42 protein-coding genes and 1 riboswitch (1 of these 43 cut by a window edge) are annotated in these 43447 nt (G+C 63.0%); of the genes, 21 read left to right on the forward strand and 21 right to left on the reverse strand.

Annotation, left to right across the window (positions count from 1 at the left end):
* From GYK42_RS15905 to GYK42_RS15955, 11 genes are all read left to right on the forward strand, one after another.
* Window positions 1-934 carry the 3' portion of a UDP-N-acetylmuramoyl-tripeptide--D-alanyl-D-alanine ligase gene (locus GYK42_RS15905; RefSeq protein WP_166448307.1) on the forward strand. It extends 497 nt beyond the left edge of the window, so 934 of the gene's 1431 nt are visible here — the last part of the coding sequence; its start codon lies beyond the left edge, outside the window; the stop codon is at window positions 932-934.
* Between the two features lie 2 nt (window positions 935-936).
* Window positions 937-2112, forward strand: a complete 1176-nt coding sequence (gene mraY, locus GYK42_RS15910) for a phospho-N-acetylmuramoyl-pentapeptide-transferase (protein WP_034748886.1) — start codon at window positions 937-939, stop codon at window positions 2110-2112.
* Window positions 2112-3668: a UDP-N-acetylmuramoyl-L-alanine--D-glutamate ligase gene (murD, locus tag GYK42_RS15915; protein ID WP_166448263.1), complete on the forward strand. Its 1557-nt coding sequence runs from the start codon at window positions 2112-2114 to the stop codon at window positions 3666-3668. Before mraY ends, murD begins: the two co-directional genes overlap by 1 nt.
* A complete protein-coding gene (gene ftsW, locus GYK42_RS15920) occupies window positions 3668-4879 on the forward strand; it encodes a putative lipid II flippase FtsW (RefSeq protein ID WP_046683352.1) in 1212 nt (403 codons plus the stop codon). Before murD ends, ftsW begins: the two co-directional genes overlap by 1 nt.
* A complete protein-coding gene (gene murG / locus GYK42_RS15925) occupies window positions 4876-5970 on the forward strand; it encodes an undecaprenyldiphospho-muramoylpentapeptide beta-N-acetylglucosaminyltransferase (RefSeq protein ID WP_166448264.1) in 1095 nt (364 codons plus the stop codon). The genes ftsW and murG overlap by 4 nt, the downstream gene beginning before the upstream one ends.
* A 10-nt stretch (window positions 5971-5980) precedes the next feature.
* Window positions 5981-7384 (forward strand): UDP-N-acetylmuramate--L-alanine ligase, encoded by a 1404-nt coding sequence (gene murC, locus GYK42_RS15930; RefSeq protein WP_166448265.1) that lies wholly within the window; start codon window positions 5981-5983, stop codon window positions 7382-7384.
* 1 nt (window position 7385) lies between these two features.
* Window positions 7386-8354, forward strand: coding sequence for a D-alanine--D-alanine ligase (locus GYK42_RS15935; protein ID WP_166448266.1), 969 nt, complete (start codon window positions 7386-7388; stop codon window positions 8352-8354).
* A gap of 1 nt (window position 8355) precedes the next feature.
* Window positions 8356-9168 (forward strand): cell division protein FtsQ/DivIB, encoded by an 813-nt coding sequence (locus GYK42_RS15940; protein ID WP_034784973.1) that lies wholly within the window; start codon window positions 8356-8358, stop codon window positions 9166-9168.
* A gap of 45 nt (window positions 9169-9213) precedes the next feature.
* Window positions 9214-10446 carry a cell division protein FtsA gene (gene ftsA / locus GYK42_RS15945; RefSeq protein WP_010394955.1) on the forward strand — a complete coding sequence of 411 codons (1233 nt, stop codon included), beginning with the start codon at window positions 9214-9216 and terminating at the stop codon, window positions 10444-10446.
* A gap of 154 nt (window positions 10447-10600) precedes the next feature.
* Entirely contained in the window at window positions 10601-11809 is a 1209-nt protein-coding gene (gene ftsZ, locus GYK42_RS15950; protein WP_034784974.1) for a cell division protein FtsZ, read from the forward strand.
* A 183-nt stretch (window positions 11810-11992) separates the two neighbouring features.
* Window positions 11993-12499 (forward strand): peroxiredoxin, encoded by a 507-nt coding sequence (locus GYK42_RS15955; protein WP_166448267.1) that lies wholly within the window; start codon window positions 11993-11995, stop codon window positions 12497-12499.
* Window positions 12500-12671: 172 nt separating this feature from the next.
* Here GYK42_RS15955 and GYK42_RS15960 read toward each other — a convergent pair whose 3' ends face one another.
* Window positions 12672-13439: a class I SAM-dependent methyltransferase gene (locus GYK42_RS15960; protein WP_166448268.1), complete on the reverse strand. Its 768-nt coding sequence runs from the start codon at window positions 13437-13439 to the stop codon at window positions 12672-12674.
* A 104-nt stretch (window positions 13440-13543) separates the two neighbouring features.
* Between GYK42_RS15960 and GYK42_RS15965 the strand changes: the two genes are divergently transcribed.
* The 3 genes from GYK42_RS15965 (at window position 13544) to lpxC (ending at window position 16333) form a co-directional block, all read left to right on the forward strand.
* Window positions 13544-14314: a helix-turn-helix transcriptional regulator gene (locus tag GYK42_RS15965; protein ID WP_166448269.1), complete on the forward strand. Its 771-nt coding sequence runs from the start codon at window positions 13544-13546 to the stop codon at window positions 14312-14314.
* Between the two features lie 165 nt (window positions 14315-14479).
* Window positions 14480-15322, forward strand: a complete 843-nt coding sequence (locus GYK42_RS15970; protein ID WP_166448308.1) for a DMT family transporter — start codon at window positions 14480-14482, stop codon at window positions 15320-15322.
* Between the two features lie 75 nt (window positions 15323-15397).
* Window positions 15398-16333 carry a UDP-3-O-acyl-N-acetylglucosamine deacetylase gene (gene lpxC, locus GYK42_RS15975; protein ID WP_128141365.1) on the forward strand — a complete coding sequence of 312 codons (936 nt, stop codon included), beginning with the start codon at window positions 15398-15400 and terminating at the stop codon, window positions 16331-16333.
* 1 nt (window position 16334) lies between these two features.
* Here lpxC and GYK42_RS15980 read toward each other — a convergent pair whose 3' ends face one another.
* Window positions 16335-16844: a DciA family protein gene (locus GYK42_RS15980; RefSeq protein ID WP_166448270.1), complete on the reverse strand. Its 510-nt coding sequence runs from the start codon at window positions 16842-16844 to the stop codon at window positions 16335-16337.
* 279 nt (window positions 16845-17123) lie between these two features.
* Here GYK42_RS15980 and secA point away from each other — a divergent pair, with 279 nt between their 5' ends.
* From secA to GYK42_RS16010, 6 genes are all read left to right on the forward strand, one after another.
* Window positions 17124-19892 (forward strand): preprotein translocase subunit SecA, encoded by a 2769-nt coding sequence (secA, locus tag GYK42_RS15985; protein ID WP_046683346.1) that lies wholly within the window; start codon window positions 17124-17126, stop codon window positions 19890-19892.
* A 153-nt stretch (window positions 19893-20045) separates the two neighbouring features.
* The gene (argJ, locus tag GYK42_RS15990) at window positions 20046-21284 is read left to right on the forward strand and encodes a bifunctional glutamate N-acetyltransferase/amino-acid acetyltransferase ArgJ (protein WP_166448271.1); all 1239 of its coding nucleotides are present in this window, start codon (window positions 20046-20048) and stop codon (window positions 21282-21284) included.
* Complete coding sequence (locus tag GYK42_RS15995; protein ID WP_166448272.1) at window positions 21281-22162, forward strand: ATP-binding protein; 882 nt, start codon at window positions 21281-21283, stop codon at window positions 22160-22162. Before argJ ends, GYK42_RS15995 begins: the two co-directional genes overlap by 4 nt.
* A complete protein-coding gene (locus GYK42_RS16000) occupies window positions 22159-22581 on the forward strand; it encodes an NUDIX domain-containing protein (RefSeq protein ID WP_166448273.1) in 423 nt (140 codons plus the stop codon). Before GYK42_RS15995 ends, GYK42_RS16000 begins: the two co-directional genes overlap by 4 nt.
* 120 nt (window positions 22582-22701) lie before the next feature.
* Window positions 22702-22911, forward strand: a complete 210-nt coding sequence (locus tag GYK42_RS16005; protein ID WP_166448274.1) for a FitA-like ribbon-helix-helix domain-containing protein — start codon at window positions 22702-22704, stop codon at window positions 22909-22911.
* Window positions 22912-22914: 3 nt separating this feature from the next.
* The gene (locus GYK42_RS16010) at window positions 22915-23331 is read left to right on the forward strand and encodes a type II toxin-antitoxin system VapC family toxin (protein ID WP_166448275.1); all 417 of its coding nucleotides are present in this window, start codon (window positions 22915-22917) and stop codon (window positions 23329-23331) included.
* A gap of 3 nt (window positions 23332-23334) precedes the next feature.
* On the opposite strand, the gene yacG is transcribed toward GYK42_RS16010, so the two are convergent.
* The 6 genes from yacG to GYK42_RS16040 form a co-directional block, all read right to left on the reverse strand.
* Window positions 23335-23526: a DNA gyrase inhibitor YacG gene (yacG, locus tag GYK42_RS16015; protein WP_034748814.1), complete on the reverse strand. Its 192-nt coding sequence runs from the start codon at window positions 23524-23526 to the stop codon at window positions 23335-23337.
* An 18-nt stretch (window positions 23527-23544) separates the two neighbouring features.
* Window positions 23545-24300, reverse strand: a complete 756-nt coding sequence (zapD, locus tag GYK42_RS16020; protein ID WP_034748811.1) for a cell division protein ZapD — start codon at window positions 24298-24300, stop codon at window positions 23545-23547.
* A gap of 62 nt (window positions 24301-24362) precedes the next feature.
* Window positions 24363-25010, reverse strand: coding sequence for a dephospho-CoA kinase (gene coaE, locus GYK42_RS16025; RefSeq protein ID WP_166448276.1), 648 nt, complete (start codon window positions 25008-25010; stop codon window positions 24363-24365).
* A 33-nt stretch (window positions 25011-25043) separates the two neighbouring features.
* On the reverse strand, window positions 25044-25913 hold the full coding sequence (locus GYK42_RS16030; RefSeq protein ID WP_166448277.1) for a prepilin peptidase: 870 nt from the start codon (window positions 25911-25913) through the stop codon (window positions 25044-25046).
* Window positions 25914-26018: 105 nt separating this feature from the next.
* Entirely contained in the window at window positions 26019-27215 is a 1197-nt protein-coding gene (locus tag GYK42_RS16035; protein ID WP_166448278.1) for a type II secretion system F family protein, read from the reverse strand.
* A 73-nt stretch (window positions 27216-27288) separates the two neighbouring features.
* The gene (locus GYK42_RS16040) at window positions 27289-28761 is read right to left on the reverse strand and encodes a DHA2 family efflux MFS transporter permease subunit (RefSeq protein ID WP_046683341.1); all 1473 of its coding nucleotides are present in this window, start codon (window positions 28759-28761) and stop codon (window positions 27289-27291) included.
* Window positions 28762-28960: 199 nt separating this feature from the next.
* Between GYK42_RS16040 and GYK42_RS16045 the strand changes: the two genes are divergently transcribed.
* Window positions 28961-30106, forward strand: a complete 1146-nt coding sequence (locus GYK42_RS16045) for a hypothetical protein (RefSeq protein ID WP_166448279.1) — start codon at window positions 28961-28963, stop codon at window positions 30104-30106.
* Window positions 30107-30172: 66 nt separating this feature from the next.
* On the opposite strand, the gene GYK42_RS16050 is transcribed toward GYK42_RS16045, so the two are convergent.
* The 13 genes from GYK42_RS16050 to cobT form a co-directional block, all read right to left on the reverse strand.
* Window positions 30173-31627, reverse strand: coding sequence for a cobyric acid synthase (locus GYK42_RS16050; protein WP_166448280.1), 1455 nt, complete (start codon window positions 31625-31627; stop codon window positions 30173-30175).
* Window positions 31624-32421: an ABC transporter substrate-binding protein gene (locus GYK42_RS16055; protein ID WP_166448281.1), complete on the reverse strand. Its 798-nt coding sequence runs from the start codon at window positions 32419-32421 to the stop codon at window positions 31624-31626. The genes GYK42_RS16050 and GYK42_RS16055 overlap by 4 nt, the downstream gene beginning before the upstream one ends.
* Window positions 32418-33317 carry a cobalamin-binding protein gene (locus tag GYK42_RS16060; protein WP_166448282.1) on the reverse strand — a complete coding sequence of 300 codons (900 nt, stop codon included), beginning with the start codon at window positions 33315-33317 and terminating at the stop codon, window positions 32418-32420. Before GYK42_RS16060 ends, GYK42_RS16055 begins: the two co-directional genes overlap by 4 nt.
* Window positions 33314-34300, reverse strand: a complete 987-nt coding sequence (gene cobD / locus GYK42_RS16065) for a threonine-phosphate decarboxylase CobD (RefSeq protein ID WP_166448283.1) — start codon at window positions 34298-34300, stop codon at window positions 33314-33316. Before cobD ends, GYK42_RS16060 begins: the two co-directional genes overlap by 4 nt.
* The gene (gene cbiB / locus GYK42_RS16070; RefSeq protein WP_166448284.1) at window positions 34293-35246 is read right to left on the reverse strand and encodes an adenosylcobinamide-phosphate synthase CbiB; all 954 of its coding nucleotides are present in this window, start codon (window positions 35244-35246) and stop codon (window positions 34293-34295) included. Before cbiB ends, cobD begins: the two co-directional genes overlap by 8 nt.
* Complete coding sequence (cobU, locus tag GYK42_RS16075) at window positions 35240-35806, reverse strand: bifunctional adenosylcobinamide kinase/adenosylcobinamide-phosphate guanylyltransferase (RefSeq protein WP_166448285.1); 567 nt, start codon at window positions 35804-35806, stop codon at window positions 35240-35242. Before cobU ends, cbiB begins: the two co-directional genes overlap by 7 nt.
* Before the next feature lie 7 nt (window positions 35807-35813).
* Window positions 35814-36446: a cob(I)yrinic acid a,c-diamide adenosyltransferase gene (gene cobO, locus GYK42_RS16080; protein ID WP_166448286.1), complete on the reverse strand. Its 633-nt coding sequence runs from the start codon at window positions 36444-36446 to the stop codon at window positions 35814-35816.
* Window positions 36443-37216, reverse strand: coding sequence for an ABC transporter ATP-binding protein (locus GYK42_RS16085; RefSeq protein ID WP_166448287.1), 774 nt, complete (start codon window positions 37214-37216; stop codon window positions 36443-36445). The genes cobO and GYK42_RS16085 overlap by 4 nt, the downstream gene beginning before the upstream one ends.
* Window positions 37217-37223: 7 nt before the next feature.
* Complete coding sequence (locus GYK42_RS16090) at window positions 37224-38249, reverse strand: FecCD family ABC transporter permease (protein ID WP_166448288.1); 1026 nt, start codon at window positions 38247-38249, stop codon at window positions 37224-37226.
* An 89-nt stretch (window positions 38250-38338) separates the two neighbouring features.
* Window positions 38339-40210: a TonB-dependent receptor domain-containing protein gene (locus GYK42_RS16095; protein WP_166448289.1), complete on the reverse strand. Its 1872-nt coding sequence runs from the start codon at window positions 40208-40210 to the stop codon at window positions 38339-38341.
* Between the two features lie 129 nt (window positions 40211-40339).
* Window positions 40340-40581, reverse strand: a riboswitch (cobalamin riboswitch).
* A 44-nt stretch (window positions 40582-40625) separates the two neighbouring features.
* A complete protein-coding gene (locus GYK42_RS16100; protein WP_166448290.1) occupies window positions 40626-41180 on the reverse strand; it encodes a histidine phosphatase family protein in 555 nt (184 codons plus the stop codon).
* 6 nt (window positions 41181-41186) lie between these two features.
* Window positions 41187-41993: an adenosylcobinamide-GDP ribazoletransferase gene (locus GYK42_RS16105; RefSeq protein ID WP_166448291.1), complete on the reverse strand. Its 807-nt coding sequence runs from the start codon at window positions 41991-41993 to the stop codon at window positions 41187-41189.
* A gap of 4 nt (window positions 41994-41997) precedes the next feature.
* A complete protein-coding gene (gene cobT / locus GYK42_RS16110) occupies window positions 41998-43038 on the reverse strand; it encodes a nicotinate-nucleotide--dimethylbenzimidazole phosphoribosyltransferase (RefSeq protein WP_166448292.1) in 1041 nt (346 codons plus the stop codon).
* Between the last annotated feature and the right edge of the window lie 409 nt (window positions 43039-43447).

The raw sequence follows: 43447 nt of genomic DNA on the forward strand, positions 1-43447 counted from the left end.
CATGAACCATCCGGGAGAAATTGCCCGCCTGGCCGCGATTGCCGCGCCGACCCTGGCGATGGTCAACAACGCGCAGCGTGAGCACCAGGAATTCATGCATACGGTGCTAGCCGTGGCGCGCGAAAACGGCGCCGCACTGGCGGCCTTGGGCGCAGACGGCGTGGCCGTCTTCCCGCATGGCGACGAATTCACGCCCGTGTGGCGCGAACTGGCTGGCGCGCGCGCCGTCATCACCTTCGGCCTGTCGAAAGACGCGGACGTCAGTTGTACGCACCGCGCGGCAGAGGATTTTGGCAGCGACCTGTTCGTCAGCGTGCGCGCGCAGGACGGCAGTCTGCGCCAGTTCTTTGTTGGCCTGCAGGCGGCGGGCGAACACAATGTGCGCAATGCGTTGGCCGCGGCGGCATGCGCGATTGGCGCCGGCATAGCGCCAGAACATATCAAGCAGGGCCTGGAGGCATTTTCTCCCGTGAATGGCCGCCTGCAGAAAAAACGTGCCGCCAACGGCGCCACCATTATCGACGACACGTATAACGCCAATCCGGATTCGGCGCGCGCGGCCATCGATGTGCTGGCGCAGGCCGCGGCACCGCGCATCCTGGTGCTGGGCGAGATGGGCGAAGTCGGCACGCAGGGACAGCAGTTCCACGAAGAGATCGGCGCCTACGCCGCCGCCAAAGGCATCGAACACGTGCTGGCGACGGGTGGTCTGGCGCGCCATCTGGTCAATCCGGCGCAAGCTGCCGCGAGCCAGGAATCAGGCACGGTCGTGGAGTATTTCGAACAGTTCGACGGTTTGCTGGCGGCGCTCGATGCGCATTTGTCCGGCCGTTCGGATGCAACAGTATTAATCAAGGGCTCCCGCTTCATGAAGATGGAACGGGCCGTGCAGCATTTGATTGGTTCAAACAACAATAACAAGGAAGCTCACTAATCATGCTGCTCTGGCTCGCTCATTATTTCCAGGACGACATTGGCCCATTGCGGGTCTTTAACTTCATCACTTTCCGCGCCGTCTTCGCCACCTTGACGGCGATCTTGATCGGCCTGTGCGCCGGTCCCGCCGTGATCCGCATGCTCACGCGCATGAAGGTCGGCCAGGCCGTGCGTACGGACGGCCCGCAAACGCATCTGAAAAAACACGGCACCCCCACCATGGGCGGTGTGCTGATCCTCATCGCCATCGGCATTTCCACCTTGCTGTGGGCCGACCTGTCGAACCGCTTTATCTGGCCGGTCTTGATAGTCACCCTGGGCTTTGGCGCCGTCGGCTGGGCCGACGACTACCGCAAGGTGGTGCACCAGGACCCGGAAGGCATGCGCTCGCGCGAAAAATACTTCTGGCAGTCGCTGATCGGCATCGTCGCCGCGTTTTACCTGGCATTTTCCGTCTCTGTGTCGGAGCCTGACGCTGGCCACGTGTGGAATCTGATCTACGCCTGGGTGCAGTCCGGCTTCGCCATGGACCTGCCGCCGAAGGCCGACCTGATCGTCCCGTTCTTCAAGACCATCAGCTATCCGCTGGGCGTGTGGGGTTTTATTGCGCTGACCTATTGCGTCATCGTCGGCACCAGCAACGCCGTCAATTTTACCGATGGCCTCGATGGCCTGGCCATCATGCCGACCGTGATGGTGGGCACGGCCCTGGGCCTGTTCGCCTACCTGACGGGCAACGCCACCTATGCGCGCTACCTGTTCATCCCGCACATCCCGGGCGCCGGCGAACTGGTGATCTTCTGCGGCGCGCTGGCCGGTTCCGGCCTGGCCTTCCTCTGGTATAACACGCACCCCGCGAAAGTGTTCATGGGCGACGTTGGCGCGCTGGCACTCGGTGGCGCACTGGGCACCATCGCCGTTATCGTGCGCCAGGAAATCGTCCTGTTCATCATGGGCGGCATCTTCGTCGTTGAAACGCTGTCCGTGATCATCCAGGTCGTCTGGTTCAAATACACCAAGAAGCGCTATGGCGCCGGCCGCCGCGTCTTCCTGATGGCGCCACTGCATCACCATTTTGAACAAAAAGGCTGGAAGGAGACGCAGGTTGTCGTGCGTTTCTGGATCATCACCATGATGCTGGTGCTGCTCGGCCTGACCACCTTGAAGCTGCGCTGATGATGTACCTCGATAAAACCGCACTGGTACTGGGCCTTGGGGAGTCAGGCCTGGCCATGGCCCTGTGGTTGGCACGCAGCGGTGCGCTGGTCCGCGTGGCCGACACGCGCGAGGCGCCCGAGCGCCTGGCCGCGCTGCAGGCCGCCGTGCCGCAGGCGCAGTTCATCGCCGGCGCCTTCACGGCCGACCTGCTCGATGGCGTCGATTTCGTCGCCGTCAGCCCTGGCCTGGCGCCGGGCCGCGAACTGGCGCACATCGCCCCGGCCGCGCAGGAAAAAAATATCCCCGTGTGGGGCGAGATCGAACTGTTCGCGCAGGCGCTGGCCGCCTTGAAGGCGGAACGCGGCTATGCGCCGAAAGTCATCGCCATCACGGGCACGAATGGCAAAACGACCGTCACCAGCCTGGTGGGCCTGCTGTGCGAGCGCGCGGGCCTGGTCACGCGCGTGGCCGGCAATATCAGCCCGGCTGCGCTCGACGTGCTGCGCGAAGTGCTTGACGCCGAGCCTGCGCCGCTGCCCGTGGATACAGAGGCTGAAGCGGCGGAACCCGTCGCCAGCAGCTTGCCGCAAGCGTGGATCCTGGAATTGTCCAGCTTCCAGCTGCACACGACGTGCAGCCTGCAGGCCGATGCGGCCACGGTCTTGAATCTGTCGCAGGACCACCTGGACTGGCATGGCGACATGGCCGCCTACGCTGCCGACAAGGCGCGCATCTTCGGCGAGCAGACCGTGCGCATATTGAACCGCGACGATGCGGCCGTCATGCACATGGCCGATCCGCTGGCCGAGACGATCACCTTCGGCACGGGCGAACCGGCGGAAGTGGACAGCTTTGGCCTGGTCAATGAACGCGGCATCTTCTGGCTGGCGCAAGCCGTGCCCAGCGAAGAAGTGATCGAGAAAAAACGCAAGAAGAACGATCCGGCGCCGGAACCGGTGCCGACGATGGCGAAAAAACTGATGCCAGCCGATGCGTTGAAAATCCGCGGCCAGCACAATGCCTCGAATGCGCTGGCGGCGCTGGCCCTGTGCCGCGCCATCGGCCTGCCATTCGCGCCGCTGCTGCACGGCTTGCGCGAATACCAGGGCGAGCCGCACCGCGTGGAACTGATCACGGCCGTCAATGAAGTCGAGTATTACGACGACAGCAAGGGTACCAACGTGGGCGCGACCGTCGCTGCCCTGTTCGGCCTGGGCAAGGCGTTTGGCGGCGCGGAACAGCGTCTGGTGCTGATCGCCGGCGGCGACGGCAAGGGACAGGATTTCTCGCCGCTGTTTGACCCCGTGTCGCGCTACGTGCGCGCCGTGGTGCTGATCGGCCGCGATGCGCCCGCCTTGCGCGCGGCCCTCGAGCCGGCCGGCGTGGACATCGTCGATTGCGCCACCTTGCCCGAAGCCGTCAAGCGCGCCAGCAGTCTGGCGCTGGCCGGGGATGCCGTGCTGCTGTCGCCCGCGTGCGCCAGCCTGGACATGTTCAAGAACTATGCGCACCGCGCGCAGGTGTTTGTCGACGCCGTGCGCGACATCGCCCTGGAAAACGGACAGGATATCTGATGGCCTTCCAACTGCCCTTCAGCTTTGGTTCCGGCTCGGCTGCCAAGCCGCTGGATAGCCGCGCGCGGCAGTCGAAGATGATGGACTACGACAAGCCGCTGGTGTGGGTTGTCCTGCTGCTCATGTTGCTGGGCATGGTGATGGTGTATTCGGCGTCGATCTCGCTGTCGGACGCGCGCAAGTTTGCCGCCTACACGAATAATTATTTCGTCGTGCGCCAGGCGCTGTTCATCGGCGTGTCGATCATCGTCGGCGCGCTGGTGTTCCGCATTCCCGTCGCCACCTGGCAAAAGATCGCGCCGTGGCTGTTCATCGGCACCCTGGTGCTGCTGGTGATGGTCTTGATACCGGGCCTGGGCGTGTCGGTCAATGGCGGTCGCCGCTGGCTGAACCTGCCGGGCCTGCGGCCGCAGCCGTCCGAACTGATGAAAGTGGTGATGGTGCTGTACGCGGCCGACTACACGGTGCGCAAGCAGGAATACATGCACAAGCTGACCAAGGGCTTCATGCCGATGGCGCTGGCTGTGAGCTTCGTCGGCTTGCTGCTGCTGATGGAGCCCGATCTGGGCGCCTTCGGCGTGATCGTCTGCATCGCCATGGGCATCCTGTTTTTGGGTGGCGTCAACGCCATCTGGTTCGGCGGCATCGGCGCCATGCTGACGGCGATCTTCGTCACCATCATCGCCTTGTCGAAATTCCGCCGCGAGCGGTTTTTTGCGTATCTCGATCCGTGGCAGGAAGACAATGCGCTGAACAAGGCTTACCAGCTGACGCACTCGCTGATCGCCTTCGGGCGCGGTGAACTGTTTGGCGTGGGCCTGGGCGGCAGCGTGGAAAAATTGCATTACCTGCCCGAAGCGCATACGGACTTCTTGCTGGCCGTGATCGGCGAGGAACTGGGCCTGGTCGGCGTGCTGATCGTGATCGGCATGTTTTACTGGATTATCAAGCGGGCGTTCGATATCGGCCGCCAGGCGATCGCCATCGACCAGACCTTTGCCGGCCTGACGGCGAAGGGCATCGCCATCTGGATCGGCGTGCAGACCTTCATCAACATGGGCGTGAACCTGGGCCTGCTGCCGACCAAGGGCCTGACCTTGCCCTTGATGAGTTATGGCGGCACGGGCGTACTGATTAACTGTATCGGCCTGGCGATTTTGCTGCGCATCGATTACGAAAACCGGATCCTGATGCGCGGAGGCCGGCTATGAACAACGTGACAAACTTGAAGACGACGAAAAGACTGATGATCATGGCGGCCGGCACCGGCGGCCATATTTTCCCGGGCCTGGCGATTGCGCAGACGATGCGCGCGCGCGGCTGGGAAGTAAGCTGGCTGGGCACGACCCATGGCATGGAACAGGAACTGGTGCCGAAGAGCGGCATTCCCATGGACGCGATTGAATTTTCCGGCATGCGCGGCAAGGGCCTGGCGCACACGGTCAAGGGCGGCTTCAAGATGCTGGCCAGCTTCTTTGCCATCCGCCGTTTCATCTCCCGCCGCAAGCCGGACGTGGTGATGGGCATGGGCGGCTACGTCACCGTGCCGGGCGGCCTGATGGCGCGCCTGAAGGGCGTGCCGCTGGTGCTGGTCAATGCCGATGCCGCGCTGCTGTTGTCGAACAAGACCCTGGTGCCGCTGGCGCAGCAGGTGTGCTTTGGTTTTCCCGCCGATTTCGGCAGCGCCGCCGGCAAGGCCGTCGTCACGGGCAATCCCGTGCGCGCCGAGATCCTCGCGATGGCGCCGCCGGCGCTTCGCTTCGCGGGCCGCAGCGGACCGTTGCGCATCCTGGTGGTGGGCGGCAGCCTGGGCGCGAAAGCGCTGAACGACAATCTGCCCGCCGCGCTGGCGCTGATGCCGGAAGCCGAGCGTCCGCTGGTGACGCACCAGTCGGGCAAGAAGAATATCGACGCCCTGCATGCCGCGTATGCGCAAGCGGGCGTGCAAGCCAATGTGGTCGACTTCATCGACGACATGGCCAAGGCGTATACCGAAGCCGACCTGGTGATTTGCCGCGCAGGCGCCATCACCCTGTCGGAATTGACGGCGGCCGGCGTGGCCAGCGTGCTCGTGCCGCTGGTGGCGTCGACCACCAGCCACCAGCGCGACAACGCGCAATGGATGGCGAAACAAGGCGCGGCGATTCATCTGCCGCAGACGGAAATGAGTGCCGCGTCGCTGCGCACACTGCTGGCATCGCTGAGTCGCGATACCTGCCAGCACATGGCGCAAGCGGCGCTGGCAGCAGGCAAGCGCGACGCGAATGAGGCGATCGCACACGTATTGGAAAAACTGGCATGAGGTTAGCTCTGTGAAGCATAAAGTAAATAATATCCACTTTGTCGGCATTGGCGGCAGCGGCATGAGCGGCATCGCCGAAGTGCTGGTCAACCTCGGCTACAAGGTGTCGGGCTCCGACCTGGGCAGCAATGCGGCGACGCAGCGCCTGGCGAGCCTGGGCGCGACCGTCATGCTCGGCCACGCGGCCGAGAACATCGGCGACGCCGATGCGGTGGTGACGTCGGGCGCCGTCCCGCAAGACAATCCGGAAGTGGCGGCCGCGCGCGCGCGCAAGATTCCGCTGGTGCCGCGCGCCGTGATGCTCGGCGAGTTGATGCGCCTGAAGCGCGGCATTGCGATTGCCGGCACGCACGGCAAGACGACGACCACCAGCCTCGTCGCCTCCGTGCTGGCGCAGGGCGGTCTCGACCCGACTTTCGTCATCGGCGGCCGTTTGACCAGCGCTGGCGCGAACGCCAAGCTGGGCTCGGGCGACTACCTGGTGGCCGAAGCCGATGAATCGGACGCCTCGTTCCTGAACCTGACGCCGATGATCGAAGTGATCACGAATATCGACGCCGATCACATGGACACCTACGAGCACGATTTCGAAAAGCTCAAGCAGGCCTTCGTACAGTTCACGCACCGCTTGCCGTTCTATGGCCGGGCCATGCTGTGCATCGACGATCCGCACGTGCGCGCCATCATCCCGTCCGTGACCAAGCCGGTCACCACCTACGGCTTCGCGGAAGACGCGCAAGTGCGCGCCATCAATGCGCGCGCCATGGGCCTGGAAATGCACTTCACCGTGCTGCAGGAAGGCTATCCGGATCTCGACGTGGTGCTGAACCAGCCCGGCATGCACAATGTGCAGAACGCCTGCTCGGCCATTGCCATCGCACGCGAGATCGGCATCGCCGACAGCGCCACCCAGCAGGGCCTGGCCGAGTTCTCCGGCGTGGGCCGCCGCTTCACGCGTTATGGCGACGTGGCGCTGCCGAACGGCGGCAGCTTCGCCCTGGTCGACGATTTCGGCCACCATCCTGTGGAAACGGAAGTGACCCTGGCCGCCGCACGCGCCGCCTATCCGGGCCGCCGCCTCGTGCTGGCGTTCCAGCCGCACCGCTACAGCCGCACGCGCGACCTGTTCGAGGATTTCGTCAAGGTGCTCGGTGCGCCCGACGTGCTGCTCTTGTCCGAAGTGTATGCGGCGGGCGAAGCGCCCATCGTCGCCGCCGACGGACGAGCGCTGGCGCATGCGCTGCGCGCGCGCGGCAAGATCGAACCGATTTTCGTCGAATCCATGAAGGACATGGCCGACACCATCATGAGCGTGGCGCGCGACGGCGACGTCGTGCTGACCATGGGCGCGGGCTCCATCAGCGGCATCCCGCAACAACTGACTACGTATCCATCCAACACTGTAAAGGCCTGATGTGAACCAAGCTTCAGCTATCGATGTAAAACAATTGGGCAAGGTCGGCGTCCTGTTCGGCGGCAGCTCGGCCGAGCGCGAAGTGTCGCTGATGTCCGGCACGGGCGTGCTGGCCGCGTTGACAAGCCGCGGCGTGGACGCGCACGCGTTCGACACGGGCGAACGCAGCCTGGCCGAACTGGCCGCTGAAAAATTCGACCGCGTCTTCATCGCGCTGCACGGCCGCTTCGGCGAAGACGGCAGCCTGCAGGGCGCGCTGGAGCAGCTGGGCATTCCTTACACGGGCAGCGGCGTGATGGCTTGCGCGGTGGGCATGGACAAGATTTACACCAAGATGATCTGGCTGATGCATCAACTGCCGACGCCGAAGTACGCGGTGCTCGATGACAGCTCCGACCTGGCCAAGGTCGCCGTGGAACTGGGCTTGCCGCTGATCGTCAAGCCGCCGCATGAAGGTTCGAGCATCGGCATCACGACGGTCAACGAAGTATCGGCCTTCCAGGCGGCTTACGACATCGCCGCTGGTCTCGATGATTCGGTGCTGGCCGAGGAATTCGTCAAGGGCCGCGAATTCACCGTCGCGATCCTGGGCAAGGGTGCCACGGCGCGTGCGCTGCCGCCGATCGAGATCGTCGCGCCGCAAGGCAATTACGATTACCAGAACAAGTACTTCACGGACGATACGCAGTATTTCTGCCCGCCGCAGCTGGATCAGGCGATCGTGGCGGAGATGGAACGCATCGCCGTGGCCGCCTACCGCGCCCTCGGCTGCGAAGGCTGGGGACGTGTGGATGTGCTGATGCGCGCGGCCGACAGCAAGCTGTTTTTGCTGGAAGTCAATACCTCGCCCGGCATGACGGGGCACTCGCTCGTGCCGATGGCGGCGCGCGCGGTGGGCATCAGCTATGAAGACCTGTGCCTGGAAATCGTCGCTGGCGCGCGTCTGAAAATGCACAAGGGACAGCACTGATATGTGGCATGACGCTAAAAGCCTCAATACGACTGCCAACGGCTTGCTGGCCGCGGTTCTGGTCGTGTGCGTGGCCGCCGGCGTCTGGTGGGTGTCGCAGCGTCCCATGTTCGACCTGCGCACGATCAAGGTGGAAAGCGCGGACGACAAGGGCCTGCGCCACGTGAATTACCTGACCCTGCGCAGCGGCACTCTGGGCCGCATCAAGGGCAATTTCTTCACGACCAACCTGGAAAGCGTGCGCGGCGTGTTCGAATCGGTGCCCTGGGTACGCCGTGCCAGCGTGCGGCGCGAGTGGCCGAACCAGCTGATCGTGGCGCTGGAAGAACACGAAGCGCTGGGCACCTGGGGCGAGGACGGACGCCTGTTGTCGGTCAAGGGCGACGTGTTTACGGCGAACGTGGCCGAAGCCGAAGACGACCATGAATTGCCTGCGTTTGCCGGCCCCGATGGTAGCGAGAAGGAAGTGCTGGCGACCTATGTGCAGCTGGCGAAGTGGTTTGCGCCGCTGAAGATGGTGCCGGAAACCTTGTCGTTGTCGAGCCGCTATGCGTGGACCGTGAAACTCGATAACGGCATGAGCGTGGCGCTGGGCCGTGAGCAGAATCATACGACCCTGAAGGCGCGGGTCGACCGGCTGGTGGGCATCTACCCGCAGCTGGCGAGCCGGCTGGAAAATATCGACACGATCGATATGCGCTACCAGAATGGCCTGGCGCTCAGTTCCGCCGGCCTGGTGATACCGGCCGAAGGCAAGGATGGCAAGCCAGTGATGAAGAAGAAAAATAGCAGTCCGATTAAAAAACCGACTTAACCGAATACCCAATTAATTAATAGCCCAAAAAACTAGGCGAAAGAAATGACAAAAGACGCGAAAAACCTGATCGTCGGCCTCGACATCGGCACCTCGAAAGTGGTGGCGGTGGTAGCCGAAGTGATGTCCGACGGGCGCCACGAAGTGATCGGGCTGGGCCAGCACGAATCGAAGGGCCTGAAAAAAGGCGTGGTGGTCAATATCGAGGCCACGGTGGAGTCCATCCAGCGCGCGCTGGAAGAGGCCGAGCTGATGGCCGACTGCAAGATCCGCAATGTGTATGCGGGCATTGCGGGCAGCCATATCCGCAGCTTCAATTCCAGCGGCATGGTGGCCATCAAGGACAAGGAAGTGACGGCGACCGACGTGGCGCGCGTCATCGAGACGGCAAAAGCGGTTAACATTCCGACCGATCAGCAATTGCTGCACACGGTGCCGCAAGAGTTCATCGTCGACAGTCAGGAAGATGTGCGCGAGCCTATCGGCATGAGCGGCATCCGCCTGGAGGTGAAGGTGCATATCGTCACCGGCGCCGTGTCGGCGGTGCAGAACATCGTCAAGTGCGTGCGCCGCTGCGGCCTGGAAGTGTCGGACCTGATCCTGCAGCCGATGGCGTCCGCCGATGCGGTGCTCACGCCCGACGAGAAGGAACTGGGCGTGGTGCTGATCGACATCGGCGGCGGCACGACCGATGTGGCGGTATTTTCCGATGGCGCGATCCGCCATACGGCCGTCATTCCCATCGCCGGCGACCAGATCACCAACGACATCGCCATGGCCTTGCGTACCCCGACCGCGGAAGCGGAAGAAATCAAGATCCGCTATGGCGTGGCCAAGCAGGTCCTGGCCGACCCTGGCGAATCGCTGGAAGTGCCTGGCCTGGGCGACCGCGGCCCGCGCAACCTGTCGCGCCAGGCGCTGGCGGCTGTGATCGAACCGCGCGTCGAGGAGCTGTTCGCCATGGTGCACCAGGTGGTGCGCGAATCCGGTTACGAAGGCGTGCTGTCGTCGGGCATCGTGCTCACGGGCGGCACGTCCATCATGCCCGGCATGGTGGAAATGGCGGAAGACATTTTCCTGAAACCGGCGCGCCTTGGCACGCCAGAGTATCGGGGCCAGCTGGCCGACGTGGTGCGCAGTCCGCGCTATGCCACGGTATTGGGCCTGCTGCTGGAAGCGAAGAAGCAATACCTGCGTGGCCACATCGTGACGCGTCAGGACGGCTCGGTGAAGGCAGTCTGGCAGCGCATGAAGGAATGGTTTTTAGGGAATTTTTAAGGGCATGATTTGCGCCCGGCAGTACAGGTTTTTTGGCAGCATCGCAGGTACACACACATAACTTTATTTTATATTTAACCGCAGTTTTCAATCTCCAGTTCTCCTACCAATATGAGGCCTGGCGCTTGGAAACCGCATCTGATAGGAGCACATCATGGAGTTCGATATGGTCGATAACACAGCTTTAGGTACCGTCATCAAGGTCGTCGGCGTCGGCGGTGCGGGTGGCAATGCAGTCCAACACATGATCAACAAAGGCATGTCGGGCGTGGAATTCATTGCCGCCAACACCGACGCACAGGCCCTGTCGACATCGAAGGCCCACAACATCATCCAGATCGGCGATACCGGTCTGGGCGCCGGCATGAAGCCTGCCGTCGGCCGCCAGCTGGCCGAAGAATCGCGCGCGCGCATCGCCGATTCGCTGCGCGGCGCGCACATGGTCTTCATCGCCGCCGGCATGGGCGGCGGCACGGGCACAGGCGCCGCTCCCATCGTGGCCGAAGTGGCCAAGGAACTGGGCGCGCTGACGGTGGCCGTGGTCTCCAAGCCATTCTCGTACGAAGGCCAGAAGTGCATGGACATCGCCGACGAAGGCCTGGAACAGCTGTCCCTGCACGTCGATTCGCTGATCATCATCCTCAATGAAAAACTGGAAGAGATCTATGAAGACGAAAGCATGCTGGAGTGGATGCAGCACGCCGATGATGTGCTCAACAACGCGGTGGCCGGCATTGCCGAGATCATCAACGTGCCTGGTCATATCAACGTCGACTTCAACGACGTGAAAACCATCATGGGCGAGCAGGGCAAGGCCATGATGGGTACGGCGACGGCTTCCGGCGTCGACCGCGCGCGCATCGCCGCCGAACAGGCTGTCGCTTCGCCGCTGCTGGACGGTATCGATCTGTCCGGTGCGCGCGGCGTGCTGGTCAACGTCACGGCCAGCCGTGGCTTGAAAGGTAAAGAGATCAAGGAAGTCATGGCTGCCGTGCGCGCGTTTGCCGCGCCGGACGCGTCGATCGCGCAAGGTATCGCCTACGACGACGCCATGGGCGACGACATCCGCGTCACCGTGGTGGCCACGGGCCTGGGCCGCGCCAAGAAAAATATCCAGTTGGTACCGCAGCAAGTGCTGCGCACCGGTACCCACAACAGCCCGCTGACTCCGTCGGCTGCCATGGGTAGCGCGCAAGCGGCGACGACGACGGTTGGCGTGGCCACGCCGGCGGCCGGTTTCGACGGCATGAAGGCGCCGGCGGTATGGCGCCGTGAATCGGCTTCCGAGCAAGTGCGCGCGATGGAAAAGAATGGCATGGAGACGTACGACATTCCCGCCTTCCTGCGCAAGCAAGCTGACTAAGGTGGTTTGATGTATGCACGGATGACGGCGGCCTGAGGGTCGCCGTTTTTTTTGTCGGTTTTTGACTTTTGACTTTGCCTTTCCTGCCATTTTCTGCACAAATACGGCAAGTCAGGCATACTATCGCGCAGTGTCGGCATCATGCCGGCAGCATCCTCAACCGACAGTACACAAGGAGTCAACATGACCATCAAGATCCGCGACACCCTGCCAGAAGGCACCCTGGCCGAATTCATCGAAAGCGAAACCGAAGGTTGCGCACTGGGCCCGAACACGTTCAACGTGCAAGACCTGGTCAAGGGCAAGAAGATCGCCATCTTCGGCCTGCCAGGCGCCTACACCCCGACCTGCTCCGCACAGCACGTGCCAGGCTACGTGCAGCACGCTGCCGACCTCAAAGCCAAGGGCGTCGATGAAATCTGGTGCATCTCCGTCAACGACGCGTTTGTGATGGGCGCCTGGGGCCGCGATCAGAAAGCCACCGGCGTCGTGCGCATGATGGCTGACGGCAATGCCGCCTACAGCAAGGCACTTGGCCTGGACGCCGATTTCTCCAAGCACGGCATGGGCACGCGTTCGCAGCGCTACTCGATGCTGGTCGACAATGGCGTCGTGACGCAATTGAACGTCGAGCAAGGCGGCAAGTTTGAAGTGTCGAATGCAGAGACGCTGCTGGGCCAGCTGGCTTAAGCCGAGTGCAGGCTGGGCAGGCCTGTGTCGGTCGCCGTAGGTCGTCTTAGCACAGCGTAAGCCGGCGTGCCGAGTTGTCATCCCGTTTGCTCCGGCATTGTTGGATTGCGCGCCGCGCGCTAATCCAACCTACGCATAAATCAAAACGGCGCCATCGGCGCCGTTTTGACGTTTACTGTACCGACGGTTTCGTTGCCTCGAACATGGCCGCATCGATGCTGAAGGAATAGTCGTCCTGCAGCGAGAAATATTTTCTCGCTTCCTCGGGCGCGCCATCGAACAGGTTGCGGATGGCCGCCACGCGCTCGTTCGGCGTGCGCATGCGCGCCACCCACTCGTCGAACTGCATCGTCAGCTTCCACACGCTGCGCAAGCTGTGCGTGAATCCCGCATTGTTGAATTTGGCGCCCCATTCGCAGGTGCGGTAGTCGCGCACGTGGGAAGCGTCGCGCAGCATTTCCACCGCCTGCAAGGTGCTGTCGTACAGGGCCGTTTTCGGCGCGACGATGTCGATCACGAGCAAGGTGCCGTTCGGGCGCAGCACGCGCCACGCTTCCGCGAGGGCAGCGGCCACGTCGTTCCAGTGGTGCGCGGAAAAGCGCGTGACGACCATGTCGAAGCTGGCGTCGGCAAACGGCAGGCGCGCCACGTCACCCTGTTGCGTGCTGATGTTGTGCAAGCCGCGCTGCGCCTTCGCGTGGTCGACGACGTCGAGCATGGGCTGCGCCAGGCCGTAGGCGACCACCGATTGCGCCACGGGAGCGACGGCGAAGCTGGCGTGGCCGGCGCCGCAGCCCAGGTCCAGCACCACCGGTTTGCCATGGCGGCGCGCGCATTCCTGCATCAGCACCAGGTCCGCGCCTTGCGCGTGTACGGCGCTGCTCAGGTAGGCATTGGCCGTCTTGCCAAATTGTTCGGTAACGACATCGTGCTGCTGCATGGTTTTCTCCTGTTGATGGGTGAGTTCCTGCAGAATAGGGATAAAATTATCCTGTAACAAGACCATAACTTATACTGGTATATCTACTACCATGCATCCGTTCCATGTCAAACAAACTTGCTGAATTCATCCGCGCCCGGCGCGAAGCCGTCACCCCCGCCATGGCTGGCTTGCCCGGTGGCGGGCGGCGGCGCACGCCCGGCTTGCGGCGCGAAGAGCTGGCGCAGCTGTGCGACGTCAGTCCCACCTGGCTGACGTGGCTGGAGCAGGGGCGGCCCGTATCGGCGTCGGCCAAGATGCTGGCCCGCCTGGCGCAGGTGCTGCAGTTGAGCACGGCCGAGCGCGCTTATCTGTTCGAGGTGGCCGACAAGCATGACCCCAGCCACGCGACAGGCGAGGGCGGGGGGCCTGCTGGCGCCGAACTGGCCGTCATCGTGTCCGCCATCGACGCGCCCGCGTACGTCCTCGATCGCGCATGGAATGCCGTGGCGTGGAACGGCGCGGCGTCCACCTTGTTTGCGGGCTGGCTGCAGGCCGGGGAGGGCGCGCCGAACCAGCTGCGCTTCATGTTCCTGGACGCAGGCGCGCGCGATCTCGTCGTCGGTTGGCCCGAGCGGGCGCAGCGGCTGGTGGCGGAGTTCCGCGCCGATATCGGCCGGCAGGCGGACCAGGCGCCGCTGGCCGGCCTGATCGCGGAACTTACTGGCGCCAGCCTTGAATTTCGCCAGTGGTGGGGCGCGCAGCAGGTGCAGGGCCGAGATGGGGGCTTGCGCCAGTTCCAGCATGCGCAACAGGGGCTGCTGGTATTTAATCAGGTGACCTTGCACCTGGCGCGCCAGCATGACTTGAAACTGGTGATGCTGTTGCCTGTGTAGTTGCTCCTTTGAAAATGTAAAACGGCCGCGCTTGTTATAATCGGCTTGATGGTTTGGCCTTGCCACACTGTCCTGGCTCCGGCCGTCGCCATGATGACGGTCCCGCTCTTTCGCCAGGAGTCTGTCCTGATATCCCGCAATCCCAACCTGCGCAGCATCTATGTGATGCTGGTCGCCGTCGCCATGTTTTCCCTGATGGACACGGCCATGAAGTTGCTGTCCGCCCATTATCCGCCCATGCAGGTGACGGCCTTGCGTGCGCTGTCCTCCTTGCCGCTCGTGTGCCTGTACCTGCTGTACCGCGGCGCCTTCAAGAACTTGCTGAAGGTGCGCTGGCCCCTGCACGTGCTGCGCGGCGCGCTGGGCGTGCTGATGATTACCCTGTTCGCGTATGGCTTGAAGCGCATGTCGCTGGCCGAGACGTATGCGCTGTTTTTTGTTGCCCCCTTGCTGATCACGGTCCTGTCGGTTTTTATCCTGAAGGAAAAAGTGGACTTCGCGCGCTGGTGCGCCATCGCCGTGGGACTGCTGGGCGTGCTGGTGGCGCTGCGCCCCGACGGCTCGGGCTTCTTTTCCCTGGCCGGGCTGGCCGTGCTGGGCTCGGCCGCCTGCTATGCCATTTCCGCCGTCACGGGCCGTATCCTGAGCCGCACGGACGCCAGCGAAAGCATGGTCTTCTGGCTGATGGTGATGATGGCCGGCGGCGGCGTGGCCCTGTCGGCGCATGAGTGGGTGAGCATCCGCAGCGAAGACTGGTGGCTGCTGGCGGGCTTGTCGCTGAGTGGTTTCCTGGGCCAGCTGGCCATCACGGAAGCGTTTCGCCATGGCAAGGCCTCCAGCGTGGCGCCGTTCGAATACTCGGCCCTGGCCTGGGGCATGGCCCTGGACTGGATGCTGTGGCGCGCCCTGCCCGACGAATACACCTTGATCGGCGCGGCCATCATCATCGGCAGCGGCATTTACCTGGTGCGGCGCGAAGCCGTGCATGTGGAAAGCGAACATCCGTGAGGAACGGTTGTGGTATTTCTGGCGTGATCCATGCCGCACCGCAACGAAAATCCGGCAAATAGATATAATCGACAGATGTTAAAACAACGCACCATCAAACAACAGGTCCGCACCATCGGTGTCGGTTTGCATTCCGGCACCAAGGTCGAGCTGATCCTGCGTCCTGCCGCGATCGACACGGGCATCGTGTTTCGCCGCATCGACCTCGATCCCATCGTCGAGTTCCCCGCCAGCGCCATGGCCGTGGGCGACACGCGCATGGCTTCCGTGCTGATCAAGGATGGCGCCAGGGTGTCTACCGTGGAACATCTGATGTCGGCGGCGGCGGGCCTGGGGATCGACAATATGTATATCGACGTGAATGCGGAAGAAATTCCCATCATGGACGGTTCCGCCTCGTCCTTCGTCTACCTGCTGCAGCAGGCTGGCGTGGAAGAGCAGCAGGCGGCGAAGAAATTCATCAAGGTCATCAAGCCCGTGGAAGTGCGTCACGGCAAGGGTGATGCGGAGAAATGGGCGCGCTTGTCGCCGTATGACGGCTTCAAGCTCGATTTCTTCATCGAATTCAACCATCCGGCCGTCGATGGCACGATGCAGCGCGCCTCCGTTGATTTCGGCGACGTGTCCTACGTGCACGACGTGGCACGCGCGCGCACCTTCGGTTTCATGCAGGACGTGGAAAGCTTGCGCGGCATGGGCCTGGCCCGTGGCGGTTCGCTGGAAAACGCCATCGTCATGGACGAGTACCGCATCCTGAACGCGGACGGCTTGCGCTATGAAGACGAGTTCGTGCGCCACAAGATCCTCGACGCCATCGGCGACCTGTACCTGGTGGGCCACCCCTTGCTCGCCTACTACACGGCGCACAAGTCCGGCCATGCGCTGAACAACCAACTGCTGCTGGCGCTGCTGGAGCAGCCCGATGCGTATGAAATCGTGTCGTTCGCCACGAACGAGGCGGCGCCGCAGTCGTATCTGCGTCAAATGGAACGCGAGTGGTCGCTTACCTGAGTTAATCCTTCGGTTCGCGGTGGTGGCGCACCATATTGCGCAGCGCCGCGATCAACTGCTCGTTCTGCTTCGACGCGGGCAGGGCCGTGCTCAGCTCTTCCAGAGCCGACATGGCTTTTTCCGGCAAGACCAGCGCCCGGGTATGCACGATGGGCGCGATGCTCTTGATGACTTGCACTTTCAGCTTGATGCCTGAAATCTGCCAGCCCTTTCTTTCCAGTTCCCCTTGTAACTTCGGCAATTGCTGCTTGAGCTTGGCCGCCAGCGCCGCGTTCGGCGTGGCCAGCACCAGTTGGCCGCCCTCGAATTGCAGGATGTCGCAATGCTCGAACATGGCCGGCAAGGCCCTGGCGCAATCTTTTTGCAGGGCGGCCAGGCGCGTGACGGTGGGCATCAGGGACGCCATCGTCGCGTTGCCTCGCAGAAAGTCGGTTGCGCCCGTCGCGGCCGGGCCTGAACGGGCGAAGCCGTAGCCGCGGCGCGGCGCCGGAGAATAAGTGGGAGTTCGCATGGCCGAAACATAGCACACTCGCCCGCGCATGACGAGTGCGGCGGCGAGGGCGGCGCAGGCGGGCGGGCCGTATTGCCTTACAGTATGGAAAATGTCCGCAATTTCTGCCATTTGTTTGTCATTAAGCTATTGTTATATGGCGCATTACCCCAACCATGTCGGGAACGCATGATAAAATCATCGTCTTTTGCCATAGTCGAACTCCGTGCGGTGACGCGATACCTACCTCGTTGTTCCCTACCGAGCTTTTTTTAACGGCGTTTTTTCAAGAATTCAAGCATGTCATTACTGACCCAGATTTTCGGTAGCCGCAACCAGCGGCTGCTCAAGCAATACCAAAAAACGGTACGCGAGATCAATGCGCTCGAGCCGGCCATCGAAAAGCTGTCGGATGCCGAGCTGCAAGCGAAAACGCCTGCCTTCAAGGAACGCATCGCCGCTGGCGAATCGCTCGATGCCTTGTTGCCGGAAGCATTTGCCGTCTGCCGCGAGGCCAGCAAGCGCGTCCTGCGTATGCGCCATTTCGATGTGCAGATGATCGGCGGCATGGTCTTGCATTTCGGCAAGATCGCGGAGATGGGCACGGGCGAGGGCAAGACCCTGATGGCAACCTTGCCAGCCTACCTGAATGCCTTGTCGGGCAAAGGCGTGCATATCGTCACCGTCAATGATTACCTGGCGCAGCGCGATGCCGAGACCATGGGCCGCCTGTATGCATGGCTGGGCCTGTCGACGGGCGTGAACATGTCGCAGATGGAGCACAGCGCCAAGCAGCAGGCGTACAACTCCGACATCACCTATGGCACGAACAATGAATTCGGTTTCGACTTCTTGCGCGACAATATGGTCTACGAAGCGCGCGAACGCGTGCAGCGCAGCCTGAACTTCGGCATCGTCGATGAAGTCGACTCGATCCTGATCGATGAAGCGCGTACGCCGTTGATCATTTCGGGTCAGGCCGAAAACCACACGGACCTGTATCACAAGATCAATGAAGTGCCTGCGCGCCTGACCTTGCAGATCGGCGAAGAAACGCCGGACGGCAAGGGCAAGGTTGACGTGCCGGGCGACTACACCAAGGATGAAAAAGCGCACCAGGTGCTGCTGACGGAAGCCGGCCATGAAAAGGCCGAAGGCATCCTGATGGAAATGGGCCTGCTGCCGGAAGGCGCGTCGCTGTACGATTCGGCCAACATCACCCTCGTGCACCACCTGTATGCGGCCCTGCGCGCGCATGCGCTGTACTTCAAGGATCAGCACTACGTGGTGCAGAACAATGAAGTGGTGATCGTCGATGAATTCACGGGCCGTCTGATGACGGGCCGCCGCTGGTCCGATGGCTTGCACCAGGCCGTCGAAGCGAAAGAAGGCGTCAAGATCCAGAACGAGAACCAGACCCTGGCCTCGATCACTTTCCAGAACTACTTCCGCATGTACGCCAAGCTGGCTGGCATGACCGGTACGGCCGATACCGAAGCGTACGAATTCCAGGAAATCTACGGCCTGGAAACGGTCGTGATCCCGCAAAACCGTCCGCTGCAGCGCAAGGACCGTCAGGATCAGGTCTACAAATCGTCGGCTGAAAAATACAACGCGATGTTGAACGACATCCGCGACTGCTACGAGCGCGGCCAGCCCGTGCTGGTCGGTACGACCTCGATCGAGAACTCGGAACTGCTGTCGGGCATCCTGACCAAGGCCGGTTTGCCGCACAACGTGCTGAACGCGAAACAGCATGCGCGTGAAGCGGAAATCATCGCCCAGGCAGGCCGTCCGAAAGCCATCACCATCGCCACCAACATGGCCGGTCGTGGTACGGACATCGTGTTGGGCGGTAACGTCGAGAACCAGATCAAGTTCATCGAAGCCAATGCTGAACTGAGCGATGCCGACAAGGCAGCCCAGTCGCAGACCTTGCGCGATGAATGGCAATCCCTGCACGACCACGTGGTCAATGCGGGCGGCTTGCACATCATCGGTACCGAACGCCACGAATCGCGCCGCGTCGACAATCAGCTGCGTGGCCGTGCCGGCCGCCAGGGCGATCCGGGTTCGTCGCGCTTCTACCTGTCGCTCGACGACGCGCTGCTGCGCATCTTCGCCGGCGACCGCGTGCGCGCCGTGATGGACCGTCTGAAAATGCCGGAAGGCGAACCGATCGAGGCAGGCATCGTCTCGCGTTCGATCGAATCTGCCCAGCGCAAGGTCGAAGCGCGCAACTTCGACATCCGCAAGCAATTGCTGGAATACGATGACGTCGCCAACGACCAGCGTAAAGTGATCTACCAGCAGCGTAACGAGCTGCTGGAAACGACCGATATCTCGGAAATGATCGGCTCGCTGCGCCATGGCGTGTTCACCGACCTGGTGCACGAGTACGTGCCGCACGAATCGGTGGAAGAGCAGTGGGATATCAAAGGTCTGGAAAACACCCTGGCCAGCGAATGGCAGCTCGACTTGCCGCTGCAGCAATTGCTGGAAGCTGATTCGACCCTGACAGACGACGAGATCCTGGAAAAAGTGCTGGCTGCGGCCGATGCCGTGTACCAGTCGAAGATCGATATCGTCGGCAAGGAATCTTTTGGCGGCTTCGAACGCAATGTCATGCTGCAAAGCGTGGACAGCCACTGGCGTGAACACCTGGCGGCACTCGATCACCTGCGCCAGGGTATTCACCTGCGCGGTTATGCGCAGAAGAACCCGAAACAGGAATACAAGCGCGAAGCGTTTGAACTGTTTGGCCAGATGCTCGACATGATCAAGAACGACGTCACGAAACACGTGATGACGGTGCGTATCCAGTCGCGCGAAGAAGTCGATGCGGCCGAACAGGCGATGCAGCAGTCGCACGTGGAAAACGTGCACTATCAGCACGCCGAATTCGACCCGAACGCGGCGCCGGAAGAACTGCTGGCGCCTGTGGCCGGCGGCAACATGGACAACGTCGATGACATGAGCGTGAGCATGGGCGTCAAGGTCGGTCGTAACGATCCATGCCCTTGCGGCAGCGGTAAAAAATACAAAGCTTGCCATGGCAAGCTGGCATAAGGCGGTTTGACAGCCTGAGCAAAAACGGAGACTACGGTCTCCGTTTTTTATGCCTTTTCAATTTGCGGGCGCGCATGTGTGGGCACGCATGTTCACCGGCGCCGCGAAGGCGCTACAATAGCGCTTCCATTTTCCCTCGCAGAAGAACTCACCATGGCCGTCAATTCTCCCAAGCCCGTCGCCGCCGACTTGAAAGCCGTCGCCGGCATTGAAATCGGTGTTGCCGAAGCCGGCATCAAGAAACCCAACCGCAAGGATTTGCTGGTATTGAAACTGGCGCCGACGGCCACCGTGGCCGGCGTGTTCACCCTGAACCGCTTTTGCGCCGCACCCGTGCAAATCTCGAAAGCCAACCTGGCCGCAGTGACGGCGGGCGCCGCGCCGATCCGCGCGCTGCTCGTCAATACGGGCAACGCGAATGCGGGCACGGGCGAATCGGGCCTGGCCGACGCGCAGGCCAGCTGCGCCGCGCTGGCCGAGCTGCTGGGCTGCACGCCGCAGCAAATCCTGCCGTTTTCCACCGGCGTGATCCTCGAACCGTTGCCCGTGCAGCGTCTCGTTGCCGGCCTGCCGCAAGCCGTGGCCGCGCTGACCTCGGACAACTGGTTCTCGGCTGCCGAAGCCATCATGACCACCGATACGCAGCCGAAAGCCGGCTCGCGCACGGTCATCATCGGTGGGCATGCGGTCACCCTGACGGGCATCAGCAAGGGCGCCGGCATGATCAAGCCGAACATGGCCACCATGCTCGGTTTCCTCGCGTTCGACGCCACCGTGGCGCAACCGGTGCTGGACCAGCTGGTGAAGCAGGCGGCCGACAAATCGTTCAACTGCATCACCATCGACGGCGACACATCCACCAATGACTCGTTCATGCTGGTGGCCACGGGCGCCGGCAGCCTGGTGATCGATTCGATCGACTCGCCGCACTATGCGGAACTGGCCGCCGCCGTCACCGAATTGTCGACCTTCCTGGCACAAGCCATCGTGCGCGACGGCGAAGGCGCGACCAAGTTCATGACGGTGACCGTGGAAGACGGCCGCAACGTGGAAGAGTGCCGCAAGATCGCCTATTCCATCGCCCATTCGCCGCTGGTGAAAACGGCCTTCTTCGCGTCCGATCCGAACCTGGGCCGCATCCTGGCCGCCATCGGCTATGCGGGCGTGGACGACCTGGACGTGGGCCAATTGAACCTGTACCTGGACGACGTGTGGGTGGCCAAGAACGGCGGCCGCAACCCCGACTACCAGGAACAGGATGGCCAGCGCGTGATGCAGCAAAGCGAAATCACCATCCGCGTCAAGCTCGCGCGCGGCGATGCCACGGCCACCCTGTGGACGTGCGACCTGTCGCATGACTACGTGTCGATCAACGCCGACTACCGCTCATGACCGGCCTCGATCAATTCCTGATCCGCGCCGAGCGGGTACTGGCGCGCCTCGAGTCGATCTTGCCGCCGGCCTTGCCGGCAACCGACTGGAACAGCTTTGCCTTCCGCTGGCGCCGGCGCCAGGGCGCGCTTCCTTACCTGCAGGCCGTGGCCCACGTGTCGAACATCGCGTTGGACGACTTGCACAATATCGGCACGCAAAAAGCGCAGATCGAGCAGAACACGCGCCAGTTCGTCAGTAGCCGTCCGGCCAATAACGTGCTGCTGACGGGCGCGCGCGGCACGGGCAAGTCCTCCTTGATCAAGGCCTGCCTGAACCAGTTCGCCGACCAGGGCCTGCGCCTGATCGAAGTGGACAAGGCCGAACTGGCCGACTTGCCCGACATCGTCGACCTGGTGGCGGCGCGCCCCGAGCGCTTCATCATCTTTTGCGACGACCTGTCGTTCGAAGAGGGCGAGAGCGGCTACAAGGCGCTGAAAGTGGCGCTCGACGGCAGCATCGCCGCGCAATCGGACAATATGCTGATCTACGCCACCTCGAACCGCCGTCATCTGATGCCGGAACGCATGTCCGACAACACCAGCTACAAGACGGACGACGATGGCGATCTGCATCCGGGCGAGACGGTGGAAGAGAAAATTTCGCTGTCCGAACGTTTCGGCCTGTGGCTGTCGTTCTATCCGTTCAAGCAGGACGATTACCTCGATATCGCGGCGCACTGGCTCGCCTCGTTCGGTTGCACCCAGGAGCAGATCTCGCAAGCGCGCGGCGACGCCCTGCGCTGGGCCTTGCAGCGAGGTTCCCGTTCGGGCCGGGTGGCGTGGCAATTCGCGCGCGATTATGCGGGGAAACTTCCTGCGGGAAAGTTGCCGCAATGAGTGAAGTGAAAGTGAAACCGGTCGATGTCGCCGTCGGCATCCTGATGAAGCCGAATGGCGACGTGCTGCTGGGCCAGCGCCCGGCCGGCAAGCCGTATGACGGCTATTGGGAATTTCCTGGCGGTAAAGTCGAAGCGGGCGAAGCCATTCTTGATGCCTTGAAACGCGAGTTTGTCGAGGAACTGGGCTTGCATATCGACAGTGCCGAAGCCTGGTGCGGCGTTGAATATGTGTATCCGCACGCCCATGTGCGCCTGCATTTCTATATCAGCCGCGATTGGCGGGGCGAGCCGCAAAGCCTGGAAGGGCAGGCGTTCGCCTGGCAGGGCACGGTCGGCGTGGAACCCTTGCTGCCGGCCACCATTCCCCTGCTGGAATGGTTGGATGAGGTACGCCGGGAATCGCTGGCGCCTGCCTGATCTGTACTTGTGCCAGCGGGCAGCATCACGCTGCGTGCTGGCGCAAGCTTTCCTGTGACTTTCCTTGTATAGTCGGCGCTTTGCGCTACAGTGCTTTCATCACGCACCGGGGAGTCTCGCATGCCGCTGACACTGACCTTTACCGATACCGATGAATTGCTGATTGCCGCCTTGCACAAGCGTGCGCGCGCGCATGGGCGCAGCATCGAAGACGAGCACCGCGACATCCTGCGCAGCGCCTTGCGGCCGCTGCCGAAGCGTCCGCTCGACGATATTTTGCGCGGCATGCCCGACGTGGGGTTCGATGCGGATTTTGAGCGCCACCCCTGAGCCATGCCGGCTTACCTGCTCGATACGGATGTGATCCTTGCAGCGCGCAAGGGCGGCGCCGCACCGGCGGGCGTGGCCGATTTTTTCGAACGTGTGGCGCCCGAGGCGCGCTATGTGCCGGTGCAGGTGATCGCGCAATTGCGCGCCGGCATACAGCGCAGCTGGCGACGCGAAGCGGCGCTGGAAGCACTGGCGCTGGAAGGCTGGCTGGAAGCCGTGCTGGCGGAGTATGCGCCGCGGCTGCTGGAATTCGACCTCGATTGCGCCCTCGTGTGCGCGCGCCTGCATGGCCGCGGCCACGCGCATGGCGTCGATGGACAGATCGCGGCGATGGGCATCGCCTATGGCTTGACGGTGGTCAGTGGCAGGCTGGACAGTTTCGCGGCGCAGGGGCTGCGCCTGGAAAATCCGTTTAATTGAGGCTTACTGCGGCTTGTTGTCTTCGTCCGCAAGGGGATCTTCAAACGGGTCGGCGGCGGGAATCGTGTATTTCTCTTCGGCCCAGGCACCCAGGTCGATCTGTTTGCAGCGTTCCGAGCAGAAGGGGCGGAATTTGTTGGCTTCAGTCCATTCGACTTTGGCGGCACAGGTAGGGCAGTTAACGACGGTCATGATGGGGCAAATAAGTAACAGTTAAAAATTACAGAGCGTGAGCTCGAACGGGACATCTTCTTCCAGCGGCTTGGGTTTCAAGTCGCCGCCCTGGGTAGTGAAGCGTACCCACAGCATGTATTTGTTGGCGGAAATTTCCGGGATGGCCCCGCTGTTTTCATCCAGGCTCAGGCGCAGCATCTGGTACACCTTGCCTTGAAGCATTTGCTGGTAACTGCCGCCATTGGCGATCAGTTTAACGGGTCCGCCGGAATCGCGCAGCAGGCGCAAGACGAGGGCCAGCGCATCGAACAGGGGCGCCAGCGGGGCAAACCACGCGTGGATATCGGTCAGGCGCTGTTCCGAGCTGCGTTTTTGCCAGGCAAAATACGACGGCAAGTCGAATTCGCAGGCGCCGCCCGGGATGATGGTGCGGCCACGGATGCTCATCAGCCATTCATTGTCGCGGATATTCTGGCCCGTCTTGCCTTGCGCCGCCACGAGGGCGCCGCTGACACTGTCGAGTTCACCGAGAATGGCGTCCAGGGTTTCCGGTTCCACGTTCGGATTGCTGCGGTAGCCGAGCAGGCTTTGACGCTGGCGCTCGAGTTCCTGCAGCAGGTCGGACTTCAGGTCGGCGCGGCCCGCCACTTCGAGCATATCGAAAATAGTTGCCAAGGCAACATGGTGTTGCATTGCATGCTCTTGCTGGATGAAGAACTTGAATTTGTCGTACAGGTCTTCCAGCCGCAACAAGGTACGTATGCGTTCGTTGAAAGGGTATTCGTAGACAATCAAAATAATTCCCTTAAGTAAGGACCTGCAAACAATCCCGTGATTTTGAACCAAGCGTCGACAAATTACAAACGTTGCGGGGCCATTCCAGCCATTCTTTTTGAAAATGCCAGATATAAATCGTGCAACTGGGCAATCTGCGGTGCCAGGGACGCCAAATCGCCATTATTGTCGATCACATCGTCCGCCGCCGCCAGGCGCATGGCGCGTGTAGCCTGCGTGGCCATGATGGCTTTGACTTGTTCTTCCGATAAGCCATTGCGCGCCATCACGCGCGACACTTGCAGGCTTTCCAGGCAATCGATGACCAGTACCCGGTTGACCCTTTCCACCCAGCCACCGGACTCGACCAGCAGTGGCACGGCAAAGATCACGTAGCTGCCCGTCGCTGCTTCGGCCGCCGCCAGGGTGGCCTGGCGAATGCGCGGATGCAGGATGGCTTCCAGTTTCGCCTTGGCCGCGGCGTTGGAAAACACGAGGTTGCGCATTTTTGTGCGGTCGAGGGCGCCGCGCGCATCGGCGTAGTCGGCGCCAAATTCCGCCACCAGGGCCGGCATGGCCGCGCCATTGGGCGCCGTCAGGCTGTGGGCGATCTGGTCGGTATCGACGATGGAGGCGCCGCGCGCGGCGAACATGTCGGCCACCGTGCTCTTGCCGCAACCGATGCCGCCGGTGAGTCCGACGCTGAAATAAGGGACGTTGTGTAGTTGCATGTATTTATCCATAGGGGCGCAGTGCTGCGCCGGTCAGCCAGTCAGGCCTAGCGTGAGGCGCGACAGGGGCGTGCCGTACAGCAGCGCGATCAAACCAGCCGCCGCCAGATAGGGGCCGAACGGAATCGGCTTGTCGCGTCCCCGCTTGGCAAACACGATCAGGCCGATTCCGACCACGGCGCCCACCAGCGACGACAACAGGATGATCGTCGGCAGCATGGTCCAGCCCAGCCACGCACCGAGCGCCGCCAGCAATTTGAAGTCACCATAGCCCATTCCCTCCTTGCCTGTCGCCAGCTTGAAGGCCCAGTACACGGCCCACAGTGCCAGGTAACCGGCGGCCGCGCCGATGACGGCGTCTTGCAGGGGCACGAAAGTGCCGTTGATATTGACCAGCAAGCCGGCCCACAGCAGGGGGAAGGTGAGGTCGTCCGGCAGCATTTGCGTATCGGCATCGATGAAGGTCATGGCGATCAGCAGCCAGGCAAATACAAGCGTGGCGAGACCCGTCCAGCCGCTGCCGAAGTGCCAGATCAGGAGGGCCGACAGCGCGCCCGTCAGCAGCTCGACGAGCGGATAGCGCATGGAGATCGGCGCCTTGCAGGCGCTGCACTTGCCGCGCAGCAGCAGGTAGCTGAGGACGGGAATGTTTTCCATGGCCGTGATGCGGTGGCCGCAGGCGGTGCAGTGCGAGTGCGGCAGCATCAGGTTGTAGCGGTCCGTGTGCGGCAAGGGCAAACCGTTTTCTTCCGCCACGTAATTATCGGAATCGCGCTGCATCATTTTCGGCACGCGGTGGATCACCACGTTGAGGAAGCTGCCGACGATCAGGCCGAACAGGGCGGCAACGAGGGCGACGGGCAGGTTGCCGGGCGCGGCGAACAGCAGGGTATCTTGCAGCATGGTGGAGTTGTCTGAGGTGATGATGTTGCCGCGCAAACATTGCCTGGCACTGCCGCAGTGTAAAACATCTGCCAGCGCATGGGGACGTTTTGCATGGATCGATCTTCAAATCACGGCCCCCAGCTTGAAAATCGGCAAATACAGGGCGATCACGAGGGAACCGACGAGTACGCCCAGCACCACCATCAGCGCCGGTTCCAGCAGGGTCGAGAGCGTGGTTACGGTGGCGTCGATGTCGGCCTCGATGATGTCGGCCGCGCGCGACAGCATGGCGTCGAGCGCGCCTGATTCCTCGCCGATGAGGGCCAGTTGCGTCAGCAGCGGGGGGAACACGCCGCTGTGTTCCATGGCCAGGGCCAGGCTGCCGCCGGCGCGGATTTCACGTTCGATGCGCGTTGTCGCTTCCTGGTACAGCGCGTGGCCGGAAGCGGCGCCCACGAGGCCGAGTGAGTCGAGCAGCGGCACGCCGGCGGCGAACATGGCGGCCAGGGTGCGCGTCCAGCGGGCGATCGCCGCCTTGCGCAGAAGGGGGCCAAACACGGGCAGCTGCAATGCCCGCAGTTGCAAGTTGCGCCGCAAGGCGGGCCAGCGGCGCCAGGCCAGGTGCAGCAGTACGCAAGCGAGCACGAGCGCCGCCAGCAAGGCCAGCCAATAATGCACGAGGAAGGCGGACACGCCCATGACGATGAGGGTGGGCAGCGGCAACGGGGCGCCGAAGCTGTCGAAGACCTGGCGAAAGGCGGGCACGACGACGCTCATGATGATGGCCGTGACGACGATGGCGACGAGGACGATGACCAGCGGATACATCAGCGCGCCGCGCACCTGCCGCCGCAGGGCGATGGCCTTTTCCTGGTGCGTGGCCAGGCGCGCCAGCAAGTCCTGCACGATGCCGGCCTGTTCGCCCGCGGCCAGCAGGTTGCAATACAGCTCGTCAAACAGCAGGGGGAATTGGCGGAATGCTTGCTGCAGGCTGCTGCCCGCTTCGATATCGTGGCGCAAGTCGCGCATCAGCTCCGTGACGGCGGGTTTGGCATGGCCCTTGCCGGCGATGTCGAAGGCGTGCAGCAGCGGCACGCCAGCCGCCATCATGGTCGACAGCTGGCGCGTGAACAGGGCGATATCCTTGCGCGTGATGGCCTTGCCTGGCGCGGCGCGCGGGGTTGTCAGCTTGCTGGCCAGGATGCCCTGGCGTCTGAGCGCGGCCCTGGCAGTGGTGGCGTTGGCCGCGCGCAAGATGCCCTCGACCGCTTTGCCATGGCGGTTTGTGCCCTTCCACGCAAAGCGCCGTTCGGCCGCCATGTGCACCTCCTGCCGTCACGGTAGCAGCGCCGGGCAAAAGCACCAGCGGTGCTGGCGGCAAGCTTGATGTGGCTCAGCCTTTCGTGGTTTGCACTTCCGTCTGCACAACGGCCTGGGCCTTCACGTCGGCCGCATCTTCCTCGTCGCTGTCCGTGCCCTTGCTGATGCTTTCGCCATCGTCGCGGCGCAAGGTCCAGAAGGTCAGCGAGGACAGCACCGTCAAGGCTGCCAGGGTGAGGAAGGCGTGGTGCAGGGCCGTGCTGAGCATGGCGCGGTCCGACTGTGGCATGTCGCCCAGGTACCAGCCCGTGATCAGCGAACCGAAGGCGAGGCCAAAGCTCATCGACAGTTGCTGCATCGAGCTGGCGATGGTGCTGGCCATGCTGGAGTCGGCCTTGTCGACGTCGGCATACGCGATGGTATTCATGCTGGAAAACTGCAGCGAATTGAAAAAGCCCATGCACAGGCTGATGGCGACGATCACGTACAGGGGCGTGCCCACGCCCACCTGCGAAAACATGGCGATGGTGACGCCGATCAGCACGGTGTTGACGATCAGCACCTGGCGGTAGCCGAAGCGGGCCAGCACGCGCGCGGAAATGAATTTCATGCCCATGGCGGCTGCGGCCGACGGCATCATCAGCAAGCCCGATTGCCACGCGGGCAAGCCCAGGCCCAGCTGGTACAGCAGCGGCAAGAGGAAGGGCAGGCCGCCCACGCCCAGGCGCGTGACGAAGCCGCCCACCACGGAGACCCGGAAGGTGCGGATCTTGAACAAGGTCAGGCGCAGCAGCGGGTGCAGCACCTCGCTTGAATGCCAGGCATACGCGGCCAGCAGGCTGATGGAAATGAACAGCAGCACGGCAAACGAGGTGCCATCGATGCGGTGTTCGCCGAAGATTTCCAGCAGCCATGACAGCAGCGCGATGCCCGTGCCGAACAGCACCAGGCCGATCAGGTCCAGCGGACGGGGCTTGTCGCCATAGTAATCGGGCATGTAGCGGTGCGCCAGGTACAGCGCCACAAGGCCGACAGGCACGTTGACGAAGAAAATCTCGCGCCACGACAGCCAGTGCACGATCAGCCCGCCCACCGTGGGACCCAGCAAGGGGCCGATCAGGGCGGGGATGATGACGAAGTTCATGGCCGCCAGCAATTGCGACTTGGGAAAGGTGCGGATGATGGTGAGCCTGCCCACCGGCATCATCATGGCCGCGCCCACCCCTTGCAGCAGGCGTGCGGCCACCAGCATGGGCGCATTCACGGACAGGCCGCACAGGATGGAGGCGATGGTAAAGATGGCAACAGCGGCGGAAAATACGCGCCGCGTGCCGAAACGGTCGGCCATCCAGCCGCTGATGGGAATGCATACGGCCAGGCTCAGGATGTAGCTGGTGACGACGGCCTTCAGGCTCAGCGGCGTCACGTTGAGGCTGGCGGCCATGGCGGGGATGGCGGTGTTGACGATGGTGGAGTCGAGTTGCTCCATGAACAGGGCGGTGGCGACCACCCAGGGAAGGTAGCTTTTAATCGGGGAACTGGTCATGGATGCGAGCCTGAGGAGGAAAAACGGAGCCGACAGTACGACGAATTGTCACATAAATGGCGCAGGCGTGCCGCCCGCGCCCTTCATTTTGGCAGCTTGCCGGGGGCCGAGTCCATGGAACATTTGTTCTATGGCAATAGATTGCGTACACGGCTAGCATGTGTTTTCCGGTCTCTTCCTTCCCCGAAAGTCACATCACATGAAAAATGCACTTACTTTCCTTGCCTTGGGCGCGGCCCTGTCCGCATGCGGTGGCGGCAGCGATGGCGGCACGCCGGAAGCACCGGTTACGCCACCTGTCGTGGTCACGCCCGTCGCCGATCCCGTGACGCTCGCCTCGCAAGCGGTCGCGGCCCAGGCTGGCCTGGCCGTGATCGCCGGCGCCAATGCGGACGAGACGGTGTATGACGTGGCCGCCGATATCGGCGACACGTGGCGCATCACGTTTGACAACGCCAAAAAAACGTTCAGCATCAAGGTCCTGTCGACGCAATTCAACTTGAGCGACCGCAGCGGCACGTTCAGCGCCACGTCCACCGGCAATATCACCACATATACTGGCACCGATTTGAGCCTGAGCGTCGACGCGCGCACGCGCTTGCTGACGGGGACTGTGAAACTGGGCGGCATGAATTCCAGCGTCAGCGGCAGCGGCTATGCCGCCACCGACGTGGCCAAGCTGGCCGGCAGCTATATCTTCCTGGGCGCCATGCGCAATGCCTCGAACGGCGGAGACCGTTTCAATCCGAAAGGCAGCCTCAAGGTGGCGGCCGATGGCAGCGCGCAACTGTGCAACGGCGGCGTGTTCAATGCGCAAGGCGTGTGCTCCGCCGTATCGCCGCAGCTGGAAGCGGAAAATGCCAGCCTGACTTTGGTCCGTGATGCCGCGCGCGGCCTGATCGTCGCCCGTCAGGGCCAGCAGGATTTCGGCATTGTCCACGTGCATGCGGGGGACCGGGGGCTGGCGCTGTTCATCGACCGCTACAGCCGTAACCAGCAGAACGTGCTGCGCGTGGGCACCATCGTTGCCACCAAACAGCAAAAGATCGGCACGGAAATCGCCGGCAGCTACGCCTGCGCGGCGCCGGGCATCAGCGCGAAGATCGTCGTGGCCGGCAGCACCGCCACCATCACCAACAACACCGCCGGCAAGACGCACGCCGAAACCATCACCGTCAACAAGCTGGGCCTGGGTGCGCAAGCTGTCGATTTCGATGGCATCGCCGTGTTCAAGGACCCGGCCGACGTGCCGGCGGATTATTCGATGTTCATGCCGGTGTCGTCGAGCATGGCGGTCGAATTTTCGACCGACCGCTCGTATATGGGCACGTGTCTGAAAAATTAAGGGGTGCTGCCACGTGCCTGTGTGAGTAGGTCGGGTTAGCCGGAACGGCGTAACCCGACACCACCATTAGCGTGGCAGACGTTCCAGTGCATCCATCAACGGCATCGCCGCATCGGCAATCCGCTCCAGGCTGGCATCGCGCAGGGCGGCGGTATCCACCATGTGGCCGGAGTCCAGTCCCGCCCAGCGCAGCAGCGCCGAACACGCGGCGGGCGTGTCGAACATGCCGTGCAAATAGCTGCCGAGGATTTGCCCGTCGCCCGACACGGCGCCTTCCGGCCGCCCATCGATGACAAAGGCCGGCTGCGCCAGCGCCGCGCCATGCGAGACGCCCATGTGGATTTCATAGCCTGCCACGGGCGCATCGGCCGCGCCGGCAAACGCGCAGTGGCCGCTCACCTGTTCCAGCCGCTTGTCGCTTGTCAGCTCCGTCACCATGTCGAGCAGGCCCAGTGCCTTTGACTCTCCCGCCGCGCCTTCCACGCCCAGCGGATCGCGCACGCTTTGCCCCAGCATCTGGAAGCCGCCGCAAATGCCGAGCACCTTGCCGTCGTAGCGCAGGTGTTTTGCCAGGTAGGCGGGCCAGCCTTGCTGCTGCAGCCAGGCCAGGTCGCCGCGCGTGTTTTTACTACCGGGCAGTATCACCAGGTCGGCCGCCGGAATCGGCTGTCCCTGCTGGATGAATTGCAGGTCGACCTCGGGGTGGGCGCGCAGCGCGTCGAAGTCCGTGTGGTTGCTGATGCGCGGCAGTTGCGGCACCACCACCTTGAAAGCGCCCCGTTCGGCCTGCATCGCTTCGACGGCATCCTCCGCGTCGAGGAACAGGCCTTGCAGATATGGCAGCACGGCCAGCACGGGTTTGCCCGTTTGCTGCTCAAGCCACTCGATGCCCGGTTGCAGCAGCGAGATGTCGCCGCGAAAGCGGTTGATGACGAAGCCGACGATGCGCGCCCGTTCGCTGTCGGACAAGCACGCCAGGGTGCCGATGATGTGCGCGAACACGCCGCCCCGGTCGATGTCGGCCACCAGGATCACGGGGCAGTCGACTGCTTCGGCAAAGCCCATGTTGGCGATGTCGCGCGCACGCAGGTTGACTTCGGCCGGGCTGCCCGCGCCTTCGACGACGACGGCGTCGTATTGCTGGCGCAAGCGGGCGTACGATTCCAGCACGGCGCCCATGGCGATGGTTTTATATTGCTGGTAGTCGCGCGCATCCATCTCGGCGCGCACCTTGCCGTGGATGATCACTTGCGCGCCCGTGTTCGACGACGGTTTCAAGAGCACCGGATTCATGTCCGTGTGCGGCGCGATGCCGCAGGCCAGCGCCTGCAAGGCTTGCGCGCGGCCTATCTCGCCGCCATCGCTGGTCACGGCGCTATTCAAGGCCATGTTTTGCGGCTTGAACGGCGCTACCGTCACGCCACGGCGTTTCAACAAGCGGCACAGGGCTGCGACGACGGTGCTCTTGCCCGCGTCGGATGTTGTGCCCTGCACCATCAGGGCGGTGAAGGGACTCTTCATGCCTGCCGCTCCTGCCACTGCGCGATGATGTCGCTGATCTGGCGCAGCCCTTCGGTAATCGCCGCCGGGCCTGGTGACAGGATGTCGGGCGACTTGATCTCGAACAGCATGTCATTGCGTACTGCGGGAATCGCTCCCCAGCCCGGGCGTGCCGCCAGTTGCGCCGGCTGGAACTTCTTGCCGCACCAGCTGGCGAGGATGATGTCGGGCGCGCGCGCGACCACGTCATGGGGATCGGCGATGATGCGTTCCTTCGCGCCCGGATGCGCGGACAGTTCCGGGAAGGCGTCCGTGCCGCCGGCGATCTCGATCAGTTCCGCCGCCCAGCCGATGCCGCTCATCAGGGGATCGTTCCACTCTTCAAAGTAAATCACGGGCTTGCGCGTCCAGAGGGCGGCGCGGGCGCGGGCTGCGGCGATGTCCGCTCGCAGGCTGGCGATCAATGCGTTGCCCGCCGCCTCGCGCTGTACCAGCGCGGCCAGCACGGCGATCATGCGCAGGATGCCGTCCACCGTGCGCTGGTTGAACTGGTGCACTTCGATGCCGGCCTTGACCAGGTCGCGGCAGATATCGGCCTGCATGTCGCAAAAACCGATCACGAGATCCGGTTTCACTGCCAGGATGCGTTCCAGGTTCGTGGACGAAAAGCCGCTGATCTTGGTCTTTTCCTCACGCGCGCGGGGAGGCCGCACGGTAAAGCCGGAAATGCCGGCGATCGTGTCTTCGGCGCCCAGCGCGTACAGCGTCTCCACGGCTTCCGTCGACAGGCAGGCGATGCGCTGGTAGTGACTCATTGAGCAGCCTTGGCGCGGCGCTGGCGGGCCATTTCCAGCTGTTCGCACATGGCGGCCGTGCCTTCGATCATGCGCGGGCCGGCGCGGTTCAGCAGGTCGCCATTCAGGCGGAACAGATTATTTTTGCGCACGGCCGTCATCGATGGGAAGGCGCGCCACATGGCCAGGCCGCCTTCGCTGCGCGGATCGCTTTTTTCGCTGGTGCCGAAGATGACTTCAGGGTCTTCCTGCAGCACGCCTTCCGGGGTGACGACGGGCGCCACCACCTTCATCGCGGCGAACACATTCTGGCCACCGCACAGGCGCATCGAATCGCTGATGATGCTCGCGCCGCTCAAGGTATACAGAGGTTTGTCCCACACCTGGTAAAACACGCGCACGGGCGGGCGCTGCGCGTATTGCGCCGTCAGGCTGGCCAGCTTGGCGCGTAGCTGGGCGGCGGCCGGTTTGGCGGTTTTTTCCGTACCCATCAACTGGCTTAGGCGCTCCATGCTGTCGGGGATATCGGCCAGCTTGCGCGGTTCGCTGTGATAGATCGGCACCTTCAACTGGCGCAGCATGGCGATCTGGCGTTCGGCGCTGCCATGCATCCACACGACGATCAGGTCCGGCTTCATGGCGATGATGCGTTCCATGTCGTACTGGCGGTTGTCGCCTACCTGCGGCAGTTTCTTGGCCGCTTCCGGGTAGTCGCTGTAGCTGACGACGCCGGCGATCTTCTCGCCGCCGCCGGCTGCGAACAGCAGTTCCGTCACGTGCGGCGCCAGCGCCAGGATGCGCTGTGCCGGTTTTTCAACGGTGACGACATTGCCGTCATCGTCGCGCACGGTGATGGCGGCGTGCGCCTGCAACGAGATCAATCCAGCCAGCAGCAGCGATATTTTCAAGATTTTCATGTGTGCTTCCATGTGGTAAGGGCCTGCTGCAGGCGCAGCCAGGCGTGTTCGTCGGGGGGCAGGCCAAGGCGGATGCCGTGGGCCGCGTGGCGGAACAGGCGTACCCAGATGCCCGCTTCCGCCATGTGGCGCCAGAACGCTTCGGCGCGTGCTTCCGGCCACCATTGAAACAGCGCCGTGCCGCTGCTGGCAATACTGTGCGCGGCCAACAACTGGCGCAGGCGCTGGCCTTCGCCGCGCAGGCGTTCGCGCATCGCGCCCTGCCAGTGCGTGTTGGTGAGCGCCGCCAGCGCCACCTGCTGCGCCGGGCCGCTGACGGTCCATGGCCCCAGCATGTCGGCCAGTTGTGCCAGCAGCGCGGAATGGGCGGCGACAAAGCCCAGGCGCAGTCCCGCCAGGCCAAAGAATTTGCCCACAGAACGCAGTACGATCAGGCCTGGCTGGCCCGTATGCGGACCGAGGCTGGCGTGCGCTTCCGTGTCGCCAAACGCTTCATCGACCACCAGCCAGCCGCCGCGCGCGGCCAATTTACCTGCCCACTCCAACAGCAGTGCCGGGGCGATGCGCTCGCCCGTGGGATTGTTTGGATTGCAGACGACCAGCACCTCGCAGCTATCCACCGCATCGGCCAGCTGCGCATACGGCACTTGGCGTAATTCGTGACCATGCTGGCGCCAGTGGTGCGCGTGTTCCGCATACGACGGCGCGGCCACCGCGACGCGCGACGGTGCGCGCAGCCGGGGCAGGGCCTGGATGGCGGCCTGCGTGCCCGCCACGGGCAGCATGGCCGGCGCGTCGTAGTACGCGCAGGCGGCAGCGGCCAGCGCGGGATCGGCTTCCGGCAGCCGGTGCCAGGCGTTGGCGTCGGGTGCTGGCGCTGCATACCAGTGCGGGTTGATGCCCGTCGACAGGTCGATCCAGCCGGCGATGGGCCGTCCATATTCTCGCGCGGCGTCGCGCAGGTTGCCGCCATGTTCAAGCAAGGTATTTTCCCTTCAGGTAGTACAGGCCCGCCAGCAGCGCTACCCAGATCAGCCACAGCACGGCCGTTTCGGCCACCAGGCGCCAGGCGCGGTCGATGTCGCGCGCTTCGGCGGGACGGCCGGTTCCCAACGGCGGGCGGCGTTCCAGTTCGCCGTCGTAGATGGCGTCGCCGCCCAAAGCCAAGCCCAGGGCGCCGGCGCCGCTGGCCATGACGGGCCCCGCGTTCGGACTGCCCCAATTTGGCGCCTGGGTGCGCCAGCAGTGCCACGCGCGCTGTTTGTCTGCCATGCTCTTGCCCAGCAAGACATATGACAGGGCCGTCAGGCGCGCCGGCAGGTAATTCAAGATGTCGTCGATGCGCGCGGCGCAGCAGCCGAACCAGTCGTAGCGTTCGTTGCGGTAGCCCCACATGGCGTCGAGGGTGTTGGCCAGCCTGAATAGCACGGCGCCGGGGCCGCCCGCCACGGCAAACCAGAACAGGGTGCCGAAGACGGCATCGTTGCCGTTTTCCAGCAAGGATTCCGTGCTGGCCTTGGCCAGGCTGGCCGCGTCGGCATTGGCCGTGTCGCGGCTGACGATGCGCGCCGTCAGCAGGCGCGCCTTGTCCAGGTCATCGATGGCCAGGGCGTCGGCAATCGGTTGATTGTGGTCGCGCAGGCTGCGCAGGCCCAGGCAAAGATAGAGCAGGAAGACGTGGAGTGCCGCACCGGCCAGGCCGCACAGCCACCAGGCGGCATAGCTGATGGGCAGCACGGCCAGTGTCCACGCCAGCGCGCCGCGCAGGAAACGCCGACGGCCCCGGTTCAGCAGGTGCTCGAGCGCGCCGGCGAGGCGGCCAAAGCCGACCAGCGGATGCCAGCGGCGCGTTTCTCCCAGCAGCATGTCGAGCAGCACGCCGGCCGTCATCAAGGCGGCCAGCATGGGCAGCGACAGGCCACTCAGCATGGGCCGCCTTTCAGGAACAAGGGCAGGCCGGCGGCGACAAACACGGCCTTGTCGCACACGGCCGCCACGGCCTGGTTCAAGCGGCCTGCCTCATCGGTAAAGCTGCGTGAGATGGCGCCGTAAGGCACGATGCCCATGCCCACTTCATTCGATACGAGAACGAGGTCGCAATCGGTCTCGCCAATTTCGGCCAGCGCGTACAGCAGGTGGGCGTGCTCGCTGTGGAACAGTTCGGGCAAGGTGATGTCGCCCACGTCCGGATATGTCTCGCCGCTGGAAAACATCAGGTTCGTCAGCCACAGGGTCAGGCAATCGACCAGCAGCAGGCGGCCAGGCGCTGCTTCGCGCAGGATGGCGTCGCCCAGGCGCAGCGGTTCTTCCAGGGTTATCCACTCGCCCGGGCGCTGCGCACGGTGATGCGCGATGCGCGTGGCCATTTCGCCATCGCCCGCCTGCGCGGTGGCGATGTAGAGTACTTCCTTGCCGGACTCGCGGGCCAGCTTTTCCGCATGGGCGCTCTTGCCGGAACGGGCGCCGCCGAAGACCAGGGTGCGCGTCATGGCGCTGTTACCACTCGGTGCCGATTTGTGCACCGATGCCGGCCGCATACGCATGCTTGACGACGGCCATTTCGGTGACGGTGTCGGCGATCGCGATCAGTTCGTCCGGCGCGCCGCGGCCCGTGATGACCACGTGCTGCATGGCCGGACGTTCCAGCAGGTCGGCGATGACCTTGTGCACGTCGAGGTAGTTGTACTTGAGAGCGATATTGAGTTCATCGAACAGCACCAGGCCATAGCTTGGGTCGGCCAGGAAGGTCTTCGCCTGCTCCCATGCCAGTTCGGCTTTTTCGATGTCGCGTTCGCGGTTCTGCGTTTCCCAGGTATAGCCTTCACCCATCGCATGGAAACTGATTTCGTGGGGGAAGCGGCGCAGGAATTTCTCTTCGCCCGTCGACATGGCGCCTTTGATGAACTGCACCACGCCCACTTTCATGCCGTGACCCATGGCGCGGATGGCCATGCCGAAGCCGCTCGAACTCTTGCCTTTGCCATTGCCCGTGTTGACGATGATGATGCCGATTTCCTTGTCGGCCTTGGCGATGGCCGCGTCGATGATGGCCTTCTTGCGCTCCATGCGCACGCGGTGGCGCTCGTTGATGGCGGCGGTGTCCGCGTCTGCAGGTTTGTTATCGCTCATTGTTGATCCTCTTTTGGTATGAATATCTTGCGTTTGCCGTGGTCGATGATCTCGATAGGGTGGCCCAGGTAGTCGCCAAGGATGGACGCCTGCATCACGTCCGCCACGGGACCGGCCAGCCAGCCGCCGTCGCCCATCAGCAGCAGCGCGTGGGTCGAGACGCTGTGCGCCAGGTTCAGGTCATGCCCCACCATGACCACGGTTTTATTCTGTTCGCGGCACAGCCTGGCCAGCAGGCCCATGACGCTGACCTGGTGCGCCAGGTCCAGCGCGTTGGCTGGTTCGTCGAGCAGCAGCAAGGGCGTATCCTGCGCCAGCATGGCGGCGATCGCCACGCGCTGGCGTTCGCCGCCGGACAGGCTGCGCACGTCGCGCTCGGCCAGGTGCTCCACTTCCATCGAGGCCAGCGCCGCCAGGGCGATGCGCTGGTCGTCGCTGCCTTCCCAATAGTGATTGTCGTGATACGGGTGGCGTGCCGACAGCACCGTTTCGATGACGCGGTACGAGAACGCATCATGCCGCGCCTGCGCCAGGAAGGCCCGTTCCCGGGCCAGCTCTTCCAATGGCCAGTCGATCAGGGCGCGGCCCTGTATCGTCACGTGGCCGGCATCGGGTTCGCGCAAGCCGGCCAGGGTGCGCAGCAAAGTGCTTTTGCCGGCGCCATTACGGCCGATCACGCTCCAGCATTCCCCATCCCTGATTTGCCAGATGAGGTTTTCCACGAGGGAGCGCGTGCCCGCCTTCAAGCCGAGTTGGTAGGTGCGGATCATGCTCTTTTCATCCCCTGCGCAAGCGGTGCAATTGGTACAGGAAGACGGGCGCGCCTATCATGGCTGTCACCACGCCGACGGGCAACTGCAATGGCGCCAGCACGGTGCGCGCCAAGGTATCGGCCAGTACGAGGAAAGTGCCGCCGGCCAGTGCGGCGGCGGGGATCAGCAGGCGGTGGTCGGGGCCACAGGCAAAACGCAGCGCATGCGGCACGATCAGGCCGACGAAACCCACGCTGCCGGCGCTGGTGACGGCGCTGGCCGTGAGCAGGCCGGAACAGAAGAACAGTCCCTTGCGCAGGGCGCCCACGCGCACGCCCAGCGTGCTGGCCGCTTCCGCGTGCAACGCCATGACGTTCAGCGAGCGCGCGCAGCGCAAGGCAAAGATCATGGCGCCGGCCAGGACCAGCCACGGCATCAGCCGCGCGGGTGCGCCGGACAGGTCGCCGATCATCCAGAACACCATGCTGCGCAAGCGGCTTTCCGGGGCGATGGACAGCATCAGGGTGACGATGGCCATGCAGGCCGAGGCCAGGATCACGCCCGTCAGCAGCAAGAGCGAGGCGCCGCCTTCGGCCGCCGTGCCGCCGCGCAGGTCGCGCCGGGCAAAGAAGTACAGCAGCATGGACACGCCGACGGCGCCGGCAAAGGCGGCCGCGTCGACGACCCACAGCGCGCACATGAACAGCAGCGCGGCCAGCGCGCCAACGGAGGCGCCGGCGGAAATGCCCAGCACATACGGATCGGCCAGGGGATTGCGCAGCAGCGCCTGCATCATCAGGCCGGCCAGCGACAGCGCCGCGCCGGTGACAAAGGCGGTCAGCGCGCGGCCCAGGCGCAAATCGAGCAGGGTGGCGGCGAGGGTGTCGGTCTTGCCCTGTATGACATGGAGCAGGGCGGAAGGCAGGTCGGCGAGCGGAATCGCGATCGAGCCGATCATGCCGGAGAAAATCAGGCTGGCAATCGCGCACACGATCAGCACCGTGAGGATCACGGTGGCGCGGTGGCGCATATTGCGGAAAAATGGGTGCATGTACTGCCTTAAAAACGGGGACTGCAGAACTGCATCTGCGGGCGATGACAACAATGCCATCGCCCGCAGCTTACATCATTACTACGTGCTTATTTCATGCCGTAGCGCACACCGACGAAGACTTTCGAGCCTGGTGTCGCGTAGAAGCGGGCCAGTTCGTAGTCCTTGTTGGCGATATTGTTCCAGCGTGCCAGCACCGACCAGTCGCGGGCGAACTGGTAGGTGGCGTACAGATTGACCAGGCCATAGCCGCCCAGGACGTTCTTGTTGGCGGCATCGTCGAAACGCTTGCCCGACAGCTGCCATTCGGCGCCCGAGGTCAGCGCGCCCAGCGTGTAGTCGACGGCGAAGTTGGCATGCTTCTTGGCGCGGCGTACCAGTTGCTTGTCCTTGGTTTCATCGCGTGGATCTTGCAGGTCGATGTTGCCGCTGACGTTGAACGCGCCGAACTTGCGTGCGCCCGCGATCGTCAGGCCTTCCAGCAGCGCCTTGTTGACGTTGTAGGCGCAGCCGTAGCCTGTGAACAGCGGATCGGGACAAGGCGAGGTATTGACCAGCAGGTCGGTGACCTTGTTGTGGTAGTAGCTGGCGCTCAGTTTCGACACGCCGTCGTCGTAACGCAGACCCACTTCGACGTTGCGGCCCTGTTCCGGCTTGTTCGTCGCCAGGCCATAGCCCGGGTAGTACAGTTCATTGAAGGTCGGTGCGCGGAAGCTGGTGCCGTAGCTGGCGCTGGCGCGCAGTGCGTTGGTGATGCGGTAGCCGTAGGCGACGCTGCCCGTGTTGTGCGTGCCGAATGCGGAACTGTCGTCACTGCGGCCGCTGATGTTGAACAGATGCGCGCCGCGCACCATGTTGTACGCCGCTGCGAAGGACTTGGTATGGCGTGCGCCCGTGACTTCCGGCGTGCTGCTCGACGTGACGTCTTCATCGCGGTAGCTGGCCAGCAGCTGCAGGTTGTCGCGTCCGATGCGGATGTCGTTCTGCCAGGTGATATCGGTCTGCTTGGTGTCGATCTGGCTCTTGCCCCACGAGTCGGCGCTGCTGTCGTCGCCCGACTTGTCGCGTGCTTCCGCATAACGCAGTTCGCTGGTCCAGTTGGGCAGGAATTCGTTCTTCGTGAAGACCGAAATGTTTTCCAGTTTCTGGTTGCTGCGCGCATCGTAGCCAGGACCCGCGTCGTACTGGGCTTTCAGCTTGCTGTTCAACAGGACCAGGCCGACTTCATGGCCCTTGGCCATCTGATAGCCGAACTGGCCGCTGAAGCTTTCCTTGTCGTAGCCGTCTTTGTCCGGATTGTAGGTGTACTCAGGCGATGCACCGACCTTCGAAGCCGAGAAGCCATCCGATTTTTCCTTGCCAGCCGCCAGCGCATAGCTGAAGCTGTTCGGACCGCCGGTGGAACCTGCCACCTGGGCTTCGACCTGGCGCGTGTTGTTGCTGCCGTAACCGGCGAAAGCAGAGACGCGCGTGGCGCCGTCGCCTTTCTTCGTGAAGATCTGGATCACGCCGCCGATGGCGTCCGCACCGTACATGGTGCTCAGTGGGCCGTAGACGATTTCAATGTGGTCGATGCTGGAAAGGGGCAGGGCGCTCCAGTTGGCCGTACCCAGGGTGGACGAACCAATGCGCACGCCGTCAACCAGCACGATATTCTGGTTGCTGTTCGCGCCGCGAATGAAGACGCTGGCCGCGGTGCCTGCGCCGCCGTTGCGCGCCACTTCGATGCCGCGTTGTTTTTGCAGCAGGTCGACAATCGAGCTGGCGCCCGAGCGCGTGATGTCGTCCGAGCTGATGGTCTGCGTATCGCTCAATACTTCGCTCAGGTGCTGCGGGTAGCGGCTGGCGGTGACGACGACGGGATCGAAGGTGTCTGGCGTGGCTTGGGCGAAAGCGGCAGGCGCGGCAATGGCTAGCGCGAGCGACGTGAGCGCCGCGTGGCGGGAAACAGCATGGGTCATGATAATTTTCAGTAAGTAATATGCAACCAGCCGACGTCCCCGTAGGCCAGATTGAACAGAAGTGGGAACTGAAGATGACGATCGAAGATGGCCACAGGAGCCATTCGGATCGCGAACATCCCCGTTCGCACACTTCCACCTGTCCTGGCCGGTATCCGGGCTGGCAAGTGCGGCTATCCCACCTTCCCATGCTCGATGATTGCAAGCACAGTGGTTGTCAGAGATAGCTTGTCGCCCGCATCCTGTCGGGAGGGGCGACACTTGCTTACCGTTGCGGGGGCAGCACACGTTCGCCGCGAGCGCGGCATCGTGTTTCCCGTTTAACTGCGCTCATGGACATGAACGCGGGCACCAAAACCCCGCCATTATACGTGCAGCGGACGTGGACTGAAATGGCTGGCTGGACGATTCGATATCAGAAATCGACGACGACCGTCGCACCGTAGGCGATTTTATGGGCGGAACGGGCGGCCAGCAGGGCCGTTTCCTCGAGTGGCAGCCGCGCTTGCAGTGCCGACAGCAGGCGGATGGTGCCCGCATGGCAGATGATGATCGCCGTTTCGTGTTGTTCGCGCAACAGATCACCTAAAAACGCATCGACGCGGGCGGCCATCGCCAGCACATTCTCGCCCCCGCCGGGGCGGTACCAGGCCAGGTCGGCCGCCCAGGCATCGATTTCCACGCGCGCAATTGCGTGCCAGGGCTGCATTTCCCAGGCGCCAAAATCCATTTCGGCCAGCCGCGCGTCAAGGTGCAGGGCGCTGGATGGCAAGTCTTGCGCCAATGCTGACGCCAGATTGGCGCAGCGGCGCAGTGGACTGGCGTAAAGCGGAACGCCGGCCGGTAAAGTCGCTTGCAGGCTGGCGCGCACGGTGGCCATTTCGTGCGGCGCCACCGCCACGTCGCTGCGGCCATAGCAGGTGCCGCTGGTCACCTGCGGCGTGGGGTGGCGAACGAGGATCAGGCGCATGCTTGTTCAGTAGAAGCGCAATGGAGGCTGGAAGCTGGAAAGAATGGCCAGGTAAATCGCTACTTCCGCCACCTGCTGCACGGCACCGAGGCAGTCGCCCGTATAGCCTTGCAGGCGGCGCTGGCATTTGCGGCCCAGCCAGAATGCGGCCGCTGCCGCCGCCACGATGGCAAAGACCAGCGTGGCCCAATAGAATATTCCCAGCAGGCCGCAGACGATGGCGGGTAGCAGACCACAGACGGCGGCGATGATGAATTCTCCCGTGGTCATCTCCTGCGCCATCGGCTTGGCCTTGCCTTCATCGCGTGCATAATCCATGACCCAGATCAGCGAGACGGCGGCCAGGCGCGAAAGCGGATGGGCGATGAACAAGGTTGCCACCACCGTGGCAGGCGGCAGCGAAACGAGCGCCGCGCATTTGATGGCCAGCAGGCACAGGATGCCGATGGCGCCATACGCGCCGATGCGCGAATCCTTCATGATTTCCAGCACCCGCTCGCGCGTCAGGCCGCCGCCAAAGCCGTCGCACATGTCGGCGAAGCCGTCTTCATGAAAGGCGCCCGTCAGGTAAATGCCGGCGGCGACGGCCAGCAGCACGGCCACCGCCGAAGGCAAGAGCCAACTGGCCAGCAGATACACGGCGCCGGAAATGGACGCCACCACGACGCCGACCAATGGAAAGTAGCGCGAAGCGTGCTGCAGCCAGACTGGCTGGAAGCCCACCCAGTGCGGGATGGGCAGGCGCGTGAAGAACTGCAGCGCGATGAAGAAAAGGCGGCACTGGTGGATGGCGGCGGAAACGGGATTGGCCATGGTTTTAGTCTGGCGTGGACTTTTCGCTGACCTGGGCCGAGGCAAACGTCGCCATTTCGCGCATGAAATTGACGGCCGCGTGCAGCAGCGGCAAGGCCAGCGCCGAACCCGTGCCTTCACCTAGGCGCAAATCGAGCTGCAGCAGTGGACGCGCGCCCAGGCTGGCCAGCAACTGGCGGTGGCCGTTTTCATCGGAGCAGTGCGAAAACACGCAGTAATCGAGGATGGCCGGCTGTAAACGGGCTGCCACCAGCAAAGCGCTGCTGACGATGAAGCCGTCGATCAGCAAAATCATGCGCCGTTCGGCCGCTTTGAGCATGGCGCCTGCCATCATGGCGATCTCGAAACCGCCAAAGGTGGCCAGCACGTCGAGCGGCTCGTTGACTGCCGCATGATGGGCGACAGCCGCTTCGATCACCTGCTGCTTGTGGAGTACGCCTTCTTTCGACAGGCCGGTGCCGGCACCCACGCAGTCGGCGACCGATGTTTGCGTCAGCTTGTGCATCAGCGCGGCGGCGGACGTGGTGTTGCCAATGCCCATTTCGCCAAAGCCCAGCACATTGCCGTCCAGGGTGGCGACCAAGTCCATGCCCGCCTGCATGGCGGCCAGACATTGTTCCTGGCTCATGGCGGGTTCTTTGGCAAAGTTGCGGGTGCCGGGGCCTTGCTTGCGATCTAGCAAGCCGTCGCGCGGGCCGAAATCGTGGTTCACGCCGGCGTCTACTATATATAGGACGCAATCTGCCTGGCGGGCGAAGACATTGATGGCGGCGCCGTTGCCGAGGAAGTTCTCCACCATTTGCCAGGTCACACTTTGCGGGTAGGCGGAAATGCCTTCGGCGACGACGCCATGGTCGGCCGCGAAAACGATGATGGCAGGCTGGTGCAATGCCAGTTGCGTGCTTTGCTGGATCAGGCCGATCTGATGGGCCAGGGTTTCCAGCATGCCGAGGCTGCCCAGCGGCTTGGTCTTGCTATTGATGGCATGTTCGAGGGCGCTGGCCAATGTTGCGTTGGCGGTCGGTGAAATGTGTGGGATAGGCATGGGAATCTATATGGATGAGGCAGGGTATGGTTGGCACTACGATATCACACAGCAATATTTGCCCAGATGCAAATTAGCGCTTGCGGGTCGCGCAGGGCAGGGCTATAATTCGCCCCCTCGCTGAACGACGCATGCAAATGCCAAGTAAAGCAGGGTGAAAAAAGAAGGTTGACGAAATGCTGCAAACGCTTCATACTCTTCCTTCTTCGCAGCTGACAAACACAACGCTTTGTCGATAGCGCGAGAGTAGTAAATAAGCAGTGCCGAATACAGTTCTTTAAAAATTAACAGTCGATAAGTGTGGGCATTTGATGTAGTGCAGCGATGATCTTCGGATTGTCGTAATACTTAAAATATCAAATGTTCACAAGAAATAATGAAATAGGCGCTACGAAAGTAGTGGCCTGTC

It is taken from the genome of Janthinobacterium lividum (assembly GCF_011601275.1).
Lineage (GTDB): Bacteria > Pseudomonadota > Gammaproteobacteria > Burkholderiales > Burkholderiaceae_D > Janthinobacterium > Janthinobacterium lividum_E.

Coding starts and splice junctions, on each gene's coding strand:
- argJ (WP_166448271.1), top strand. CDS start 20,046: ATGGCCGTCAATTCTCCCAAGCCCGTCGCCGCCGACTTGAAAGCCGTC.
- ftsW (WP_046683352.1), top strand. CDS start 3,668: ATGGCCTTCCAACTGCCCTTCAGCTTTGGTTCCGGCTCGGCTGCCAAG.
- GYK42_RS15955 (WP_166448267.1), top strand. CDS start 11,993: ATGACCATCAAGATCCGCGACACCCTGCCAGAAGGCACCCTGGCCGAA.
- GYK42_RS16050 (WP_166448280.1), bottom strand. CDS start 31,627: ATGAAGAGTCCCTTCACCGCCCTGATGGTGCAGGGCACAACATCCGAC.
- lpxC (WP_128141365.1), top strand. CDS start 15,398: ATGTTAAAACAACGCACCATCAAACAACAGGTCCGCACCATCGGTGTC.
- GYK42_RS16100 (WP_166448290.1), bottom strand. CDS start 41,180: ATGCGCCTGATCCTCGTTCGCCACCCCACGCCGCAGGTGACCAGCGGC.
- cbiB (WP_166448284.1), bottom strand. CDS start 35,246: ATGCTGAGTGGCCTGTCGCTGCCCATGCTGGCCGCCTTGATGACGGCC.
- GYK42_RS16060 (WP_166448282.1), bottom strand. CDS start 33,317: ATGAAAATCTTGAAAATATCGCTGCTGCTGGCTGGATTGATCTCGTTG.
- GYK42_RS16005 (WP_166448274.1), top strand. CDS start 22,702: ATGCCGCTGACACTGACCTTTACCGATACCGATGAATTGCTGATTGCC.
- GYK42_RS16010 (WP_166448275.1), top strand. CDS start 22,915: ATGCCGGCTTACCTGCTCGATACGGATGTGATCCTTGCAGCGCGCAAG.
- GYK42_RS16030 (WP_166448277.1), bottom strand. CDS start 25,913: ATGCTGCAAGATACCCTGCTGTTCGCCGCGCCCGGCAACCTGCCCGTC.
- ftsZ (WP_034784974.1), top strand. CDS start 10,601: ATGGAGTTCGATATGGTCGATAACACAGCTTTAGGTACCGTCATCAAG.
- GYK42_RS16105 (WP_166448291.1), bottom strand. CDS start 41,993: ATGGCCAATCCCGTTTCCGCCGCCATCCACCAGTGCCGCCTTTTCTTC.
- GYK42_RS16095 (WP_166448289.1), bottom strand. CDS start 40,210: ATGACCCATGCTGTTTCCCGCCACGCGGCGCTCACGTCGCTCGCGCTA.
- GYK42_RS16085 (WP_166448287.1), bottom strand. CDS start 37,216: ATGATCCGCACCTACCAACTCGGCTTGAAGGCGGGCACGCGCTCCCTC.
- cobT (WP_166448292.1), bottom strand. CDS start 43,038: ATGCCTATCCCACACATTTCACCGACCGCCAACGCAACATTGGCCAGC.
- murG (WP_166448264.1), top strand. CDS start 4,876: ATGAACAACGTGACAAACTTGAAGACGACGAAAAGACTGATGATCATG.
- GYK42_RS15965 (WP_166448269.1), top strand. CDS start 13,544: ATGTCAAACAAACTTGCTGAATTCATCCGCGCCCGGCGCGAAGCCGTC.
- GYK42_RS16090 (WP_166448288.1), bottom strand. CDS start 38,249: ATGCACCCATTTTTCCGCAATATGCGCCACCGCGCCACCGTGATCCTC.
- GYK42_RS16000 (WP_166448273.1), top strand. CDS start 22,159: ATGAGTGAAGTGAAAGTGAAACCGGTCGATGTCGCCGTCGGCATCCTG.
- GYK42_RS16035 (WP_166448278.1), bottom strand. CDS start 27,215: ATGGCGGCCGAACGGCGCTTTGCGTGGAAGGGCACAAACCGCCATGGC.
- GYK42_RS15970 (WP_166448308.1), top strand. CDS start 14,480: ATGCTGGTCGCCGTCGCCATGTTTTCCCTGATGGACACGGCCATGAAG.
- GYK42_RS16055 (WP_166448281.1), bottom strand. CDS start 32,421: ATGAGTCACTACCAGCGCATCGCCTGCCTGTCGACGGAAGCCGTGGAG.
- coaE (WP_166448276.1), bottom strand. CDS start 25,010: ATGCAACTACACAACGTCCCTTATTTCAGCGTCGGACTCACCGGCGGC.
- cobU (WP_166448285.1), bottom strand. CDS start 35,806: ATGACGCGCACCCTGGTCTTCGGCGGCGCCCGTTCCGGCAAGAGCGCC.
- GYK42_RS15940 (WP_034784973.1), top strand. CDS start 8,356: ATGTGGCATGACGCTAAAAGCCTCAATACGACTGCCAACGGCTTGCTG.
- GYK42_RS16045 (WP_166448279.1), top strand. CDS start 28,961: ATGAAAAATGCACTTACTTTCCTTGCCTTGGGCGCGGCCCTGTCCGCA.
- cobO (WP_166448286.1), bottom strand. CDS start 36,446: ATGAGCGATAACAAACCTGCAGACGCGGACACCGCCGCCATCAACGAG.
- GYK42_RS15980 (WP_166448270.1), bottom strand. CDS start 16,844: ATGCGAACTCCCACTTATTCTCCGGCGCCGCGCCGCGGCTACGGCTTC.
- ftsA (WP_010394955.1), top strand. CDS start 9,214: ATGACAAAAGACGCGAAAAACCTGATCGTCGGCCTCGACATCGGCACC.
- GYK42_RS15995 (WP_166448272.1), top strand. CDS start 21,281: ATGACCGGCCTCGATCAATTCCTGATCCGCGCCGAGCGGGTACTGGCG.
- GYK42_RS16040 (WP_046683341.1), bottom strand. CDS start 28,761: ATGACCAGTTCCCCGATTAAAAGCTACCTTCCCTGGGTGGTCGCCACC.
- GYK42_RS15960 (WP_166448268.1), bottom strand. CDS start 13,439: ATGCAGCAGCACGATGTCGTTACCGAACAATTTGGCAAGACGGCCAAT.
- mraY (WP_034748886.1), top strand. CDS start 937: ATGCTGCTCTGGCTCGCTCATTATTTCCAGGACGACATTGGCCCATTG.
- secA (WP_046683346.1), top strand. CDS start 17,124: ATGTCATTACTGACCCAGATTTTCGGTAGCCGCAACCAGCGGCTGCTC.
- murD (WP_166448263.1), top strand. CDS start 2,112: ATGATGTACCTCGATAAAACCGCACTGGTACTGGGCCTTGGGGAGTCA.